The 55341-nt window shown below is 65.6% G+C and carries 59 protein-coding genes and 1 tRNA gene (1 of these 60 only partly in view); 26 read left to right on the top strand and 34 right to left on the bottom strand.

Going from position 1 to position 55341, the window contains the following annotated elements; translation table 11 throughout:
• Positions 1 to 416, bottom strand: partial view of a hypothetical protein gene (locus tag D3D02_RS15390; protein ID WP_121570880.1) — the start only. The gene continues 715 nt to the left of window position 1, outside the view; the window shows 416 of its 1131 coding nt (coding positions 1–416); it begins with the start codon at positions 414 to 416; the stop codon falls past the left edge of the window.
• A gap of 220 nt (positions 417 to 636) precedes the next feature.
• On the opposite strand from D3D02_RS15390, the gene D3D02_RS15385 reads away from it, so the two are divergent.
• From D3D02_RS15385 to D3D02_RS15370, 4 genes are all read left to right on the top strand, one after another.
• Positions 637 to 1383, top strand: a complete 747-nt coding sequence (locus D3D02_RS15385; protein WP_394337733.1) for an ABC transporter ATP-binding protein — start codon at positions 637 to 639, stop codon at positions 1381 to 1383.
• A 2-nt stretch (positions 1384 to 1385) separates the two neighbouring features.
• On the top strand, positions 1386 to 2630 hold the full coding sequence (locus tag D3D02_RS15380) for an ABC transporter permease (RefSeq protein WP_121570878.1): 1245 nt from the start codon (positions 1386 to 1388) through the stop codon (positions 2628 to 2630).
• Positions 2631 to 2804: 174 nt separating this feature from the next.
• Positions 2805 to 3065: a hypothetical protein gene (locus tag D3D02_RS15375; protein WP_121570877.1), complete on the top strand. Its 261-nt coding sequence runs from the start codon at positions 2805 to 2807 to the stop codon at positions 3063 to 3065.
• Positions 3066 to 3272: 207 nt separating this feature from the next.
• Complete coding sequence (locus tag D3D02_RS15370; protein WP_121570876.1) at positions 3273 to 3929, top strand: lactate utilization protein; 657 nt, start codon at positions 3273 to 3275, stop codon at positions 3927 to 3929.
• Between the two features lie 675 nt (positions 3930 to 4604).
• Here D3D02_RS15370 and D3D02_RS15365 read toward each other — a convergent pair.
• Entirely contained in the window at positions 4605 to 5027 is a 423-nt protein-coding gene (locus tag D3D02_RS15365) for a phospholipase domain-containing protein (RefSeq protein WP_121570875.1), read from the bottom strand.
• A 110-nt stretch (positions 5028 to 5137) separates the two neighbouring features.
• Here D3D02_RS15365 and D3D02_RS15360 point away from each other — a divergent pair, with 110 nt between their 5' ends.
• Both D3D02_RS15360 and D3D02_RS15355 read left to right on the top strand, forming a co-directional pair.
• Positions 5138 to 6280, top strand: a complete 1143-nt coding sequence (locus D3D02_RS15360; protein ID WP_121570874.1) for a mechanosensitive ion channel family protein — start codon at positions 5138 to 5140, stop codon at positions 6278 to 6280.
• 274 nt (positions 6281 to 6554) lie between these two features.
• A complete protein-coding gene (locus D3D02_RS15355; protein ID WP_121570873.1) occupies positions 6555 to 8345 on the top strand; it encodes a PAS domain S-box protein in 1791 nt (596 codons plus the stop codon).
• Between the two features lie 61 nt (positions 8346 to 8406).
• On the opposite strand, the gene D3D02_RS15350 is transcribed toward D3D02_RS15355, so the two are convergent.
• From D3D02_RS15350 to D3D02_RS15320, 7 genes are all read right to left on the bottom strand, one after another.
• Positions 8407 to 8479 (bottom strand) — tRNA-Thr (locus D3D02_RS15350).
• A 55-nt stretch (positions 8480 to 8534) separates the two neighbouring features.
• A complete protein-coding gene (locus tag D3D02_RS15345; protein WP_121570872.1) occupies positions 8535 to 9527 on the bottom strand; it encodes a class I SAM-dependent methyltransferase family protein in 993 nt (330 codons plus the stop codon).
• 113 nt (positions 9528 to 9640) lie between these two features.
• Positions 9641 to 10492, bottom strand: a complete 852-nt coding sequence (locus D3D02_RS15340; RefSeq protein WP_121570871.1) for a universal stress protein — start codon at positions 10490 to 10492, stop codon at positions 9641 to 9643.
• A gap of 45 nt (positions 10493 to 10537) precedes the next feature.
• Complete coding sequence (locus tag D3D02_RS15335) at positions 10538 to 10957, bottom strand: hypothetical protein (protein ID WP_121570870.1); 420 nt, start codon at positions 10955 to 10957, stop codon at positions 10538 to 10540.
• Between the two features lie 5 nt (positions 10958 to 10962).
• Positions 10963 to 13563 carry a cation-translocating P-type ATPase gene (locus D3D02_RS15330; RefSeq protein ID WP_121570869.1) on the bottom strand — a complete coding sequence of 867 codons (2601 nt, stop codon included), beginning with the start codon at positions 13561 to 13563 and terminating at the stop codon, positions 10963 to 10965.
• A gap of 4 nt (positions 13564 to 13567) precedes the next feature.
• Entirely contained in the window at positions 13568 to 14335 is a 768-nt protein-coding gene (locus D3D02_RS15325; protein WP_342764627.1) for a sulfite exporter TauE/SafE family protein, read from the bottom strand.
• Positions 14336 to 14413: 78 nt separating this feature from the next.
• Positions 14414 to 14635 carry a hypothetical protein gene (locus D3D02_RS15320; protein ID WP_121570867.1) on the bottom strand — a complete coding sequence of 74 codons (222 nt, stop codon included), beginning with the start codon at positions 14633 to 14635 and terminating at the stop codon, positions 14414 to 14416.
• A gap of 99 nt (positions 14636 to 14734) precedes the next feature.
• On the opposite strand from D3D02_RS15320, the gene D3D02_RS15315 reads away from it, so the two are divergent.
• The 5 genes from D3D02_RS15315 (at position 14735) to D3D02_RS15295 (ending at position 18297) form a co-directional block, all read left to right on the top strand.
• Entirely contained in the window at positions 14735 to 15016 is a 282-nt protein-coding gene (locus tag D3D02_RS15315) for a ba3-type terminal oxidase subunit CbaD (protein WP_199723121.1), read from the top strand.
• 4 nt (positions 15017 to 15020) lie between these two features.
• Positions 15021 to 15536: a cytochrome c oxidase subunit II gene (locus D3D02_RS15310; protein WP_121570866.1), complete on the top strand. Its 516-nt coding sequence runs from the start codon at positions 15021 to 15023 to the stop codon at positions 15534 to 15536.
• Between the two features lies 1 nt (position 15537).
• The gene (locus D3D02_RS15305; protein WP_121570865.1) at positions 15538 to 17334 is read left to right on the top strand and encodes a b(o/a)3-type cytochrome-c oxidase subunit 1; all 1797 of its coding nucleotides are present in this window, start codon (positions 15538 to 15540) and stop codon (positions 17332 to 17334) included.
• Positions 17334 to 17546: a CbaC protein gene (locus D3D02_RS15300; protein ID WP_121570864.1), complete on the top strand. Its 213-nt coding sequence runs from the start codon at positions 17334 to 17336 to the stop codon at positions 17544 to 17546. The genes D3D02_RS15305 and D3D02_RS15300 overlap by 1 nt, the downstream gene beginning before the upstream one ends.
• Before the next feature lie 82 nt (positions 17547 to 17628).
• Complete coding sequence (locus D3D02_RS15295; RefSeq protein WP_121570863.1) at positions 17629 to 18297, top strand: hypothetical protein; 669 nt, start codon at positions 17629 to 17631, stop codon at positions 18295 to 18297.
• A gap of 8 nt (positions 18298 to 18305) precedes the next feature.
• On the opposite strand, the gene D3D02_RS15290 is transcribed toward D3D02_RS15295, so the two are convergent.
• The 4 genes from D3D02_RS15290 to D3D02_RS15275 form a co-directional block, all read right to left on the bottom strand.
• Positions 18306 to 18500 carry a hypothetical protein gene (locus D3D02_RS15290; RefSeq protein WP_121570862.1) on the bottom strand — a complete coding sequence of 65 codons (195 nt, stop codon included), beginning with the start codon at positions 18498 to 18500 and terminating at the stop codon, positions 18306 to 18308.
• 122 nt (positions 18501 to 18622) lie between these two features.
• The gene (locus tag D3D02_RS15285; RefSeq protein WP_121570861.1) at positions 18623 to 18853 is read right to left on the bottom strand and encodes a hypothetical protein; all 231 of its coding nucleotides are present in this window, start codon (positions 18851 to 18853) and stop codon (positions 18623 to 18625) included.
• 269 nt (positions 18854 to 19122) lie between these two features.
• Positions 19123 to 20337 carry a TIGR04347 family pseudo-SAM/SPASM protein gene (locus D3D02_RS15280; RefSeq protein WP_121570860.1) on the bottom strand — a complete coding sequence of 405 codons (1215 nt, stop codon included), beginning with the start codon at positions 20335 to 20337 and terminating at the stop codon, positions 19123 to 19125.
• A complete protein-coding gene (locus D3D02_RS15275; RefSeq protein ID WP_121570859.1) occupies positions 20334 to 20663 on the bottom strand; it encodes an Htur_1727 family rSAM-partnered candidate RiPP in 330 nt (109 codons plus the stop codon). The genes D3D02_RS15280 and D3D02_RS15275 overlap by 4 nt, the downstream gene beginning before the upstream one ends.
• Before the next feature lie 101 nt (positions 20664 to 20764).
• On the opposite strand from D3D02_RS15275, the gene D3D02_RS15270 reads away from it, so the two are divergent.
• The gene (locus tag D3D02_RS15270; RefSeq protein ID WP_121570858.1) at positions 20765 to 21265 is read left to right on the top strand and encodes a halocyanin domain-containing protein; all 501 of its coding nucleotides are present in this window, start codon (positions 20765 to 20767) and stop codon (positions 21263 to 21265) included.
• 46 nt (positions 21266 to 21311) lie between these two features.
• On the opposite strand, the gene D3D02_RS15265 is transcribed toward D3D02_RS15270, so the two are convergent.
• From D3D02_RS15265 to btuC, 3 genes are all read right to left on the bottom strand, one after another.
• Positions 21312 to 22379 (bottom strand): transcription initiation factor IIB family protein, encoded by a 1068-nt coding sequence (locus D3D02_RS15265; RefSeq protein WP_121570857.1) that lies wholly within the window; start codon positions 22377 to 22379, stop codon positions 21312 to 21314.
• Between the two features lie 309 nt (positions 22380 to 22688).
• Complete coding sequence (locus D3D02_RS15260; RefSeq protein WP_121570856.1) at positions 22689 to 24122, bottom strand: heme ABC transporter ATP-binding protein; 1434 nt, start codon at positions 24120 to 24122, stop codon at positions 22689 to 22691.
• Positions 24119 to 25138 (bottom strand): vitamin B12 ABC transporter permease BtuC, encoded by a 1020-nt coding sequence (gene btuC / locus D3D02_RS15255; protein WP_121570855.1) that lies wholly within the window; start codon positions 25136 to 25138, stop codon positions 24119 to 24121. Before btuC ends, D3D02_RS15260 begins: the two co-directional genes overlap by 4 nt.
• A 63-nt stretch (positions 25139 to 25201) precedes the next feature.
• Here btuC and D3D02_RS15250 point away from each other — a divergent pair, with 63 nt between their 5' ends.
• A complete protein-coding gene (locus D3D02_RS15250) occupies positions 25202 to 26335 on the top strand; it encodes a PGF-CTERM-anchored ABC transporter substrate-binding protein (protein WP_121570854.1) in 1134 nt (377 codons plus the stop codon).
• 282 nt (positions 26336 to 26617) lie between these two features.
• Positions 26618 to 27919 (top strand): 3-phosphoshikimate 1-carboxyvinyltransferase, encoded by a 1302-nt coding sequence (gene aroA, locus D3D02_RS15245; RefSeq protein ID WP_121570853.1) that lies wholly within the window; start codon positions 26618 to 26620, stop codon positions 27917 to 27919.
• Between the two features lie 21 nt (positions 27920 to 27940).
• On the opposite strand, the gene D3D02_RS15240 is transcribed toward aroA, so the two are convergent.
• Positions 27941 to 28402, bottom strand: coding sequence for a pyridoxamine 5'-phosphate oxidase family protein (locus tag D3D02_RS15240; protein ID WP_121570852.1), 462 nt, complete (start codon positions 28400 to 28402; stop codon positions 27941 to 27943).
• Between the two features lie 119 nt (positions 28403 to 28521).
• Between D3D02_RS15240 and aroC the strand changes: the two genes are divergently transcribed.
• The 6 genes from aroC to D3D02_RS15210 all read left to right on the top strand — a co-directional run bounded on the left by aroC (position 28522) and on the right by D3D02_RS15210 (position 36731).
• Entirely contained in the window at positions 28522 to 29673 is a 1152-nt protein-coding gene (gene aroC, locus D3D02_RS15235) for a chorismate synthase (RefSeq protein ID WP_121570851.1), read from the top strand.
• A 210-nt stretch (positions 29674 to 29883) separates the two neighbouring features.
• The gene (locus tag D3D02_RS15230; RefSeq protein WP_121570850.1) at positions 29884 to 31779 is read left to right on the top strand and encodes a 2-oxoacid:acceptor oxidoreductase subunit alpha; all 1896 of its coding nucleotides are present in this window, start codon (positions 29884 to 29886) and stop codon (positions 31777 to 31779) included.
• Positions 31780 to 31781: 2 nt separating this feature from the next.
• Positions 31782 to 32720 carry a thiamine pyrophosphate-dependent enzyme gene (locus D3D02_RS15225; RefSeq protein WP_121570849.1) on the top strand — a complete coding sequence of 313 codons (939 nt, stop codon included), beginning with the start codon at positions 31782 to 31784 and terminating at the stop codon, positions 32718 to 32720.
• A 117-nt stretch (positions 32721 to 32837) separates the two neighbouring features.
• Complete coding sequence (gene lrpA1 / locus D3D02_RS15220) at positions 32838 to 33266, top strand: HTH-type transcriptional regulator LrpA1 (protein ID WP_121570848.1); 429 nt, start codon at positions 32838 to 32840, stop codon at positions 33264 to 33266.
• Between the two features lie 234 nt (positions 33267 to 33500).
• Positions 33501 to 34895, top strand: a complete 1395-nt coding sequence (locus tag D3D02_RS15215) for a DNA polymerase IV (RefSeq protein WP_121570847.1) — start codon at positions 33501 to 33503, stop codon at positions 34893 to 34895.
• A gap of 84 nt (positions 34896 to 34979) precedes the next feature.
• Positions 34980 to 36731 (top strand): ATP-binding protein, encoded by a 1752-nt coding sequence (locus D3D02_RS15210; protein ID WP_121570846.1) that lies wholly within the window; start codon positions 34980 to 34982, stop codon positions 36729 to 36731.
• Between the two features lie 101 nt (positions 36732 to 36832).
• On the opposite strand, the gene D3D02_RS15205 is transcribed toward D3D02_RS15210, so the two are convergent.
• From D3D02_RS15205 to D3D02_RS15155, 11 genes are all read right to left on the bottom strand, one after another.
• Complete coding sequence (locus tag D3D02_RS15205; protein WP_121570845.1) at positions 36833 to 37588, bottom strand: DICT sensory domain-containing protein; 756 nt, start codon at positions 37586 to 37588, stop codon at positions 36833 to 36835.
• A 31-nt stretch (positions 37589 to 37619) separates the two neighbouring features.
• Complete coding sequence (gene tpiA, locus D3D02_RS15200; RefSeq protein WP_121570844.1) at positions 37620 to 38264, bottom strand: triose-phosphate isomerase; 645 nt, start codon at positions 38262 to 38264, stop codon at positions 37620 to 37622.
• A 111-nt stretch (positions 38265 to 38375) separates the two neighbouring features.
• Positions 38376 to 38921, bottom strand: coding sequence for a multiprotein bridging factor aMBF1 (locus tag D3D02_RS15195; RefSeq protein ID WP_121570843.1), 546 nt, complete (start codon positions 38919 to 38921; stop codon positions 38376 to 38378).
• Positions 38922 to 39060: 139 nt separating this feature from the next.
• On the bottom strand, positions 39061 to 40167 hold the full coding sequence (locus D3D02_RS15190; RefSeq protein ID WP_121570842.1) for a S1C family serine protease: 1107 nt from the start codon (positions 40165 to 40167) through the stop codon (positions 39061 to 39063).
• A gap of 77 nt (positions 40168 to 40244) precedes the next feature.
• On the bottom strand, positions 40245 to 40865 hold the full coding sequence (locus D3D02_RS15185; RefSeq protein WP_121570841.1) for a CDP-alcohol phosphatidyltransferase family protein: 621 nt from the start codon (positions 40863 to 40865) through the stop codon (positions 40245 to 40247).
• Complete coding sequence (locus D3D02_RS15180; RefSeq protein ID WP_121570840.1) at positions 40862 to 41404, bottom strand: adenylate kinase family protein; 543 nt, start codon at positions 41402 to 41404, stop codon at positions 40862 to 40864. The genes D3D02_RS15185 and D3D02_RS15180 overlap by 4 nt, the downstream gene beginning before the upstream one ends.
• Positions 41401 to 42498 (bottom strand): histidinol-phosphate transaminase, encoded by a 1098-nt coding sequence (gene hisC / locus D3D02_RS15175; protein ID WP_121570839.1) that lies wholly within the window; start codon positions 42496 to 42498, stop codon positions 41401 to 41403. The genes D3D02_RS15180 and hisC overlap by 4 nt, the downstream gene beginning before the upstream one ends.
• 218 nt (positions 42499 to 42716) lie before the next feature.
• Entirely contained in the window at positions 42717 to 44354 is a 1638-nt protein-coding gene (locus D3D02_RS15170) for a GMC family oxidoreductase (protein ID WP_121570838.1), read from the bottom strand.
• Entirely contained in the window at positions 44344 to 44949 is a 606-nt protein-coding gene (locus D3D02_RS15165; protein WP_121570837.1) for a twin-arginine translocation signal domain-containing protein, read from the bottom strand. The genes D3D02_RS15170 and D3D02_RS15165 overlap by 11 nt, the downstream gene beginning before the upstream one ends.
• A 124-nt stretch (positions 44950 to 45073) precedes the next feature.
• Positions 45074 to 45805 (bottom strand): fumarylacetoacetate hydrolase family protein, encoded by a 732-nt coding sequence (locus tag D3D02_RS15160; RefSeq protein WP_121570890.1) that lies wholly within the window; start codon positions 45803 to 45805, stop codon positions 45074 to 45076.
• Between the two features lie 231 nt (positions 45806 to 46036).
• A complete protein-coding gene (locus D3D02_RS15155) occupies positions 46037 to 46714 on the bottom strand; it encodes a TIGR00266 family protein (RefSeq protein WP_121570836.1) in 678 nt (225 codons plus the stop codon).
• Between the two features lie 120 nt (positions 46715 to 46834).
• On the opposite strand from D3D02_RS15155, the gene D3D02_RS15150 reads away from it, so the two are divergent.
• A complete protein-coding gene (locus D3D02_RS15150; RefSeq protein ID WP_121570889.1) occupies positions 46835 to 47551 on the top strand; it encodes a metal-dependent hydrolase in 717 nt (238 codons plus the stop codon).
• A 92-nt stretch (positions 47552 to 47643) separates the two neighbouring features.
• On the top strand, positions 47644 to 48042 hold the full coding sequence (locus D3D02_RS15145) for an OsmC family protein (protein WP_121570835.1): 399 nt from the start codon (positions 47644 to 47646) through the stop codon (positions 48040 to 48042).
• Between the two features lie 24 nt (positions 48043 to 48066).
• Here D3D02_RS15145 and D3D02_RS20970 read toward each other — a convergent pair whose 3' ends face one another.
• The 3 genes from D3D02_RS20970 to D3D02_RS15135 all read right to left on the bottom strand — a co-directional run bounded on the left by D3D02_RS20970 (position 48067) and on the right by D3D02_RS15135 (position 49823).
• Positions 48067 to 48240, bottom strand: coding sequence for a hypothetical protein (locus tag D3D02_RS20970; protein WP_199723118.1), 174 nt, complete (start codon positions 48238 to 48240; stop codon positions 48067 to 48069).
• A 60-nt stretch (positions 48241 to 48300) separates the two neighbouring features.
• Complete coding sequence (locus tag D3D02_RS15140) at positions 48301 to 48891, bottom strand: DJ-1/PfpI family protein (RefSeq protein ID WP_121570834.1); 591 nt, start codon at positions 48889 to 48891, stop codon at positions 48301 to 48303.
• Between the two features lie 65 nt (positions 48892 to 48956).
• A complete protein-coding gene (locus D3D02_RS15135; protein WP_121570833.1) occupies positions 48957 to 49823 on the bottom strand; it encodes an HAD-IIA family hydrolase in 867 nt (288 codons plus the stop codon).
• A 164-nt stretch (positions 49824 to 49987) separates the two neighbouring features.
• Here D3D02_RS15135 and D3D02_RS15130 point away from each other — a divergent pair, with 164 nt between their 5' ends.
• The gene (locus D3D02_RS15130) at positions 49988 to 50779 is read left to right on the top strand and encodes a GTP cyclohydrolase III (protein WP_121570832.1); all 792 of its coding nucleotides are present in this window, start codon (positions 49988 to 49990) and stop codon (positions 50777 to 50779) included.
• A gap of 291 nt (positions 50780 to 51070) precedes the next feature.
• On the top strand, positions 51071 to 51616 hold the full coding sequence (gene dpsA / locus D3D02_RS15125) for a DNA starvation/stationary phase protection protein DpsA (RefSeq protein WP_121570831.1): 546 nt from the start codon (positions 51071 to 51073) through the stop codon (positions 51614 to 51616).
• Positions 51617 to 51653: 37 nt separating this feature from the next.
• Here dpsA and D3D02_RS15120 read toward each other — a convergent pair whose 3' ends face one another.
• Complete coding sequence (locus tag D3D02_RS15120) at positions 51654 to 51836, bottom strand: hypothetical protein (protein ID WP_121570830.1); 183 nt, start codon at positions 51834 to 51836, stop codon at positions 51654 to 51656.
• A 229-nt stretch (positions 51837 to 52065) separates the two neighbouring features.
• Between D3D02_RS15120 and D3D02_RS15115 the strand changes: the two genes are divergently transcribed.
• Together D3D02_RS15115 and D3D02_RS15110 are read left to right on the top strand one after the other, a co-directional pair.
• Positions 52066 to 52275, top strand: a complete 210-nt coding sequence (locus D3D02_RS15115; RefSeq protein ID WP_121570829.1) for a hypothetical protein — start codon at positions 52066 to 52068, stop codon at positions 52273 to 52275.
• Between the two features lie 229 nt (positions 52276 to 52504).
• Complete coding sequence (locus tag D3D02_RS15110; RefSeq protein ID WP_121570828.1) at positions 52505 to 52699, top strand: hypothetical protein; 195 nt, start codon at positions 52505 to 52507, stop codon at positions 52697 to 52699.
• Positions 52700 to 52717: 18 nt separating this feature from the next.
• Here D3D02_RS15110 and D3D02_RS15105 read toward each other — a convergent pair whose 3' ends face one another.
• Positions 52718 to 53734 carry a cytochrome d ubiquinol oxidase subunit II gene (locus tag D3D02_RS15105; RefSeq protein WP_121570827.1) on the bottom strand — a complete coding sequence of 339 codons (1017 nt, stop codon included), beginning with the start codon at positions 53732 to 53734 and terminating at the stop codon, positions 52718 to 52720.
• Entirely contained in the window at positions 53727 to 55133 is a 1407-nt protein-coding gene (locus D3D02_RS15100) for a cytochrome ubiquinol oxidase subunit I (protein WP_121570826.1), read from the bottom strand. The genes D3D02_RS15105 and D3D02_RS15100 overlap by 8 nt, the downstream gene beginning before the upstream one ends.
• Positions 55134 to 55341 lie beyond the last annotated feature (208 nt).

Genomic DNA, 55341 nt, shown 5'->3' with positions numbered 1-55341 from the left:
TGCATCGCGTCCGAGCCCTGCATCGCCTCGTCGGCCGGCATCGACGCATTCGAGACGGTCCGGGTCACGCCCGTTCGCTCGTCGTGGATCCAGCCGACGCTGCCGTTCGTTCCGAGAACGACCGTCCGATTGTCGCTCGAAATCGACACGCGAGACCGGTTCTCCTCGGCGACGGTGAACGAGACCTCGTACGTTCGCGTCGCCGTCTCGTTCGTCGCGGTTACGGTCGCCGCGCCGACGACGGTCTCGGCGCTCTCGTATCGCTGCTCCGCGTCGTCGAGAATCTCCGCCCCGGAAGGCGCACCGACGTCGGTGACCGCCATCCCGGCTATCGTCGCAACGCCCAAGAGGGCGACCACCCCGAGGACGACTCCGATTCCGATGCCGCCTCTGTCCTCGCCGTCAGTTCCCACCATTGTCAGCGATAGGGACTTCGTCTGTAAATGCGCTGCGGCCGGCGCCATTATGTGCTGTTCTGGTAGATTTGACGACGCGGTGTCCCTCTGTACCGAGGACAGCCGTGAGCTTTTCACCGTTCGAACCCAACCGCTCGTAGTGAGTCCTGTGTCGAACGATTCGCCGGCTGCTGGAACCGCCGGAGCCGACGAACCACCCCACTCGGAAGCAAGCGAGCGTGTGTCGACGCCGCTCGTGGAGTTAGCGGGTGTGACGAAGCGGTACCAACTCGGCGGGACCGTGACGGCGCTCGACGACGTGTCGCTGTCGCTGGATTCCGGCTCCTACACCGCGGTGATGGGGCCGAGCGGGTCCGGCAAGTCGACGCTTCTCAACCTCGTTGGCGGACTCGACACGGCGGACGAGGGCCGCGTTCGCGTCGCAGACGACGACCTGGGCGCAGTCTCTGAGTCCCGCCGCGCCGAGAAGCGGGGCACCGACATCGGATTCATCTTCCAGACGTTCAATCTGATGCCGCGTCTCACCGCCGTCGAGAACGTCGCGCTGCCGCTCGTCTTCGACGGCTGGGACCGGGAGGATCGGCTCGATCGGGCGCGGACGGTCCTCGACGACGTTGGCCTCGGCGCGCGGTACGACCACAAGCCGAACGAACTCTCCGGCGGGCAGCGCCAGCGCGTCGCCATCGCCCGGGCGCTCGCGCCCGAGCCGTCGATCCTGCTCGCCGACGAACCGACCGGGAACGTCGACACCGAAACCGGCGCGGAGATTATGCGGCTCTTGGGCGAGATCCACGACCGCGGGAACACGATTATGCTGGTGAGCCACTCCCGGCGGATCGCCGAGCACGCCGAACGGATCGTCCACGTCCGCGACGGTCGAATCGAGGACGTCGAGGAAGTCCCCGACTCGGCGTCGACGCCGGCGTCCGGCGACGATTCGCGCGACACGAGGCGGGGGCGGAACTGACGATGGAGTTCCGCGAGGCGCTGCGGATCGCAGCGCGGTCGATCCGGGCACACCGCTTGCGCTCGGGACTGACTGTCGTCGGGATGGTGATCGGGATCGCTTCCGTCGTCGTCTTCGCGACCTTCGGCGCGAGCGTGCAGGCCGCCGTCATCGCCGACATCGGAGACACGAACGCGAACAACGTCTTCGTCACGCCCGCGAGCGGGGACGACGGCCCGCCCGGTCGTGTCTCCGGCTTCGGTCAGCCCGTGTTCACGGAGATCGACGTCGAGACCCTCCGCGAGCAAGAGGGCGTCGAGGCCGTCATCCCACAGGGGATCGTCGGCGTCTCGACGATGGCGTACGGCGACCAGACGATCGCCCAGCGGCAAGCGACCGCGACGGTTCCGGCGACATTTACTGACGACAGCCTCGTCAGCGGCGAGGCGTTCGACCTCGGAGCCAACGAGACCGTTCTCAACGAGGCCGCGGCGAGGGCGTTCGAACGGAACGTCACCGTCGGCTCGACGGTCCAACTCACGCTAGCCACGGGTGAAACGCGGAACGTCACGGTCGTCGGCATCACCTCGGGGACGCGCGGGGGCTTCGTCTCCGGGTTCGGCGAGGTGACGCCGCGCGTGTACCTGCCGGTCGATCCGTTCTATCCGACGACGGTCGAGAGCCCCTCGGTGGGGGCTGACGTCCGGGCTTACCCCCAGGTGACCGTCGTCGCGAACCCGAACGCGGTCGAGTCGGTGAAGCAGGCGACCGAGACGTATCTGACGACGGAATCAGACGCCGCGGAACTCCTCTCTGACGGCACCGAAATCCAGGTCCAGACCAGCGGCGACATCGTCGAGACGATCCAGCAAGTGATCAATCGCATCACGCGCTTCGTGACCGGGATCGCGGTGATCTCGCTGGTCGTCGCGGCGATCGGCATCGCCAACATCACGCTCGTGTCGGTCACAGAGCGGACCAAGGAGATCGGGATTATGAAAGCAGTCGGGGCGACCAACCGCGACACGATGCAGCTGTTCCTCACGGAGTCGGCCTTGCTGGGGACTGTCGGAGCCGTCGTCGGGGTTCCCGTCGGTCTCGTGGTCGCTTGGGGCGCGACGCGGTTCGCCGAAGTCGGGTTCACGATCGCGGGCGAATGGGTCGCCTTCGCCGTGATCGTCGGGATCGGCGTCGGCGTCGTCGCCGGACTCTATCCGGCGTGGCGGGCCTCGAAAGTCGACCCCATCGAGGCGCTCCGCTACGAGTGAGCACAACGGTTGAGCGAACTCGGTCAATATTGTTATATAACCCCAATCTTGGTACCGCCGTTCAGAAGTAAGCGGTTCAAAATACGTCGGGTAGCTATCTGAATCGGGTTCAGATGCATACGAATCATTTTAAGTGTGCTCAGTTATTACAATACCAATAGTGATTAATACGAAATGAGTGTACAAGAGCAGACAGAAACGAGCAACGAATCGGCGCCCGGTGCCGCGACCGTCGTGGCCGGAACGTTCAGCGTGATCGTGCTGCTTGCCGCCGTGGCGTACTCTGTAATGGCGAACGTGGTGAACTGGGTCGCAGTCGATCTACTCACCTACCCCGTCCAGGGCGTTGCGCCGTTCGTCGTCATCAGCGGCGCGATCCTGACGATTCCGATTCTCATCCCGACGGCGCTGGTCTCCGTCCAGTTTCTGAAGTAACCGTCGAACGGCACCGTCCGACGACTGATGCTGTCGGACAGCAGTTCGTGAATCATATTGGCCCCCACGGAGTGCCGATGATTTTCACATCGTTCTGTCCGACAGTATGAAACGAAAGTGACGTGAGCGTAACCACCTAACACTCGTGTCCGCGATTCGTTAAGTAACACCCGTGACTAGGGTAAATCGCCGAAACCGATCACCCATATGTCACAGCAGAAATCTGACTACGTAGACGACGCAGACATCGACGCAACACTCGACGAGCAGGCCAACGAGGAGACGATCGAGGAGACGGTCGAAAACCTCGAAGCCAACGGGTTCGACGTCGTCGTCGTCGACTCCGCCGACGAGGCGCTCGAAACGCTCCAGTCTCACATACCGGCGGGCGCGTCCGTGATGAACGGTCACTCGACGACGCTCGAAGAGGTCGGCTTCGCCGAGTACCTGACCGAGGGCGACCACGAGTGGGAGAGCCTCCCGGACGAAATCTGGAGCATCGACGACGACGCCGAGCGACAGGCCGCTCGCCGCGAGTCCCAGACGGCCGATTACTTCCTCGGCGGTATCAACGCCATCTCGCGGACGGGCGAACTCGTCGCCGCGGATCGCTCGGGCAGTCGAATCGGCGCGTACCCCTTCGCCGCGAGCAACGTCGTCATCGTCAGCGGCGTGAACAAGATCGTCCCCACGCTCGAAGACGCCCTCGACCGGCTCGAATCCGTCGCGTACCCGCTCGAAAACGAACGCGCCAAGGAGGCCTACGGCGTCGAGTCCGCGATCGCAAAGCAACTGATCTTCCGACAGGAACTCGAAGACGGACGCACGACGGTCGTGCTCGTCCGTGACCAGCTCGGCTACTAACCGAGGATCGCGTGTAGCCCTGGTTTCTCAGCCGGCCACCCGACGGTGTGTGACCGAGTGGGAAGCCGTCAAAACGCGACTATCGCACGCTCCCTGCTCGCTTCCTCGAAAATCGTCGGCGTAGCGTGCTGACGATCGCTGAAACCACCACGGTGAGATAGTTCTCGGTACTCTGTTCGATCCGCCTATCGAGTGTGTCAACAGGCCGGCCGCCAGCACGGCCGGGGGCCTCACACCGCCTGAGCGCGCCCCGACTCCCTCCACTGCGAACACCGGGCGCGCTCGCTTTCCGACTGGTGCTTTCGGCCCGCAGCCGTCGCTCGCCGGTGATCTCTCGACGGAGAACGGCCGGACACTTCGTCGGTAGCAGTCGGGGGCTGTGGTGGACAGTTTGGCACTGTAGGAGGTGATGCGAAGGCTGTCCACAGCCACCCGACCCGGTATGGGGGGTACCGAATTGCGGCGGGCACTCCGTGTGCCCGTTTGAGCATCACCGACCTACGGGAAATAATTACTTGTTTTACGAAGTGACATCCGAAAGTACAAGAAATAATTGAGATAAGTTGTGTGTCGGTACAGGGGCACGTCGACAGCCTGGTCCACACTGCCGTTTGATCCTGCCGACGGGCGCACTGCTTCGTCGCGGGAGCGATTCTCACGGCCCTGACGGGCGACTCAGCTCTCCGCACAACGACTCGCCGCGTTCACGCCGTCGGGGGTCATCCGCACGTGGATCTGGAGCGTCTCACACTCCTCGGTGTTCCACTGCACTGTCGTCTCGAATCGGTCGCGCCCCCGGACGGTCACGGCGTACTCACCTTCGGTACCGACCGGATATCTCGATCGGCCGGAAGTCCCGCTGTCGATGGTCTTCGTCCGGTCGATGACGGTCCCGCCCGTCGCGTTGGTGACGACGACCTGGAGGTCGGACGCCCGGTTCTGTTGGTTGTCGAACTGGACGTCTAACTCGCCGGCCGGCGGGGAGGAGGCCTGATAGTCGCTCGCACATCCGGAGAGGAGGACGACGAGGACGAACGTGGCAGCGACGTGGACTGCTCTCGTCATCTTCGCGTCGGAATGTTGGGTCTCCTGTGACATATCTGTGCGTGACGTCGAGGGCGTCACCGTGGTACCCACCTCTCCAGCGGCGGAGGGCGTCCGATGTACAGCGCAGAAATGGTTATCCTACCCCGTCGCGTCGGTTCCGTATGCTTTCGCCGCTCGTGAAACTGTTCGAGGGGCTCTCTGCGATCGAAGCGACGGCCCTCGTGCTCGTCCTCTCGTTCGCGAGCGCCACCGTTATGGAGTTCGTCATCCTCCGCGTCGCCAGGCGCTACGTCTCGAACACCAGCACCGAGTACGACAACATCGTCATCTCCTCGCTTCGGGCCCCGCTGGTCATCACCGCGGCGCTCGTGGGCGTGTACGTACTCACGCAGGTCCCCGCGGTGCGTTCGTCGGTACTCCTGGATGCCCAGACGCTCGACGTGGCCTTCGGAAAGCCTTCGCTTTCGGTCATCGTTCTCGTCTGGGCGTACGCCGCCAACGAAGTGGTGAACCGACTCGTCGCCGCCGTCAACGAGGAGGGCGGCCGGTTCGACTTCGCCCCCGTCTTCTCGAACGTCTGGACGCTGTCAGTCTTGCTGGGGAGCGCCGGCACGCTGCTTTGGCTCTGGGGGATCGAGATCACGCCGCTGCTGGGCGCGGCGGGCGTCGCCGGTATCGCCGTCGGGTTCGCCGCGAAAGACACCGTCGCGAACTTCTTCGGCGGCATCGCGCTGTACTTCGACGACACCTACAAGATCGGGGATTTCATCGTCCTCGACGACGGCACCGCGGGGACGGTCGTCAAGGTCGGCGTGCGCTCGACGACGCTTCTCACCCGCGACGAAGTGATGGTCACGGTGCCCAACGCCACGCTCAACGCCGCGAAAGTGACGAACGAATCGGCGCCCCAGCGCCGCCGTCGCGTCCGGGTTCCGATCGGCGTCGCCTACGGAACCGACATCGACGCCTTCGAGGAGCTCGCCGTCGACGTTGCTGCCGCTGAATCACTCGTCCTCGACTCGCCGAAGCCCCGCGCCCGCTTTCGATCGTTCGGCGACTCCGCGCTCCAGTACGAACTGCTCTGCTGGGTCAACGGCCCGACGCGGCGACGACGTGCCCAACACGAACTCAACCGGTCGCTCTACAAGGCGCTGAACGACGCCGGCATAGAGATCCCATATCCCAAGCGCGAGGTGACGGTAACACCAGCGGCCGACCGCCCCGCTGTCGCCGGGGGGACTACGACGTCCGAACGCCGCACGACCGACGAAGCTCCCGGCGAATCCGGAGACATAACCACATAGCCGTTCGTTTTTCGGGCTTCTCGCAGGCTCGACCGCCGATCGCAGCGGCCGCCTCATACTGTCGGACAGAACTGTGTGAAGCGTATCGGCACCCTGTGGGTGCCAACAGAGTTCACGAACGTCTGCCCGACAGTATCAGCATATGGGACAGCCGCCTCGATCCTCGTCTGCACGTTTCGGACCACAGTGTCTTTGAACCAGCAACGCTAGGTATTCGATACGCGAATGCAATGAACCGGCACGCATCCTCGTCGAAATCCCACTGGACGCACAGATGACAGGCGCCGATGCTCGTAGTGCAGAGTTCTCTCTTTTTCCGGCCGCTCTCGACGCTCTCGACGATGCCTTCTGCGTGTGCACGCCCGATGGCGACCTCGTCTACTGGAACGACGCGCTCGCCGCGGTGAGTGGCTTCGAGGAAGCCAAACTCGAATCGAGTTCGGCGACGGATCTCTTCGGGGAGCGAGATCGAACGCGCGTTGCGGACGCAATCTCGACTGCACTGGAGGCGGACGACCGCACCACCGTCGAAGCGGATCTCAGAACTGAGGGCGGTGACTACGTCCCATACGAGTTCTCCGTGGTTCCGCTGACGACCGAGGCGGGGACGCGACTGGTCGCTGGCGTGGGACGGGACGTCACCGAGCGGCAGGAGTACGAAGCGCAACTGCGACAGCAACGGGACCGGCTCTCGGTGATGCTCGAGAACGCACCGCTCGTCCTCTTCGCGCTCGATACAGACGGCGTGTTCACGTGCTCGCAGGGCAGAGGATTGGACGAGCTCCGACTGACAGCAGACGAGGTGGTCGGCGAGTCGATCTTCGATGTCTACGGGGACTCGCCGGCGATACTCGAAAACGTCACTCGCGCACTCGACGGTGCCCGTGTCCGAGACGAAGTGACTGTCAACGACGCGACGTTCGACACGCTGTATCGGCCCGTCCTCGACGAATCGGGGGCTGTCGAGCGTGTCATCGGTGTCGCGGTCGACATCACCGAGCGAAAAGAGCGTGAACGCGAACTGGAGCGCTACGAGGCGTTCATCGAGAACTCCCAGGACATCGTCACACTCGTCGCTGCGGACGGGACGGTACTGTACGAGAGTCCGGCGATCGAACGGGTGCTTGGATACTCACCGGAGGACCTCGTCGGCGAGCCTATCTTCGAGTACGTGCATCCCGAAGACCGCCAACGCGCGATCGAGCGGTTCTCGGCCGACGTCGAAAGCGGCGGGGCGACCCGGTCGATAGAACTGCGGTTCAAACACGCCTCGGGGTCCTGGCGGTGTCTCGAATCGGTCGGAACGAACCTCCTCGACGATCCGGTAATCGGCGGTATCGTCGTCACCTCCCGAGACATCACGGAGCGAAAGTCGTACGAGAAAGAACTCGAGATGCGAAACGAACAGCTGTTGGTTCTCAACCGGATCGTTCGACACGACATCCGCAACGATATGTCCGTCTCGCTCGGCTGGAGTGAGATGCTGAAAGAGCACCTCGACGAAGAGGGTCACGACATCGTCGACCGGATCCGCAAACACGACCAACACGTCATCGATCTCACGAAGACCGTCCGCGACTTCGTCGAGACGCTCGAAGACGATGCAGATCCGACGCTGGAGGCCGTGAACGTCGAACGGGTCGTCGAGCAGGTCCTCGAAAGCTGGACGACGGCGTACGTGGACGCCGAACTCGACGCCGCCGAGATACCCGAGGCCGAAGTGAGAGCCAACGAACTGCTCACGTCCGTCTTCCGAAATCTGTTGAACAACGCCGTCCAACACAACGACAAGGAGACGGCGCGCGTGAGCATCGACGGCGACGTTCGATCGGAGACGGTCGTCGTCCGGGTCGCCGACAACGGACCCGGGATTCCGGATGGGCAGAAAGACGCCGTCTTCGGGCGGACCGAGGCTGGTCTGGACGATCCGGCGGCTGGCGTCGGCCTCTATCTCGTGGATACACTCGTCTCACAGTACGACGGCAGCGTCTCCCTGAAAGACAACGAACCGGAGGGAACGGTCGCTGTCGTCGAATTGCCGAGAGCGACCAGTTCGGAAGACTAACACCTCGTTCTAGGAGCGACATACGAGCCGCTCACAGTGTGAGTGACGTGCGGCAGAAAGAAGCCGGTGGAGGGATTTGAACCCTCGGCCTATTCCTTACGAAGGAATCGCTCTGCCAGCTGAGCTACACCGGCGCGGTCGTTCAGACGCACTCGACCGTACTGCGATGAGTAAGAAAAGGCTTCCGAATCACCGCGACGTGAGCCGAACGTCGAGACAGACGTTGTACTCGTGTGGCGCGTACGAGCGGACGACGTGCTCGGTTTCGACCGCGACGTCGTACGCCGGGTCGGCGGCCGCCGCGGCCTCTCTGATCGCCCGGATTCCCGGGCCGAACGGATCGTCCTCGTGCTGGATGTCGTAGTAGTGGAGCAGACACCCCTCGCCTGCGAGTTCCACCGCCGTCTCGAGGAAGTCGCCGGCGCTGTGCGGGAGGTTCATCACGAGCCGATCGGCCCAGCCAGCGTAGTCGGCGGCGAGATCGCGGACGTCCCCCTGAATCGCCGTCACGTGTTCTTCGACGCCGTTGCGGCGGGCGTTCTCCCGGAGATACTCGACGGCGACGGGGTTGAGATCGCAGGCGACGACGTCCGCGTCGCGGCCGGCCATCGGGACCGCGAACGGGCCGACGCCGGCGAACATATCGATCACGCGCTCGCCGGCGCCGACCTGGGAGATCACGCGGTGGCGCTCGGTCGCGAGGCGCGGTGAGAAGTAGACCTCGGCGATGTCGAGTGCGAACTCGTAGCCGTACTCTCGGTGGACGGTCTCGGTCGACTCGCCCACGAGGACGTCCCACTCGCGCACCCGGAGTTCGCCCTTGACTTTCGAGGCGCGATTGACCACCGTCCGCGCGCGGAGATCCGATTCGACGATGGCGTCGGCGATCCGGCGGGCGCGGTCGGCGTCGCCCTCGTCGAGGATGACGACGTCGCCGAGGCGCTCGTAGGAGGGTTCGAAACCGAGCACCTCCGCGGGGGTCGTCTGCGTCTCCCGCGCGGGGGCGTCGTGATCGACCACGTCGTACGCGGCCGGGACCGCGGCCGCGTCGGTGACGGGGATGTAGAGCGACCCCGACTCGACCGTGATCTCGCGCTCGCGATCGATGAGGTCGCGGTCCGCGAGCGCCTGACGGGTCTCCTCGCCCTCGCTCGTCGGCACGCGGACGCACGGAACGGTCATTACCCGAGGGTGGCGAGCGACCGGAGTAAGCGTGACGTTTCGACGCGAGCGAGGCGGGAGACGAAGACGGGAGCGCTACGTCTGTGGACTGCCGCTCTCACCCGATAGCGACGCTACGCGGGGACGACGAGGACGGGCGTCTCCGAGAGACGAACGACCTTCTCTGCGACACTCCCAAGGACGAACCGCTCGACGCCGGTGCGGCCGTGAGTCCCGAGTACGACGAGATCAGCGTCGGTGTCGTCGCAGTATTCGAGGATCGATCGGTGCGGTACGCCGTGTTCGAGCGTCGTCTGGACGGCCACCCCCGCCGCCGTCCCGCGCTCGCTGACGCGGTCGAGCGCTTTCTGTGCGGCCTCCTCGTAGGCCGCTTCCGTCTCGCTCGATCGGATCCGGCCCCGTGGGACGACCGACAGCGCCCGGACGGTCGCGTCGAACTGGCTGGCGAGATCGACTCCCCATCGCTCGGCGGGTGCTGCGGCGTCGCTGCCGTCCGTCGGCAGGACGACGTCGCGGTACGGGCGCTCACCCGCGGCGCCGACGCGGACCGTGAGCACCGGGACAGGCGAGAGGCGAACGACTTTTTCGGCGACGCTCCCCAGGACGTAGCGATCCAGTCCGGTCCGGCCGTGCGTCCCCATCGCGATCAGATCTACGCCGTAGTCTTCGACCGCGTTCAGGATCTCCTTGTGAGGAAAGCCCGCCTCGACTGCCGTTTCGGCCGTGATACCGGCGTTGCGGACCCGCTCGGCGGCGTCGGCGACGACCGCTTCGAGTTCCGCTTCGACTTCGCGCCGCTCCGTGACGCTCGACAGTCCGTACGGATCGACGACGGCCAGGAGGTGGATCGTCGCGTCCGTCTCCGTCGCGATCGTGACCGCGTGATCGAGCGCCGACGTCGCGCCCTCGCTCCCGTCAGTCGGGACGAGGATTCGGTCGACGTCGACAGCCGCGTGCTGGCTCATAGGTGGCCGTTCGTCGGGTGCGGAGAAAAATCCGGCCCTCGTCAGTCACTTCTCAGGAGATCGGTTCGTCGGATCGAAGTCTTCGAGACGCTCCGCGGTCGACGCTGCTTCGAAATCGGGACCGTCGACGTCGGCCCCGGTGTCGCTCGTCTCGGTCGTGCCGCCTTGTGCGACGCGTTCGATGTAGGTTTCGACTGCCGAGGCGGCGTCCTCGGGATCGGTGTAGCTGTCGCCGAGACCGACTTCGCGGTGTTCCCACTCCTCGTCGTAGACGTAGACGTCGACCCACCAGTAGAGCGACAGGCCCTTCGAGAATTCGACGATTCGGACGCGGTGATCGCCCGATCCGTTCTGGTAGGCCGTCGTCCCGTCGCGTCGCTGCGCCGACCACCCGGGCGGCAGTTCGACGTCGAACGGGTCCGCGCCTGCGTCGTCGGCGCCGCCGGAGCGTCCCTCGTCGGTCATTACGGTCACTCGACGGTAGGGGGCTCCGAACTTGTAACTCCCGATTCGGGACCCGTGCCCGCTGCTGGCCGCCCGTCGGTGGCGGACGTCGGCACCGACCGTTCATCCGTCTCCGTCCCGGAGTCCAGGTCCGCGATCGAACGCGAGGAGTTGGTGACGACCAGAAGGCTGCTCGCACCCATCGCGACGGCCGCCAAGAGCGGATTGAGCACGCCCGCGATCGCGAGCGGGACCGCGACCAGATTGTAGACGAACGCCCAACCGAGGTTCTCCCGGATCCGTCGGTGCGTCCCGCTCGCGACGTCGAAGACTGCCGGCACCGCGTGCAGTCCTTCCTCGACGATCACCGCGTCCGCCGCGCTGCCGGCGAGGTCGGTCCCGGAGCCGAGTGCGATTCCGACGTCGGCGCTCGCGAGCGCCGGCGCGTCGTTCGAACCGTCGCCGACCATCGCGACGGTCCCGCGCGAGCGGAGCCGCTGTACCGTCTCGGCTTTCGCCTCGGGCGGCACGCCCGCGAACACCTCGTCGACCGCGGCGTGTCGACGGAACCGTTCGGCGGCGCGCTCGTCGTCCCCAGTGAGCACGACGATCTCGCGGTCCGCGCCGAAGTCGTCGACGACCGACTCCCACTCGGCGCGGGGCGCGTCGCCCACGTCGAGAACGGCCCGCGCGCGGCCGTCCCAGGCGACGAACGTCGGGACGCGACCGTCGGCCCGACTCGTCTCTGCGGCGTCGAAAAGCGCGTCGGGAATCGTGATTCCGTGCTCGGAGAGCAGTTCCGAGTGGCCGACGACGACCGTCGTGGATCCGTCGGTGCCGTCGCCGCTCGTTGTACCGTCTGTCAGGTCGACCGTCCCCGTCACGCCTTTCGGATGCGTGCTCGGGTCAGTCACGTCCGGGAGCGCGTCGGGACCGGCGTCGACGACGGCCTGCGCGATCGGATGGGAGGCGTAGCGTTCGACCGCGGCGGCGAGAGCCAGCGCGCGCGCCGCCGTCTCGTCCGACGCGTATCGAACCTCGCCGCCGTCTGCTGCTGTCGGCGGGACGCGGCCCCCACCGTCCGTGTCGTCGCCGTGGACGTACGCGTCGACGACGCGCATCCGGCCGTCGGTCAGCGTCCCGGTCTTGTCGAAGACCACGACGTCGGCGTCGGGCGCGTCCTCGAAGACGGAGTCGGAGGCGACGACGACGCCCGCCTCGGCCGCGTCGCGAACGCCCGCCGCGACGGCGAGCGGCGTCGCGAGGCCGAGCGCACACGGACAGGAGACGACGAGCACCGTCAATCCAGTGAGGATCGACTGGGTGAGGGGGGTTCCGGTGAGCGCGAACCCGACCGTCGTCAGCACGGCGAGCGTGAGGACGAGCGGAACGAACACCGTCGCCAGTTTGTCCGCGAGCCGCTGGGCGCCCGAGCGCGAGGACTGGATCTCCCAGAGGAGTTCGACCAAGCGATCGAGCGTGCTCGTTGCCGCTTCGCCCACTTCGACCGTGATCGGATCGTCGGTGACGACGGTGCCGCCGAGGACGTCGTCGCCGGGGCCGCGACGGTCCGGCAGCGACTCTCCGGTGACGAGCGATTCGTCGATCGCTGCGCTGCCATCGACGACGACGCCGTCGACGGGGACCCGGTCGCCCGGTCGCACGAGGACCTTGTCTCCAGCGTCGAGTTCGTCGACGGGAACGGTCTCGGTCCCCCCGTCGGCCGTGAGCCGCGTCGCGTCGCTGACGCGGGCGCTCGTCAGGTCCGTCAACCGACTCGCGGCGCGCTGTTTGATCCGGTCCTCGTAGTAGTTGCCGACGGTGACCACGAGTACGATGGCGACACTCACGTCGAAGTAGACGTGTGTGCGGCCGGCGAGCATCATACCCATACTGAAGACGTACGCGGAGACGGCCGCGAGCGCGACGAGCAGGTCCATATTCGGCTGGCCAGCGCGGAGGCTGACGTACGCGCCGCGGAGCAGCGGGTACCCGGTGTAAAAGAGGACGATCGAAGACATCACCCAGACGTTGCCGAGGACGTAGAGCCCGTCGAAGCCGCCGAGGTCGACGAGCGGCTGGAAGCCGAGGTAGGTCGGATACAGGAAGACGGCGTACCAGACCATCACCATCATTCCGAAGACGCCGCCACCGATGAGGAACGTCGCGAGCCCGGATCGCTCTTCCTCGTCGGTCGCCTCTGGGTCGTCCACGTCGTAGCCGTAGCGGTGCAAGAGCGCTCCCAGATCGTCGACGTCTGTCTGCTCAGGATCGTACGTGACCGAGAGCATATCCGTCGCGTAGGACGCCTCCGCCGCGTAGATTCCCTCGTCGTTCGCAGCGGTGGATTCGATGAACGTCTCGCAGGTCGCACAGTGCATCCCGTCGACCGAGAGGTACGTCTGCTCGGCGTCGTCCGGCGGGTCAACCTCGCTGGTGTCCGTCCCTACGCCGAGTTCGGATTCGATGTCAGCGTCGGCCGCGTTGTCGGGGCCGCCGAGCGCCCGAGCGACTTCCAGACACCCGCGGCAGCAGTACGCGCCCTCGACTTCGTCGTCGGTGATGGGCGGATCGGGCGTCGGCAGATCACACAGCGAACACACGTCGGTGTCGGTTCTGTCAGTCATCGTGTTACCCAAGCGGTTGATAGACCGGTATCATCGGATGCGGGAGGTGGATCCCGACGAGCATCAGTCCGTGCGCCAGCGGTAAGTACCCGAGGAGGAGAAACGCCGCGCCGAGCACCCGATGCAGCGTGCGACGACGGCCGGTCGACAGCGTTCCCAGCGCCGTGCCGTAGACGAACAGCGTCGGGATCGTCCCCAGTCCGAGCAACGAGAGGAGGAATGCCGCCCGCAGTGGGTCGCCGATCACGAACGCGTAGAGGTAGGCGGGGTAGGTGATCGGACACGGCAGAAAGGCGTGTCCAAAGCCGAGCCCTGCGATTCGAGCGTCACCGACGAGCGCGTCGACGCGGCTCGTGAGCGCGGTGCTGACCCGGGAGAACACCGCGGTGAGTCGCCCGGGCAACCGCACCGTCGCCCCAGCACCACCGCGCAGGTACGACGCGCCGGTCGTCATAATCAGTGCGCCGACGAGGATCCCGGTCGCCGCGCGGATGCTGTTGCCGATCGAGACGACGGACTCGGCCGCGCCGACGGTGAGTGCGCCGACGAGAGCGAGAACGGCACCCACGATCGCGTAGCCGCCCGCCCGTCCGAGATTGAACAGGGCGTGCTGGCGGACCTGACGGAGCGAGAGACCGACGTCGCTGTCGTCTGTCGCTTCGATCCGGTCGGCGTAGACGCTCACCAGCGGCCCACACATCCCCAGACAGTGTGCGCCGCCGAGTGCGCCGATCACGAGGAAGACGCCGGCCTCGACGTTTGATGCCGACACCTCGCCGACGCCGACAGCAGAGAGTAACGTTCCGGCGACCGGCGGGAGCGACACAGCCGGCGGTGAGAGCACGACCGATCAGAGCGCCTCGTCGCCCGCCGCACCGGCCCCGTTCTCGCCGTGGCCGCCGTGTTCCTCCCCTTCCGTCGGAGAAAACAGGAGATACAGCGCGATCGAGATGACGATGACGTTGACGAGAGTGATGAGACCGGCCCACCACGTCCGGAAGATGCCGAACGCGATCACCGGCAGGATCGACAACAGGCCGATCATTCCTGCGAGTCGCGGCGTGAGTTCCATACTCGACCTTCTGGATCGGTTTGATTCCACATTTCGGCGATTCCCACGGTGTAGGAATCTGACGCCTCGTTCAAGAACGTACGGTCGATACGCTTCGATATGCCAGCGGAATCGAATACTGAGACGGGCGAGGTGGCGACTCCTGCCGGAGATGGCACCGGAGAGACGGGAACTCCGGTACCGGACACGGAATCCATCGACGACGAGGGGTTCGTCATCGGGTCGGGGCGATCAGGCGTCGTCAGGCAACTCGGGCACGACGACTTCGACCCTGTGGGGACACTCGTCCTCATCGCGATCTATATGGTTATCGTCGGCGCGATGTGGATATTTATGTACTTCGTCGAGTTCCTCGGCGGCGATCTGACGGTTATCGGGTGACACTATGGAGATACACAGATACGAAAAAATCTGGCTTGCGGGGGCACTGCTTCTCATCGTCGGCTTCATCGCGACCGTCTCGTACGGCGCGGTCGGGGCCGGCATCGAGATGATCAACGACGAAGGGGGCCAGGTGGACTCGGCGGCGCTCGACGAGCATCCGAAGTTCAGCGAGCCGGGGACCTACAAGACCGGACCGAACGAGTACGACGTCTACGTGATCGCGAAACAGTTCCTCTACGAGCCCGGAACCTCCGAGCCGATACGGGTTCCGGCGAACTCCAGGGTGACGTTCCACGTGACCTCGGCCGACGTGATCCACGGCTACGAGATCGTCGGCACGAACGCGAACACGATGGCGGTTCCCGGACAGGTCTCGACGATGACCGTCGAGTTCAACGAACCGCGGAAGTACGGACTGCTCTGCAACGAGTACTGTGGCTCTGCTCACCACGCGATGGAGGGCAGTATCCAGGTCGTCCCGCAGAGCGAATGGAACGAGACGATGGTGGTGAACTGAGATGGCTACGTTCGTAGATAAGTATCCAGAGGAAGCGAAAGTCGTCCAGGCGACGCTCGTGGTCTCGTTCATCTCGCTCGGGATCGGGGCGTTCTTCGGGCTGATCCAGGCACTGCATCGGACGAACGTCCTCCGGGTCATCGACTCGGTCGACTATTACACCGTCCTGACAGGACACGGCGTCCTGCTCGCGCTGTGGTTCACGATCTTCTTCCTGGTCGGGTTGTTCACGTGGGCGATCGTCAAGGGCTTCGATCGGCCGGTCCCCGACATCCGCCTGACGTGGGCGTGGGTCGGCCTGATGACGACAGGCGCGGTGCTCGCGACGATCGCGATCCTCGCGGGCTTCGTTCCCGAGATCCCGATGAGCGCGGACGTCCTGTACACGTTCTACGCGCCGCTGCAGGCGCACCCGGTGTTTTACATCGGAACCGCGATGTTCATCGTCGGCACGTGGATTGCCGGGGCGGACTGGTTCCTGGCCTACCGCGGCTGGCGGCAGGACAACCCCGACGAGCGGATCCCGCTGCAGGCGTTTATGGTCCTGACGACGATGATTATGTGGTTCGTCTCGACGCTCGGAGTCGCCGTCTCCGTCGTCGTCTTCCTCATCCCGTGGTCGCTCGGGATCATCGACACGGTCAATCCGCTCCTCACGCGGACGCTGTTCTGGTACTTCGGCCACCCGGTCGTGTACTTCTGGCTGATGCCAGCGTACCTGCTGTGGTACACGGTGCTGCCGAAGCTCGCCGGCGGTCGACTGTTCAGTGACCCGCTCGCCCGTGTCGTCTTCGTGCTGTTCGTTCTGCTGTCGACGCCGGTCGGGATCCACCACCAGTACCTCGACCCCGGCATCGCGGAGGGCTTCAAGTTCATCGCGATGACGAACACGATGTTCCTCCTGCTCCCGTCGCTCCTGACGGCGTTCACCGTCGTCGCGAGCGTCGAACACGGGGCACGACAGCGCGGTGGCGAGGGCTACCTGCGATGGCTCGGCGCGCTCCCGTGGCGTGACCCCGCGTTCGCAGGAATGGCGCTCGCCGGACTGATGTTCGCGGCCGGCGGCTTCTCGGGGATGATCAACGCCGGGATGAACATCAACTACCTCGTTCACAACACGCTGTGGGTCCCCGGACACTTCCACATGACCGTGGGGACCGCCGTGGCGCTGACGATGATGGCCGGGACCTACTGGCTGCTGCCGCAACTCACCGGAAAGCCGGTGTACAGCCGCCCGATCGGGCTGCTTCAGGTCATCACCTGGTTCGTCGGGATGGTCTTTATGTCGAACGCGATGCACCGCGGCGGCCTGCTCGGCATCCCGCGCCGAACGGCCGAACCGCAGTATCAGAACTTCGACTTCGTCGCTGCGGTGGGTAGCATCAGCGAGATCCGGATGCAGATCGCGCTCGGTGGCGTGCTGCTGTTCGTCAGCGTCGTGATCTTCCTGTTCAACGTCGCCGCGACGTGGGCTGACGACCGCGTCGACACGCCGGTCGACGACACCATTCCGGAGCCACTCTCCTCGTCGAGCGGGGCACCGCTCGTCCTCGACAACCTCGCGCTGTGGACCGGGATCGCGGTCGTCCTCGTGATTCTCGCGTACACGCTGCCGCTCGCGGGGATCATCAGCGACGCCGGTCTCTTCGGTGGGAGCCGAGGCTTCCCGGTCGCCTTCTCGCTGGAGTGGCTCGTCGACGCCACCGTCGCCGCGGTCACGAACGTCTCGCTCGACTCTCTCGCCGGCGTCGCGCCGGTCGATGCGGTCGTCGACGGTCTGCAGGAGGTGAGCCGCTGATGCGGCGGATCTCTCCCGCACTGTTCTTAGTGCTCGCGGCGTTCACCATCCCGGTCGCGGTCGAACTCCGGACCGTGTTCGGGTTCTTCGGCATCGACCTGCCGTTCATCGCTGTCGTCGTCTTCGAGATCCTGCTCCTGGCGATTCTCATCGCCGTCTACGTCCTCGGCCGGCTCTCGCCGGACGACGAGGAAGGCGCGGCGACGCCGTAGCCAGCGCACGAGCCGTCCCGGCGACGAGCATCTTTTCCGCCGACCAACTCCGATACGAACACACGTTCGTCCCCGACACACGATGCCCACGACCCCAACGCTCGGACGTTCGCTCCCGCGACCAGCACTGCGGACGATTCGCCTCCTCGGACTCTTACTGGCAGTCGAACTCGCGCTCGTCGCGGGGTACGTGCTCGCGACCGGGTCGGCGATACTCTCGGTTCGCCACGCGGCGTACCCATTCGTCTGGGTCAACGTCGCTATCCTCGCCGTCCGCGCCGTCGACGTCCCCGCGCCGACGACCCGCCGGTCCGCCATAGCCGGGGGCGTCGCGGTCGGCTACCTCGTCGTTCTCGGGTGGACGAGCGGACTGATCGGCGCCGGCTCCGGTGGTGCGCTATCGGCGCGGCTCGTCCCGGCGTTCCCCGGCTGGGGACCCGTCCTGCTCGTCGATGGGCCGATCTCGCTCGCGCTCGTTCCGTTCGAGACCATCGGCTACCTGTCGCTTTCGGTTCTCGTATACGTGGGAGTCGCTCGTGCCGCAGCAGGAGTGCTCTCGGGACTGGTCGGGCTCGTGACGTGTGTGAGCTGCGTCGGTCCCGTGATCGCGGCGGTGCTCTCGGGGTTCGTCGGCGGTGCGTCGACAGCGATCGTCGGCGCGACGACGGGCGCGTACGCTTACGACCTCTCGACCGCGCTGTTCGTCCTCACAGTCGCCGCACTCTGGCGAACGCTCGGGCTCGGACGATAGAATCCGAGCTACTGTCCGTACAGCGAGTTCGATAGCGTCCGCATCGCGTCCGTCTTCTCGTGTGCGTAGACGGGACAGGGGCGCGTTCCGTCGACCTCCCAGACGACCGACTGTCGAAGCTCGTGCGTACAGGTCGCTTTGAACGAATCGCGGTGCGGGCAGGTGGCACAACACTCCGGGAATTCGGGGTCGATACCTTCCATTGTTTGGTACTCGTTACCACGACGAGAGACCTAAGGCTTACGCTGGCTGTCCCAGAACGAACGAGTCAGCAGCGGCTGGTGGCGTACTATCGTAGCGTTTGCGATTTTTCAGAAAAGTCGTTTTACCGCGCGGGAATGACTCGGCGGACGGCAGCGCCGGTGGCGAGCAGCGCTGCGCCGAAGATGAACGTCATCGCGAGTTCCGGGGGAAGCGCGCTGATGCCGCCGGCCGTCGTGTCGATCAGTGCGTACGCCGCCACAGCCGTCAGGGCGACGCCGACGAGGACGAACACGCCGAGGGCGATCTTGAGGGGGTCGATTCCGACCGGTTGGGTGGGGCGTGAGTGGCTCATTACAATTTCTACTACGAGCCGAAAAGACATATAAACAGAATCCGCTTCCCAATTACCGGGAATCGTCGTCTTGACGGGTCGTAATAGCCAATTCCGCCCGTGAAGAACGCAGACTACAACGTGTATGTCGTGCAGGGTCTTTTCACGGCTACCGGCCCGCTCGTACTGCCGGACTCGTATCCGACAGCATCATAGGGGTTATCGTAACCGTTCATAGCTTCTCACCGGATCGTCCGGCGAGAAGCCCTGAGGACTCACGATGACTCCTATCAGTCCGCCGCTGAGCCGCCCACGTCTGCCGCCGATCCGAGGCGCTCCTGCGGCGTCAGGTAACACTGCGGATCTGGGCCGAACACGTCGCCGTCGGCCGCGATCGCCCGGAGTCGCGAGCCCCCGCGACAGACGTCCTGATGGCGACAGTTGGCGCACTTCCCTGTGAGGTGGTCTTCGCGGTTCCGCAGCGCGGCCAACAGCGGGTTCGACTCGTCCTCCCAGATCGCGCCGAACGGCCGATCGCGGACGTTGCCGAGGCTGTAGCCCTGCCAGAACTGCGTCAGGTGGACGTTGCCCTGGTAGTCGACGTCGGCGACGCGCTCGCCGGTTGGATCGCCGCCGTTGACTTCGAGATACCGCCGGACAGCGTCGGCCTTCGCCGCCCCGAACTGATCGCGAGCGTACTCGACGAGGAACGCCGCGTCGGCGTAGTTGCCGACGAGGAGCGTCTCGATCTCCTCGCCCTCGTCGTGGTACTCGAGCGTCATCTCACAGAGCCGTTCGACGGCCTCCCGTCGCTCTGTCGGTGAGAGGTCCGCGTCGGCGATCTCGCCGCCGCGACCGCCGTAATCGAGGTGATAGAAGCAGAATCGGTCGAGACCCACGTCCGAGAGGAGGTCGACGACCGACTCCATATCCGGCGCGTTCTTCTCGGTGATCGTGTAGCGGAGGCCGGTCTTCAGCCCGGCGTCGAGGAAGTTCTCGATGCCGCGGACGGCGGCGTCGAACGCGCCGTCCTGCCCGCGGAAGGCGTCGTTGCGCTCGGGCATCCCGTCGACGGAGACGCCTGCGTACTTCAGGCCCGCCTCGCGAAGCGCGGCGGCCCGTTCCGGCGTCGCGAGCGTCCCGTTCGTCGAGAGGACGGGGCGGATGCCGGCGTCTGAGGCGTACGCGACGAGTTCTTCGAGGTCGTCGCGGACGAGCGGTTCCCCGCCCGAAAACAGCACGACTGGCACGCCGTAGTCCGCGAGTTCGTCGAGGAGCTGTTTCCCCTCTGCCGTCGTCAGTTCGCCCGACGCGGCATCGAGGTCCGCACCGGCGTAGCAGTGCTCGCAGTAGAGGTTACAGCGCCGCGTGACGTTCCAGACGACGACCGGCTTCGTCGTCCGCTCTTCGGTGATCTGCTCGCGTGAGGAGTCCGTTCCGTCGTCGTACCGGAGGCCATCACCCTCCGCATCAAGGTCGCACAGGAGCTTGCTGATCGAGATCACTGCGATGCACCCCCCGGAACGTCTGCCCCCGTGTCGGGCGTCGATGCGTTCGGCACCGACGCTTCCGGCCTCGCGTCGTCGACGTGCGTCTCGCCCAGGTCACGGTTCGTAAATCGCGCGACGTCGTCCGCACGACAGAGCCACAGCGTGTGCGCCGTCCACTCGAACAGCGACGCCGCCTGCTCGCGGGCGACGGCCTCGCTCGGGGCCGTGACGCTCCCGACGTGCTGTAGCGGTTCGCTCTCTTCGGAGCGCAGGAACACTTCCCACTCCGGAGTCGCGTCGCTCCGCGGTTCGGTCACGCGCATCTCTGTCGAGTCAGTCATCGGCCGGAGCGAAGAACCGCATAGGCGAACCGGTTCTGCCCGTTTTCGGAGATTGAGAACGAATGGATGCTCCTTATTATGTGAAACCCCTACCCCAAGCGATGGCACGAACGCAGTTCTCGCGTCGGACGGTCGTCGGGGCGGCCGCGGCACTCGCTGCCGGTCTCGCCGGCTGTTCTGGGGGCAGTACGTCGGGCACCTCCGAAGCGGGTGGTTCGAGCGATGATGCGGACGCTGACGGATCCGGGTCGGCCCCCGCTTTCGAGGGCTATCTCTCGAATGCGTCGAACTACGATGGAATCGTCGACGAAACCGGAAATTCGGAGGTCGCGATCGCTGTCGGCGCCGAGGCCAACGGTGGCAACTGGGGCTACGGCCCCGCTGCCGTTCGGGTGTCGACCGGCACCACCGTCGTCTGGGAGTGGAGCGGCCGCGGCGGCCCACACGACGTCGTGGCCGAAGACGGGTCGTTCAGTTCCGAGCAGATGAACGGGTCGGGACACACCTACACGCAGACCTTCGAGGAGTCAGGGGTGGTCAAATACTACTGCACGCCACACCGGACGCTCGGGATGAAGGGCGTGGTCGTCGTCGACGGATAAACCGTCTCGCCGAAAAGAACTACTTCAGCGGGAACAGAGGAGGATGTCAGGCCTCGGCCGCGCTGCTGCGACCGCCGTACGGCGAGTCGAGATCCCAGGCTTCGAGTAGCTCCTGGTAGCGGTTTCGGATCGTGACCTCCGAGATGTCCGTCACGTCACTCACGTCCGCCTGTGTCAGTTCCTCGTTGGTCAACTGGGCTGCGGCGTAGAGCGCGGCGGCTGCGAGGCCGACCGGCGACTTCCCGGAGTGGACGTTCTCGCGTTTCGCGTTCTCCAGCAGTTCGTTGGCCGTTCGCTCGGTCTCTTTGGGGATGTCGAGGTCCGAGGCGAACCGCGGGACGTACTCGGCGGGGTCTGCCGGCTGGATCTCCAGCGAGAGTTCGCGGACGACGTAGCGGTACGCCCGCTCGAACTCGTCCTCGTCGACGCGCGAAACGCGCGCGACTTCGTCGATACTCCGCGGTACCTGCGCCATTCGGGCGGCGGCGTGCAGTGATGCGGTCGCGATTCCCTCGATGGAGCGGCCGGGGAGCAGCTCCTCGTCGAGCGCGCGGCGGTAGATGACCGACGCGGTCTCCCGGACGTTCTCGGGGAGGCCGAGCGCCGACGCCATTCGGTCGATCTCGCCGAGCGCCTGCTTGAGATTGCGCTCTTTCGAGTCGCGGGTGCGGAAGCGCTCGTTCCAGGTGCGGAGCCGCTGCATCTTCTGGCGCTGATTCGACGACAGGGAGTTGCCGTAGGCGTCCTTGTTCTGCCAGCCGATGTTGGTCGAGAGCCCCTTGTCGTGCATCAGGTTCGTCGTCGGCGCGCCGACGCGGGACTTCTCGTCGCGCTCGGCGCTGTCGAAGGCCCGCCACTCGGGGCCGCGGTCGATCGAGTCCTCGTCGACGACGAGGCCACAGTCCGCACAGACCGTCTCGCCACGCTCGTCGTCCGTGACGATCTCGGTCGATCCACACTCGGGGCAGTGGAGGGTTTCGTCTTCGCTCTCTGTCGATTCCGATCGCTTCGTCGCTTCGGAGCGGGTCGCATCAGCCGCCGCGTTGTGGTCGCGCCACTTTCGCTCCTGCTCCTCTGTGCTGTCGCGCGTGCGCGCGTGAAGGGCGTCACTCATTTTGTTGTACTGGAGGCCGGTGAGAACCGAACCACCGCCTCGTTCTCAATCATACGTTATCAGGCGCGCCTAAAAAATCTGTCGGCCGTGTGCGAACACAATACCGAGCCGATACGTTGGTTCTCCTGAGACGCACTCGAAGGGGATACAGAACTACTGCCGCATTGCTAATTAATCTCACGGTGAGCCGTCTGTGAGCAGTCTATCGATTACGCTCGGCGATGGGAACAACTCACACCGGAGAGGATAAGACAGTTTGTCTACATATCTGGTCACTATACCTCGATCGACTACGATCGAAGTGGGGGATTAGGGCTCGACGTCGTCCGGCGGCCACTCCTCCGCCACGCGCGCCGGCTCCGGTTGGACGCGTGACGCCGAGTCGTCGTCGGAGTCAACGCCGAAGTGGTCCGCACTGTCGCCTGAGAGTGCCGCAGCGACCGCGCGGGGCACGTCTGCGGGATCGACGACACGGGCGCGGTCCCGTAGCGTCTCGTACACTCGCTCTGCCTCGGCCCCGACGTAGTTCCGCTCGGCGAACGGGCGGTCCTCGACGAGGACGACGCGATCGGCGGCCGTGGCGGCCCGGAGATTCGGGAGATTGCCCGTCCCCACTTCGACGTCGGCGACGACGACGCAGTCGGCCGCCTGGATCCGCCGTTCGACAGCTGCACGGGCTTCCGGGCCGACACCGGCGAACGGGTCGACTGTCACGACGTCGAGCGCGAGGTTCCGAGCGGCCTCCGTGTCGGTGTCGCCCTCGTTCAACGCCCCTGCCGAGACGTCGAAGCCGGCCGCATCGAGCACGTAGAGGTGGCGTGCGGCCGTTCCGCCCCCGCCGACGACGTGGACGCGACCGCTCCGCTCGTCAGCGTCGGCGCTCGGCTCGCTTTCGGCGACTCTATCGCCGTCCGGCAGCGCTGTGACGTACACCGAACCCGTTACAGGGTGCCGTGAGACGACGGCGTTGGCGTCGAAGGCGGCTTCGAGCGCGGTCTCCGTCAGGACCGACTCGGGGGGACCATAGGCGGCGACGCGGCCGTTCGAGAGGAGAAGCAGTTCGTCGCAGTAGTGTGCCGCGAGGTTGAGGTCGTGAATCGCCGCGATTGCTGTTTTGTTCTGTGAAACGAGCTCTCGCACCAGTTCGAGCGTTCGCACCTGGTGGTTGATGTCGAGACTCGCCGTCGGCTCGTCCAAAAGCAGGAGTGGCGTCTCCTGTGCGAGCGCTCGCGCGAGCAGGACGCGCTGTCGTTCGCCGCCAGAGAGCGTCGTCACCGGCCGGTCCGCGAAGCGCTGCGCGTCTGTTCGGTCGAGGGCGCGTTCGACGGCCGCGGTGTCGTCCGCTGTCCAGCCGCCGAAGCGCGACCGGTGTGGGTTTCGTCCCATCTCGACGACGGCACGGGCATCGAACTCGAAGGCGACGGTCGTGTCCTGGGGGACGGTCGCGACGAGTCGGCTGGCGGCCTTCGAGGAGAGGGTGGGAACCGACTCGTCGGCCACGCGGACGGTTCCGGAGGTCGGACTGAGCGTCCCGTTGAGCGCCCGGAGCAGCGTCGTCTTGCCCGCCCCGTTCGGCCCGACGAGCCCCACGAACGTGCCGGAGTCGATGGCGACATCCAGTCCGTCGAGCACGGTCGTGTCGCCGAATCCGATCTGTAGGTCGTCGACCCGGACGAGCGGCTCTTCCGGCGTCGCAGCCGGGCTTTCTGTCGATTGGTCGTGAGAGCCGGTTGGATCGTTCATAGTCGTGTCACCTCCCGCGAGCGGAGGAGATACAGGAAGAACGGGGCCCCGAGAGCGGCCGTCACGATGCCGACCGGGATCTCCGTCGCACCGGAGCGCGCGAGCGTGTCAGTAGCCACGAGGAACGATGCTCCGGCGAGCGCGCTCGTCGGGAGGAGGATGCGATGATCCGGGCCGACGATCAGGCGCATCGCGTGTGGGACGATGAGGCCGACGAAGCCGATCACGCCGGTCACGGCGACGGCCGCCGCGGTGACGACGCTCGACGCCGCGAGCAGCAGTCGCTTCGTGCGCTCGACTTCGATGCCGAGCGCGTGGGCGTCTTCCTCACCGAGCAGAAGTACGTTCAGATCCCGTGCGTAGAGCAGCAAGAGCACGAACAGCGGCGGCAGGATGACGGCGATCACGAGCACGTCGTCCCAGGTTGTGCCCCCGAGGTGGCCCATCAGCCAGTAGACGACGCGGCGGAGGCTCTGGCCGCTGTGGATGAGCAGCAGCGAGATCATCGCACCGAGGAACGTCTGGACAGCGACGCCGGCGAGCAAAAGCGTCGCCGTCGGTGTGTGGCCGTCGCGCGTGGCGATGAGGTAGACGCCGAACGCGGTGAGAATTGCAGAGACGAACGCTGCACCCTGTAGTTCGAGGCCGAACGGGAACGTGAACGGAAGCACGATAGTCGCGACCGCGCCGACGGCCGCGCCCGAGGAGACGCCGACGATCGAGGGATCGGCCATCGGGTTGCGGAAGAAGCCCTGCATCACGACGCCCGCCGTCGCGAGTGCGAACCCGACGAACGCAGCGAGGATGATCCGCGGCAGCCGAACGTCGAGTACGATGACCCGACTGGTGTCTGCGGCGTCGAACACGAACGGAAACGGGTCCGCCGAGAGCAGTATCTTCGCGACCGTGGCTGGCGGGATAGACACCGGACCGATGCCGGCGCTGACGACGACGACGCCGGCGAGAGCGACTGTCAGCGCGCTCGACCACCCGATCGTACGTGTTCGGAGGGTCACGGTACGTTCACAAACTCACTTGGATTAGGCAAATACTTGTTGCAACGGCGGTCTGGCTAGGGTATGCAATTCCGCGTGCTCGTACTCGCAGTGCTACTCGTCCTCGCGGCCGTCGGGCCGGCGTCGGGTGTCGCTGCGGGCGCGACTCCCACCGCTGTCGGCGACGCATCGCACACAGGGCCGTCTGTGACCTGTTCGTTCCCGTACACGGCAACCGACGCGACCGGGACCGAGGTGACGCTCGATGCCGACCCCGAACGGATCGTGACGCTCAACCCGAGCGCCGCGCAGACGATGTGGGAAATCGGTGCCCGAGACGAAGTCGTCGGGTTCTCACAGTACGCAACCTATCTCGAAGGGGCCGGAGCGGGCGACCGCGTCAACGTCTCTGGCGCAGGCGGGCCGAGCGTCGAGAAGGTGCTCGCCGCCGATCCGGACCTCGTCTTGGTGCCGAACAGCACCTACGGCTTCGCAGCCGATCGCGTCGAACAGATCCGCGAACAGGGCGTGCCGGTGTTCGTGTTCGGACAGCCGACGTCGCTGGCAGCCGTGGCTAACAAGACCGAACGCATCGGACGCCTCACCGGAAACTGCGAGGGGGGTGTCGAACGCGCCGACGAGATGCGGCAGTCGATCGCGCTGATGGAGCAGGCGCTCGAAGGCGAGGACCGGCCGCTCGCGCTCAACGTCTTCCACGGCTACACCTCGGGGGCGAACACGTTCATCGGCGACGTGATGGAGAGCGCCGGTGTGCGGAACGGAGCTGCAGAAGCCGGCATCACGGGCTTTCAGATGATCAACGACGAGACGGTCGTTGATCTCGACCCCCAGTGGATCGTGGCCCCCGAAGGCAGTCCGGTCCCCGAGAACGAAGCGTACAACAGCACGACCGCGATCCAGGAGGGGAACGTCGTCCGCGTGAACACGAACTACCTCCAGCAGCCCGCGCCCCGTTCGGTTCTCGCGGCGGAGACGATTCTCGAAGCGGTTCATCCCGACGCCTACGAGGAATACCAGACGCTCCAGAGCCAGGCGGAGACGTCGGCTACGGAGTCGCCGACGACCGCGGCAGAGACAACGACAACGACGGCCGAGACTGACGCGCCCGCGACGACGTCGACCGACGCCCCCGGATTCGGTCTCTCGGTGTCAGTTGTCGCGCTCGCGGCCGCCGCACTCCTGGCGCTCCGTCGATAACCGCAACGCAGCCCTTTCGATTCCGTGCGGTGATAGGGGTTATCGTACGTCTCCATAGATGTCTCGCCGGACGGTACGGCGAGAATCTCCGAACAGTGACGATAATCCCTCTGAGAAATAGAGCGAACAGCCGGCACCTCCGCTCCCGCACCGACGTGCCGGGCAACCGCTGACCGGCGCGGGGTCGTCGTTACGTCACGGGAGCGCTGGCCGCGTCTTCTGGTATAAACCCCCGCCCACTCGACAGTAAGTATCATACCCACGCCAGCGAGAACGACCCGTATGGACGTCACCATCTCGCAGTCGCGCGTCGAGGGACGCGTGCGCGCGCCGCCCTCGAAGAGTTACACGCACCGGGCGATCCTCGCCGCCGGCTACGGCGACGACGCGGTCGTCACAGACCCGCTCGTGAGCGCCGACACCCGCGCGACGATGCGGGCGGTCGAAGCGTTCGGCGGCACGGTCGACCGCGCAGACGACGACGCCGAGCTCGCCGTCTCGGGGTTCGACGGTCGTCCCGAGGTCCCCGACGACGTGATCGACTGCGCGAACTCGGGGACGACGACGCGACTCGTCACGGCCTGCGGCGCGCTCGCCGACGGGCTCTGCGTCTTCACCGGCGACGAGTCCCTCCGCTCGCGCCCGCAGGGACCGCTGCTCGACGCGATCCAACAGCTCGGCGGGCGCGCGGAATCGACCCGCGGCAACGGCCAGGCGCCGCTCGTCGTCGGCGGCAACACGCCCGGGGGGAGTGTCTCGATCCCCGGCGACGTCTCCTCGCAGTACATCACGGCGCTCCTGATGGCCGGCGCCGTCACCGACGAGGGCATCGACGTGGAACTGGAAACGGAGCTGAAGTCCGCGCCGTACGTCGACATCACGCTCGAAGTGCTCGCGGACTTCGGCGTCGAGGCCGAACGGACCGAGGACGGGTTCGCGGTGCCGGGTGGGCAGTCTTACGACCCTGCGGGCGGCGAGTACGCCGTCCCCGGCGACTTCTCGTCGATGTCGTACCTCCTCGCGGCCGGGGCCGTCGCCGCCGCCGACGGTGAGACGGTCGTCGTCGAGGGCGCGCGCCCGAGCGCACAGGGCGACAGCGCCATCGTCGACGTCCTCGACGCGATGGGCGCAGACATCGAGTGGGACCGCGAGGCGGGCGAAATCGCGATCTCGCGCGCGTCGCTGTCGGGGACCGCCGTGGACGTCGGCGACACGCCGGACCTCCTGCCGACGATCGCTGCGCTCGGCGCGATCGCCGACGGCGACACCGTCATCGAGAACTGCGAGCACGTCCGCTACAAAGAGACCGATCGCGTGAGCGCGATGGCCGCAGAACTCGGCAAGATGGGCGCGTCGGTGACAGAGGAGCAGGACCGACTGACGATCCACGGCGGCGAGAGTGACCTCGTCGGCGCGCGCGTCGACGGTCGCGGCGACCACCGGATCGTGATGTCGCTGGCCGTCGCGGGTCTCGTCGCCGACGGCGACACCGTCATCGAGGGCGGTGAGCACGTCGACGTGTCGTTCCCGAACTTCTTCGACGCGATGGCGTCGCTCGGCGTCGCCGTCGAGCGGGCCGAGTAGCCCGGCGAGATTCCGCTCGGATCAAGCCTCCGGCGTGTGGCGTCCGGTGATCGACTCGATTTCGAGTTCGACGATGACGATCTCCATCTCGTCGATGTCCTCGTCGAACACGCGGATCGGCGAGAACTGCTCGTTTATCTCGGCGGTGTCGAACCGCTCGTGCTCGGACTCCGGGAGTTCGGTGAGGTGGCCGGTCACGAGGATGCTCCAGGTCTCGATACCCCGCGGATCGTCAGTATCCTCCGTCCCGTAGAGGACGTAGCACGCGGTGTCTGTCCTCTCGAGGAGTTCCTGCTTCCGGCTGCCATCTGTGACTCCGAGGCGGAAGTAGAGCCCGTCGCCGTCGTAGTAGTGTGCCAGCGGGATGGCGTAGCTGTCGTCGCCGTCAGCGAGTGAGAGGACGCCCGTCCCTGTCGTCCCCAGTCGCTCTTCGACCGCCGCGTCGTCCATTCCGAGGGTGTATGCGTATTCGATGTGGTCCATACGGTGCTCCGAAAAATTCCGTGCGTTACGCTTCGTCGCCCGGAAGTATATTCGTTCCCCCGCCCGGCGATTGCGCCTTTCTGCAACGTATATATGGCCGGAACCACGACGGCGAGGTAATGAACGGGAACCGATTCGGCCGGCTCTTCCAGGTCACCACCTACGGCGAGAGCCACGGCGATGCGATGGGCGTGACTGTCTCGGGCTGTCCGGCAGGGCTCGAACTCGACGAAGACGACGTGCAGGCCGAACTCGACCGGCGCAAGCCGGGACAGTCTATGATCACGACTTCACGGGGCGAACCCGACGCGGTCGTGATCAACTCCGGCGTCCAGGACGGCTACACGACGGGGACGCCGATCGGGATGGTCATCGAGAACAAGGACGCCCGATCGGGCAAGTACGAGCCCTACGTCACGGCGCCGCGGCCGAGCCACGGCGACTTCACCTACTCGGCGAAGTTCGGCACGCGCAACTGGGGCGGCGGTGGCCGCTCGTCGGCGCGCGAGACGGTGAACTGGGTCGCGGCCGGCGCGGTCGCGAAGAAACTCCTCGAAACGCAGGACGTACAGGTCAAAGCGCACGTGAACCAGATCGGCGACATCGAGGCGCCGGCGGTGTCGTTCGAGGAGATGCTCGAACACACAGAAGAGAACGAGGTTCGCTGTGCGGACCCCGAGACCGCAGAAGAGATGCGCGACCTGATCGACGAGTACCAGACCGAGGGCGACTCGATCGGCGGGTCGATCTACTTCGAGGCGCGCGGCGTCCCGCGAGGCCTGGGCGCGCCGCGATTCGACTCGTTCCCCTCCCGGCTCGGGCAGGCGATGATGTCGATTCCGGCGACGACGGCGTTCGAGTTCGGTCTCGGGACGGAAGCCCGCGAGTGGACCGGCAAAGACCGCAACGAGGACTGGGAGTTCGACGAGAACGGCGACCCGGTGCCCGAGGGCAACAAACACGGTGGCCTCCAGGGCGGCATCACGACCGGCCAGCCGATCTACGGCGAGGTCACCTGGCACGCCCCGACCTCGATCCCGAAAGAGCAGAAGACGGTCGACTGGGAGACCGGAGAGGAGAAAGACATCCAGGTCGTCGGCCGTCACGACCCCGTCCTGCCGCCGCGTGCCGTCCCGGTCGTCGAGGCGATGCTGAATCTCACGATACTCGACTTTATGCTGCTCAGCGGCCGGATGAACCCCGATCGGCTCGACGATCAGCCGGGCGAATACGACACCGAGTATCACCCCTCAATCCCCGACAACGAGTGACGGTCTAGCGGGCGAGCGACGAGAATAACAAATAATTGCTGGGTCTTTTTGCAAAACGGTTGTGAACGTCCAGTTATTTTGCCGACTAGCGTGCTAAACGTTCACATATTAGGTCCATCATCATCTTTCCTTGGTAACTTATAGCAAAGGCTTTAATCGATTCCTTCCGAAAGTTTTCGGTAGTGGCCCACACGGGCCGTGAGCTCAGATATGACTGACGACGAACTCATCTGGCGAATCGCGGGTGGTTCCGGCGACGGGATCGCCTCGACGAGCCAGAATTTCGCGAAGGCCCTGATGCGAGCGGGCCTGCACGTATTCACGCATCGTCACTACCCGTCGCGCATCCGTGGTGGCCACACCTATACGGAAGTCCGCGTCTCCGCGGACACCGTGAAATCGCGCGGTGACGGGTACAACTTCCTCTTGGCACTGGGCGACTCCTTCGCTCGGAACCCCCAGGAGAACGCATACTACGGCAACGAGGAGGTCAAGCCGCTCTCGGAGAACCTCGACGAACTCAACGACGGCGGCGTCATCGTCTACGACTCCGGACTGCTCGACACCGACGACATCCCGAACTTCGACGAGCGCGTCGAGGAGAACGGCTGGCACGTCTACGACATCGACCTCCGCACGATCGCCCGCGAGCACGGCCGCGAAGTGATGCGGAACACCGCGGGCGTCGCCGTCACCTGCGCCATCGCCGGCATCGAACCCGAAGTCATCAAGAGCCTGATGGACGACACGATGCCCGAGAAGATCTTCGAGCCGAATATGGCCGTCTTCGACGACGCCTACGAGACTGTGCTCGAAGAGTACGACGCCGACGCACCCGACGTGTCGGTTCCGGAGGGCGAACACGACGAGGAGCAGGTCCTCATCTCCGGCTCGGACGCCATCGCCTACGGCGCACTCGACGAGGGATGTCGCTTCATCGCTGGCTACCCGATGACGCCGTGGACCGAGGTCTTCACCATTATGTCGCAGAACCTCCCCGAGGTCGGCGGCATCTCCGAGCAGGTCGAAGACGAAATCGCGGCGGCGGCGCTGGCACTCGGTGCCTCACACGCCGGCGTGAAGGCGATGTCCGGATCGTCGGGCGGCGGCTTCGCGCTGATGTCCGAACCGCTCGGCCTCGCCGAGATGACCGAGACGCCGGTTGTCCTCGTCGAAGCGATGCGTGCCGGTCCCTCGACCGGGATGCCGACGAAGCCCGAACAGGCCGACCTCGAACACGTCCTCTACACCTCGCAGGGCGACTCCCACCGCGTCGTCTTCGCGCCGTCTGACGCCGCGGAGGCGTACAAGCAGACGCGACGCGCGTTCCAGATCGCCTACGAGTACCAGATCCCGTCGATCGTCCTCTACGACCAGAAGAACGGCGGCGAGCTTCAGAACGTGTCTGCAAGCGTCTTCGACGAGGAGCCGAACGCGGACCTCGGCTCTGTCATCACCGAGGAGGAACTGGTCGACGCACCGCACGACCCCTCCGGGAAGTACAACCGCTTCCAGCACGACGTCGAGGACGGCGTCAGCCCCCGGTCCATTCCGGGCCAGAAGGGCGGCCGCTACCTCGCGACCGGGAACGAGCATATGCCCGCCGGGCACATCGCAGAGGACCCCGACAACCGCGTCAATCAGGTCGACCGACGGATGGAGAAGATGGAAGCCATCCGCGCCGACCTCGACGCCGACGAGGAGACGAACACCCACTACGGGCCTGAGGAAGCCGAATACGGCATTATGACGTTCGGCTCCCAGCAGGGCACCGTCGAGGAGGCCGTCGACCGACTGAACGACGACGGCCACTCGGTGAAGATGCTCGGTGTCTCCGAGATGGCGCCGTACCCGATCGAAGAAGTCACCGAGTTCGTCGAGAGCGTCGACGAGGTGCTCGTCGTCGAGATGAACGCCTCCGCGCAGTTCCGCGGCCTGACCCAGAAGGAACTCGGTCGCTACGGCGAGAAGCTCTCGAGTCTCCTGAAGTACAACGGCAACCCCTTCGAGCCCGCCGAGATCGTCGACGGGTTCGTCACCAGCATCGTCGAGGACGGGACGCTGCCCGGCCACGAGACCAAGTTCGTCCCCGCAGCGAGTGATTAACTATGAGCGCATTCAGTGCAATCGGCGAACACGCCGAACACGACCGTAACGAGTACACGCCCGGCCTCGAACCGCAGCCTACCTGGTGTCCCGGCTGTGGCGACTTCGGGGTCCTGAAGGCCCTGAAGGGCGCGGCGGCCGAACTGGGCCTCTCCCCCGAGGAGATGCTCGTCTCCACCGGCATCGGCTGCTCGGGCAAACTGAACAGTTACTTCGACAGCTACGGCTTCCACACGATCCACGGCCGATCGCTCCCGATCGCGCGCGCGGCCAAACTCGCCAATCCCGGCCTGACGGTCGTCGCGGCCGGCGGCGACGGCGACGGCTACGGCATCGGTGGCAACCACTTCATGCACACCGCTCGTGAGAACCACGACATCACCTACATCGTGTTCAACAACGAGATCTTCGGGCTGACGAAGGGCCAGACGTCGCCAACGTCGCCGAAGGGCCACAAATCGAAGACCCAGCCGCACGGGTCCGCGAAGGACCCGATCCGGCCGCTGTCGATGTCGCTGAACGCCGGCGCATCGTACGTCGCCCGGACGGCCGCAGTCAACCCCAACCAGGCGAAAGACATCATCGTCGAGGCGATCGAACACGACGGGTTCTCCCACGTCGACTTCCTCACTCAGTGTCCGACCTGGAACAAGGACGCAAAGCAGTACGTCCCCTACATCGACGTCAACGAGTCCGACGACTACGAGTTCGACAACACCGACCGCTCGGAAGCGTCCGAGATGATGTTCGAGACCGAAAACGTGCTCCACGAGGGCACCGTCCTCACGGGCCGGTACTACGTCGACGAGGACCGCCCGTCCTACCAGCAGGAGAAACAGCGCATCGGTGAGATCCCCGAAGAACCGCTCGCAGAGCGATACTTCGACGACGACTACGAGTGGGAACGCGTCTACGACACGTTCCTCGACAAGCACAAGTAACAGCGCTGAATCGGCGGTATCGACGGCTCACGCGCCCCGTTTCGGGGGTGTTTCGGCGTTGAGAGTTCGGTTTTTCTATTCGGAAGGTATTTTTTCCGGCAACCGAAACATACCGGTATGGAGACTACCTCGACGGAGGGCCGGATCCTCGACGTTCTCGAGGACGACGCCCAAGCGTCGTACGCTGAGATCGCAGAGCGGGCGGACGTCTCGAAGCCGACGGTTCGAAAGTACATCCGGAAGATGGAGGAGGAGGGAATCATCGTCGGCTACTCGGCCGACGTCGACCCGAAGAAACTCTCGGAGACGTCTATCGCTCTCGTGGGCCTCGACGTCGCCTCCGAGCGGTACGTCGAAGCGACGCGCGAACTCAAAGCTCTCGATGCCGTCGAGTCGCTGTACACCTCCTCTGGCGATCATATGCTGATGGCCGAAGTTCGTGCGCCCGACGGCGACGCACTCGGCGAAGTCATCTCCGAGCAGGTGCTCTCGATCGAAGGGATCACGGCGGCACACCCCTCGTTCCTGCAGGAACGGCTGAAGTAACTCGACTGACCGCCCGCTGCAGCGACGCGCGTCGAGGATTCCAAGCGTCGCGACCGCGACGCGCCCTCTATCCGCTCTACTTTCACTCCGCTTTGAGAACGCTATAGTGCGCTCGCCGTCTACGTCCCGACGTTCGTTTCACGACGGGCGAAAGACCGTGATGGCTTCCGACCGCTCCCGCTTCCGACGGACCGAGCGCACTCCGCGCAGCGTGCCGGCCGTCCGGGGGCGCCGATGAGCGGCGAAACCCTGCCGGGCGTCACAGAGCGCGATCCATCGCGGATCGTTCTCCACGTGGATATGGACTGCTTTTATGCCTCCTGTGAGCGCCTTCGCGAACCCCTGTTGCGAGGCGAGCCTGTCGTCGTCGGGATGGGCTACGAGCGCGGCGAGACGTTCGGAGCGGTCGCCACCGCGAGCTACGAGGCCCGCGAATACGGCGTCGAGAGCGCCCAACCGATCTCACAGGCGCTCGATCGACTCCCGCGCGCCGAGAGCCAAGAAAGAGACAGCGACGATGCCGGCGAGGTGGCCACTGCCGGCGAGGCGGCCCCCACCGGCGAGACAGCCCTCAGCGACACCGATTCCGAAGCGGTCGGCTACTACCGGCCGGTCGACCTGGAGTTCTACCGCTCGGTTGCAGCGTCGGTCAAAGAGATCCTTCACGAGTGCGCAGACGTCGTCCGGGAGGTCAGCATCGACGAGGCGTACCTCGACGTGACCGACCGAACCGCCTGGCAGCGCGCCCCGGACGGCGACCGGACGCTCGCGGAGGGCTACGCACGACACGTGAAACAGCGGATCGCCCGCGAGGTCGGCGTTCCCGCGAGCGTCGGCGTCGCGCCGAATATGTCCGCCGCGAAGATCGCCTCCGATCACGACAAACCGAACGGTCTCGTCGTCGTCGAACCCGGGACTGTCCGCGATTTCCTGGCCCCGCTCTCGGTCGACGCCGTCCACGGCGTCGGCCCCGTGACGGCGGACCGACTCGCGACGATGGGCGTCGAGACCGCGGGCGACCTCGCCGAGGCCGATCCGACCGCGCTCCGGGACGCGTTCGGTTCGCGCGGGCCGGAACTCCACGACCGCGCCCGCGGCATCGACGACCGCGAGGTCACGCCGACCGGCCGACCCAAGAGCCTCTCTCGGGAGTCGGCCTTCTCGGAAGCGACCGACGACGACGAACGAAAGCGCGAGACGGTGACGGCGCTCGCGGCCGACGTCGCTGCACGCGCTCGCAACCGCGGCGCGACGTACCGTACGATCGGAATCAAAGTGGTCGTGCCGCCGTACGACGTCAACACCCGCGAGCGGTCGCTGCCCGGTCCGGTCGACGACCCCGCGCTCGTCGAGGAGGTCGCCTTAGAGTTGCTCGCGGAGTTCGACGACGACGACACCCGCAAGGTCGGCGTCCGCGTCTCGAATCTCTCCTTCGCGGACGGCGAACAGTCCCAACTCGACGGGTGGGAGGGGGCCGGATCAGCGGCCGCCGACGTCGACGGCAGCGTCGACGGCGACACCGACAGCGAGGTCGGTGCCGAGACCCGCCCCGACGGACGCGGCGTCTCCGAGGGACCAGGCTACGGCGACGGCCAATCGTCGCTGGATCAGTTCGATCCCGGCGAGTAGTCGGGGAGGTGCGCATCGCCGAGCGGCCAGCGTCGTCGCCGCACGGGGAAGGAACTATGCCCCGCGAGGGCGAGCACCCGATAGATGACCGAGGATACGGAGACGATCGCCGTCGCGAACGTCAGCGCGGGGCCGGGTGGCGACGGCGACCACGAACCGGGGACGTCCGTCGAGCTACCAGTCGTCGATATCCTCACCGGGCGAGGGTTCATCACGGGCAAATCCGGGTCCGGAAAGTCGAACACGGCGTCCGTGATGATCGAGAATCTGCTCTCGAACAACTTTCCAGTGCTCATCGTCGACACCGACGGCGAGTACTACGGCCTCAAAGAGCAGTTCGAGTTACTGCACGCGGGCGCCGACGACGAGTGCGACATCGTCGTCAGCCCAGAGCACGCCGAAAAGCTCGCGAATCTCGCGCTCGAACAGAACGTCCCGATCATCCTCGACGTCTCCGGCTACCTCGACGAGGACGAGGCTCAAGAGTTGCTGACGGAGGTCGCGAAGAAACTGTTCGCGAAAGAGAAGAAACTCAAGAAGCCCTTCCTGATGCTCGTCGAGGAGTGCCACGAGTACATCCCCGAGGGCGGCGGGATGACCGAGGCGGGGAAGATGCTCATCAAGATCGGCAAGCGCGGCCGGAAGCACGGCCTCGGGATCGTCGGCATCTCCCAGCGCCCCGCCGACGTCAAGAAAGACTTCATCACCCAGTGCGACTGGCTCGTCTGGCACCGCCTGACCTGGAACAACGACACGAAAGTCGTCGGGCGGATCCTCGGCTCGGAGTACGCGGACGCGATCGAGGAGATGGACGACGGCGAGGCGTTCCTCGTCACCGACTGGTCGGAGTCGCTTCGGCGGGTCAAATTCCACAAGAAGCAGACGTTCGACGCGGGAGCGACGCCCGGTCTCGACGACTTCGAGCGCCCGGACCTGAAGTCCGTCGACGGCGACCTCGTCTCCGAACTGCAGGACATCTCCGACGAGAAAGCCCGCCGCGAAAGTGAGATCGCCGATCTCAAACAGGAGTTAGAGAAGAAAGAAGCGAAGATCCGACAGCTCGAACGCGAACTCGAAGAGGCGAAAGACCTCTCACAGATGGCCGACCAGTTCGCGCAAGCGATGTTCCAGACGGCCGAAGCGCCGTACCGCGGCGGCGACGGCCGGAACCTGGCCCGGTCGGAGGACCAGCAAGCCGCGCTTGATCAGTACGACGAAGGGGAACGAGCCGGGGCGTCGAGCGACGGCGGGACCGAGGAGGCGCCCACGACTGCCACGGCTGACGCCAGCCAAGAGCAAGAGGAGGCCGTCACAGCGGCCGCCGCCGGCGCGTACCCGGGACTCGACGCCGACGTCGGCGCCGACGGCGACGTCGACATCCAACCGTCGACGGACGCCGACACGGCACCTGAGCGCGCTCACGAGGGGACGGCGATGCTGACCGGGCGAGCAGACGTCATCGAACGCTTGCGGAACGTCGTGTCGTCGTTGCCGCCGGCGTCCCGACGGATGCTCGCGTTCTACCGCGAGATCGACGCCTGTGATCCGGTCGACGCCCACGTCGCCGCCGGCGAGGTCGGTGACAAGCAACTCGCTTACAGTCGCAACCGGCCGCTCCGTCGCGCGGGGTTCGTCGAACACGTCGGGCGCGGCCGCTACGCGTACGCCCTCCCGGACCTCGTGCGCCAGGAGTTCGCCGACCGGCTCGACGACGAAGAGCTACGGGAGGTCGTCACGGCCGTCGAAGCCGCGTTCCGCCCCGGAACGTCTGAGCAAGCAGCAGGCGAGGCCACTGTAAACGGAGAGGACAGGGACGTCGAAGCCGGCGACGACTGATACTGAATGTCGGGAGTCCGCATCGGCGCTCACCAGGCCGTTCGGCGAGCATCGATGAACAACTGCGATAACCACTACGAGCGGAGAGTCCGCCACCTTGGTCACAACTGACGGACGATGTACTCGTTGATGTCCGTCACCAGCGACGGCCGGTACGTCCAGAATCCGGTCCACTCGTTTGGGCTTTCTTCGAGCGCGAGCAGCGCGACGTGTTCGTCGCCGCCCGCCGGCGGCGTGTAGACGACGAACCACGATTCCAGAAAGTCCTGTTCGTATCCCGCGTGAATCGTGATCGTCGACTGCGGCGACGGTTCCCATCCCGGCGTGCCGTAGACGTGGACGTCGACTGGGGAGTCGTCCAGCCGCCGGTAGACCTGGTGCGTTCCGATCTCGTCTTCGATCCGCGAGAGAGATTGAAACGACGCGCGCAGCGTCCCCGACTGCTGCTCCCACGCGGTCTGTTCGATGTGTCGGGAAACCAAGATCAACAGCAGCTTTTCGGAGTGCGATTCGGGGTAACCCCGAAGGAAGAAGGGGATCTCATCTAGCTCCTGCAGGACGGCTGGAAGTTCGACGTCCGCTAACTGCCGTGCGCCGGTGACGAAGAGGTCGGAGTTGACCAACAGGATCGCGTCCTGGAGGTCCCGGAGCGACGACCTGGCGACGACAGTCCCGTCTTCGACGATCAAGACCACGTCCTCACCTTCGTCGTCGAGATCGCCCTCGTCGACATCGATCGGCTGGTCCGCGAACGTCTTCTCCAGCATTCGTTGAACTGGCTCCGGGGCGTTTCGATCGAGCACGACGAGGGACCGCTCCGGCGACTCGATCGCGTCGAGGAACTGTCTCAGTGTCATCAGAATTACCGAATGAGGGTCTGTGCGGGTCTTACAGCGGTTCGACGAGGGCTTCGAGCGCCGCGCGTGGGTCGTCCGCCTTCGCAACGCCCGAAGCGAGGAGGATTCCGGACGCGCCCAGGTCGCCCGCGGTCGCGACGTCCTCGCCGGAAGAGATGCCCGCGCCGCAGTAGACGTCGACCGCCTCGTCGACGTTCCCGGCGGCGGCGACGGCGTCCTCGACGATTTCGGGATCGGCCGTCGCCACCGAGACGTCGCCGCCGATCAGTTCCGGCGGTTCGACGGCGACGCTGTCGGGTGCGAGCGCGGCCGCGGCACCGATCTGCGCGGGGTTGTTCGCACAGACGCACGTTTCCAGGCCAGCGCGCTCGGCCGCGCGGACGGCGGCGTCGATGTCCGCGAGTTTCAGCCGCTTTTCGGAGTGGTTGATGAGCGTGCCGACCGCGCCGGCATTGGCGACGGACTCGGCGAGTGTGCTACCGGTGTGGCTCCCGTAACCGTTCGGATCGACGTGCTGGGCCCACGTCTCGACGCCGGTGTCTGCGACGCGGGCGATGTCGGCCGCTTGCGGAGAGACGGCGATTCGGACGCCGGAGGCCTCCGAAACGTCGCGCGCGGCGGTCGCGACCTCGATGGGGTCACAGGGATAGGCTTTGAGATTGACTAAGATGAACACGTTCCCTCCTGGGCCCCACGACACAAAATAGGTTGCTCCTCACGTGCTGCCTCTGGGTCTGAGATGTCGCGTCGCTCAGGGATGAAAGCGCAAAACCGAGACAGAGCCGCGTCAGTCCTTGCGCTTGACGACGTCGCCGAGCGTCGTGGTCGTCGACGAACCGCCAGACCACTCGCTGTCCTCGCCGTCGCCGCCTTCGACGAGCGAGATTTCGAGTTTGCGTTCGAGTTTCTTCTGTACCTCGTCGGAGGGGAGAATGTCGCCGCGTTCGAGTTTGCGGATGAGGCTCGCCTTCTCGTTGAGCGACTGCGCGAGGTCTTCCTGACTCAGTCCGCGGTCTTCGCGCGCCTCGCGGATCCGGCGGTCGTAGTCCGAAGCGATCTCGTCCATATCGTCGAACATATCGCGTCGCCGTCGGCTGGAGCCGCCGGACGACCCGCCGCCGGCAGACGAGGACGTGCTCGACGCGCTGGAGGACCCCGACGACTCGCCTGAGGAACTCGACGTCGAGTACTTCGTCGACTGAGAGGAACTCGACTCAGTGCGGACCTCGGTGCCGAACTCCTTGCAGTCGTCGCACAGTTCGAGTTCGGCCCCTTCGACCTTGACCGTCGTCAGGGACGGCCGTTCCTTGCCGCACATCTCGCACTGGGGCATATACTCCGTCGTAGTCGAGGGGGCGATATAAAGGACACGCCGGCCGTGCGCCCGCGGCGCCAGACAGCGCCACGAGCGCGGACGACGACACGGAACAGATACGGGCGCAATACAGCACGAACGCGGCGACGACAGCGACTCAGGCGGGTCGCGCCCCGAGTTCGACCTCGACTGTCAGTTCGGTCCCGTCGCGGAGCAGTGTCAGTTCGACCGTGTCGCCCGGACGCGTCTGGAGTGCGAGGTAGCTCCCGAGGTCCTCGGTCGTCTGGATCCGCTCGCCGTCGATCGCTAGGAGCACGTCGCCGCCGACTCGCACGCGCCGCCCGTCAACGACGCGGATTTCGGTACCGCCGCGAACGACGCCCGCGGCGGGGCCGTCCTCGTCGACCGCGGTCACGAGGACCCCGCGGGGCGTCGCCATCCCGTTGGCGCGAGCCAGATCGGGCGTCAGGCCGAGCAGCGTGACACCGATGTATGGATGCTCGAAGCGGCCGTCCGCTATGAGCGCCGGCACGACCCGACGAGCGAGAGCGGCCGAGATACCGAACGCGATGTTCTCGCCGCCGCCGGAGCTGATCACGGCGACCACCCGGCCGTCGAGCGAGACGAGCGGCCCGCCGCTGTTCCCCGGGTTGACGGCCGCGTCGGTCTGGATCGCATCCGGGATGCGCGACCCCGTCGGGGCCGGGATCCACCGATCAGTGCCGCTGACGATCCCGGCCGTGACGGAGCCGTCGAGATCGAACGGATTGCCGATCGCGACGACCTCCTGGCCGACGACGGCGGGCTCCGCGGCGAACGAGAGCGCCTCGACGTCCGGCGCCGACTCCGGGAGCGCGATCACTGCCAGGTCGCTGTGGGGGTCCGTGCCGACGATCTCTCCCCGGCTCCACCGGCCGCCGCTGAATCTGATCTCTGCCGTCGCGGCATCGTCGACGACGTGCGCGTTAGTGACGACGTACGAGGGGCGGGCGACGAACCCGCTTCCCTGCCCGGTGTCGGTGCGCACCAGCACGACCGAGTCGCTGACCTGGCGATACACGCGAGTGTAGGGGCTCGTCGCTGTCTCGGTCGCGGTCGCCGTTTCGGTCGCCGTCTCAGCTTCCGGCGTCTCCGACGACGTCGTGCCGGCTGGCGTTTCGGTCCCCGTACGCGGAGCCGCCGTGTTACAGCCCGCGAACGCGGCCAGTATCGCGGTCCCGCCGAGTTCGAGCAGGCGCCTGCGGGTCGTGGTCGGATCGGCCATCCTTGCTAGTGGTTTGGGAGATGGGCTTTTGTGTACTCCGGACTCGCCGGCAGACGTGCCGTTCGAGGCCCGACGCGCTACGAGAGGTCGGACCACGCGCCCCAGAAGCGCTGGAGCGCCGTGAGATGCCCCACGACGGCGAAGAAGACTAACAGCCAGCCGACGACGCTCAGCCCGACGACGCGGACCGGCACGGCGGCCAGCGCGAGCGAGACGGCAGCGACGACTGCAGCCACGCCGATGAGCGCGAGGCGGTCCGCGCGCCCCACGAGGCCGCCGTACTCGCGACCGAGTCCCACGGCCTGGATCTGCGTGCCCAGATACGAGGTCATCAGGACGCCCGTGACCGCCGCGAGACCGAGCGCGTAGCCGTCGATGCCGGCGGCGAGACCGACGAGCATCGCGATGTCGGCGTAGCGGTCGAGGACGTGATCGAGCAGGTCGCCGCCCTCGCTGGAGACGCCCTGCGCCCGTGCGAGCGCGCCGTCGACGAGGTCGAGCCAGCCGTTGGCGAAGACGAACAGCGCGCCGAGGGCGTACCAAAGCGGCGTCGCGAGGTAGAAGGCGCCGCCGGCCGCGACCGCGAACCCGAAGGCGACGACGCTGACGCCGTCGGGACTCAGCCCGAGTCGGTCGGCGGCGGCGACGAACGGGGCGAGCAGTCGGTCCGCGAGATCCCGGTACTGGTCGAGGGTCACAGGTAGTCGATGAAGTCGACGATTCCCACTCGGGACTCTACTTCGCCCTCCATCGCGGCGACGACGTCGTCGGCGACCGCGTCGGGCGTTCGATCGGTCGTATCGATCTCCCAGACGTCCCCCTCGCCGTGGCGCTCGACCGCCTCGGCGAGGATCACGTCGAGCGCCTCGCTCTCGGCGTTCTCAGCCACGGAAGCCTCGGACTCGCCGCGCTCGCGGAGCCGGGGCTTCAGCACGTCGGGACGACAGCGCAACACGATCACCTGGTCGGCGTCCAAGAGGTGCGACAGGTGTGACTCGACGAGCGTCTCCGCGTCGCTCTCGCCTGCGACGCGGTCCTCGTGCTCGTCGAGCCACGCTTCGACGGCGTCGAGATCGGCGACAAGCGAGTCGCGCTCGGCGTCGCGCTCGTCGAAGAGGTCCGCCTCGCGTATCGCGTCGTTGAGGTGGACGACGTCGACGCCGGTCCGTTCGGCGACCAGTTCGGAGACGGTCGTCTTGCCCGTCCCGGGCGTGCCGGTGAGCGCGATGCGCGTCACGGCTCGGTCGCCTCCGGCCGGACCTCGGCGACGACTTCGTTGAGTACGTCGACCGCACGTTCGGTCTCCTCGCGGGTGCCGCAGGAGATCCGGACGCACTCGGGCAGGCCGAAACTGGAGGTGTCGCGGACGATGACGCCGCGCACCTGGGTCGCCTCGGCGACCGCGGTCGCGTCACCGACCTCACAGAGGACGAAGTTGCCGCCAGAGGGCCACGTCGGCACGTCGAGGTGCTCGTGGTAGTACTCGCGGGCCCACTGGGCGGTCTCGACCGAGCGCTCGAGGTGCTCGCCGTCGTCGAGCGCGGCGAGCGCGGCGCGACAGGCGATCTCGTTGGCGGCGAAGGGCGTGTTCACGCGGGCGTAGGCGTCGGCCCAGGCCTCCGGGACGGCGGCGTAGCCGATCCGCAGGCCGGCGAGGCCGTAGGCCTTCGAGAACGTTCGCAGCACCGCCATATTCTCGTACTCGTCGAGGAGGTCGATCGAAGAGGGCTCGTCGGCGTATTCGGCGTACGCCTCGTCGACGACGAGGAGCGTGTGGTCCGCGACGCCCTCGGCGAGCGCGCGGATCTCCTCGCGCGGCAGGACCGAGCCAGTCGGATTGTGCGGCGTCGTGACGAAGACGATCCGTTCGCCGTCGTACGCCGAGAGGACGCCGTCGGCCGTCTGCTCGAAGTCGTCGGCCTTCGAGATGCGGTACGACGACGCCTCGCCGTGGTGGTACCGCGCCGACATCGGGTAGTACGAAAAGCCCGGTTCGGGGACGAGAATCTCGTCGCCGGGCTCCAGAAACGCCCGCGAGAGGTAGTCGATCGCGCCGTCAGCGCCGGCGCTCACCCACACCTGCGAGGAGTCGAGGCCCCACTGCTCGGCGATCCGGTCGGTGAGATCCGTGTGCGACGCCTTCGGATAGACGTTCACGTCGGGCGCGGCGGCCTCGACGGCCGCGACCGCGTCCGGACTCGGCCCGTGCGGATTCTCGTTCGAAGACAGTTTCGTCAACTCCTCGGGGTCCATCCCGAGGTCGCGGGCCACCTCCTCGGCTCCGCGTCCGGGTACGTACGCCTCGTGCGCGGAGAGGTCCCTCGGTTGCATACTCGTACGCTGTCGCCCGCGGGTCTTTAAGGGTGCGTCTCAGTAGCGCCTGGCGCGCTCGGAACGGCCCGCTGATTCCCGGTGTGAACGGAGGTTTATATACAAAGACGCGGCCAGCGACCCCGTGACGTAGAATCTGCCCCGCGTCGGGTTGCGGTCGTTCGGCACGTCGACGCGGGATTTCAGCCTCTGTGCCGACTGCTCGCCAATAGAAGCCACTAGCGGTCCGACAGCGACGCCGACAGCGCGTCGGCCGTCCGTAACGAGAGCGCGGCGATGGTCAGCGTCGGGTTCATCGCACCGCCCGTGGGGAACACTGACGACCCGACGATCCAGAGGTTCGAGAGGTCGTGCGTCCGGCAGTCGGCGTCGACGACGCTCTGTCCGGGATCCGACCCCATCCGCGTGGTTCCCATCTGGTGGTACGCGGGACCGGTGCTCTCGGGGCCGACTGTCCACTCGATCGACGCGCCGAGTTCCTCCAAGATCGCGTGCTGGATCTCGTTCGCGCGCCGGATCGCTCGCTCGGTTCGCTCACCGAGCGACCACTCGACGTGCGGGACCGGATTCCCGTGGTCGTCGCGGCGGTCCGGATCGAGCGTGATCCGGTTCTCGGCGTCGGGCAACTGCTCGACGAGACCGCCGACCGCGACGTGGGTGCCGTACGACTCGCTGAGTTGCGCTACGAGCTCGTCGCCCCAGGTGTCCGCACCGAGCGCCTCGATGACGGGCGAGGGGCCAGCGTAGTTGAGGAACTCCAGCTTCAGCCCTTCGACCGGCTCCGTGTCGTCGTAGAACTGGTGCGTCTCGCTGGTGTTGAAGCCGACGTGATTCTGCCGAGTCGGTTCGTCGAGACGCCCACCAGCGCCAGCGAACAGGTGATCCATAAAGAAGCGTCCGACAGCGCCCGAGGAGTTCGCTAAACCGTCGGGATGCTGCTCGGACGCCGACAGCAGCAACAGCCGCGCGTTCTCGACGCCGCCACAGGCGAGGACGAACTGCCCCGCCGTCTGTCGGTGTTCGGTCCCATCGGGCGTCGCATACACCGCGGCTTCGATCGTCTCTCCCGCCTCGTCGTGTTCGAGGCGCTGGACTGGCACCCGGTCGATCACCCGCGCACCGGCGGCTTCGGCCTTCGAGACGTGAGACTCCGCGGTGTACTTCGCCCCGGAGGGACAGACCGGCTTACATGTCCCGTAGCCCAGACACGGGGCACGGTCATCGTAGGGCTCGGAGTTCCGCGCGTTCGGCACCGAGTGCATATCGATCTCTAGCCGCTCGCAGGCCTCCGCAAAGAGGGAATCCGAGTACGACGGGGGGAACGCCGGGAGCGGGAACGGTGCCTCGCGTGGCGGCGCGTAGGGGTTGTCCATCGCGCCTGCGACGCCGAATGCGCGCTCCGCGTCGGCGTAGTACGACTGGAGGTCGTCGTAGTCGATCGGCCAGTCAGTGCCGACGCCGTAGCGCGTCTGCATCTCGAAGTCGCGCTCGTGGAGCCGCATCACCATCCCCTGCCAGTGCAGCGTCGACCCGCCGACGCCCTTCACGCGCGCCGCGTTCAGCGGATAGTGTCGCCCTTCGGTACTGTAGGCGTCGCGCGGACCGCCCATCTCCCACGGGTCTTCCATCCCCGGGCGGATGTGCCGTTCCTGCTGTGCAGTGCGTTCGGAGAACTCGAAGCGCGGTCCCGCTTCGAGGACGACGACGTTCGTGCCCTCGTCTGCGAGTCGGTGCGCGACGAGCGCACCCGCTGGCCCTGAGCCGACGACACAGACGTCCGCGCTGGGCGAGGGCGTTCGGTCGACACCGTCGCCGACACCACCGTCAGTTCCGCCACTGCCGCCGTCAGCGCTCATTTGTCCCTCCACTGCGCTCGGTCGACGAGGACGACATCGACGCGCGCTGGTAGCTCTCGATGCCGCCGGGATGGCCGATCGGATTCTCGATGCCGACGAGTCGGCCGCCCGTCGCCGACGAGTAGAACGCGAAGAGCAGGTCGTTGACGACGTAGAATCGGATCCGTTCGGTGATCGTTCCGTCAGCCACCGGCTCCGCCGTTTCGACACCCAGATCGCGGAGCAGTTTGTCGCGGACGTCGGCGTCGAGGTCGGCGTAGGGTTGCCCGCGCCAGTCACGTGCCACGGCGTCGAGTTGGGCCGCCGCCTCCTGAAGCCCCTCGCGGTACACCGGCCGGTTCTCGGTCCGACCCAAGACGTACGTTTCGACGAACGTGCGGCGACCGTCGACGCCACTCGGGTAGACGACCTCTGCGGCCGCGTCCAGTAGATCGAGGAGGTCTGTCGAGAGCGTCGGCTCCGCTGCCGACCCGCTACCGGCGTCCGATGCGGCATCTGCCCGTGGCGGATCGTGCCGTCCGGCGAGAACGCCGCCACCGACCGTCGCCCCCACAGCGGCCAGCGCCGCCAGCGCATCGCGTCGAGTCAGTTCCACGAAATCGGATTAGGCGAGCCTAAACTTATGGATTTTCCTTCGTCGGCGCAGAGGAGAGTCACTGGGACGTGTCCGCTCGTCCTCGAAATAAACGGAAAATGTCGACGGCGAACGTTGGTGGCCGCTATGGGATTCGGACGTCGTGTTCGAGGACGCCGACCCCTTCGACTTCCACTTCGACGGTGTCGCCGTCCGAGAGCGGGCCGACGCCCGCGGGCGTGCCAGTCGCGATGACGTCGCCCGGTTCCAGCGTGAGATACGTCGTGATCTCCTCGATCAGTTCGGGAACGGGGAACGCGAGGTGGTCACGCGAGGACGACTGCTTCGTCTCGCCGTTGACGCGGAGTTCGATGTCGGCGTCGTCGGGGACCTCGTCGGGACTCGCGAGGACCGGCCCCATCGGCGCGGCGTTATCGAACGCCTTCCCGCGGACCCAGTTCTTCTCCTTGCGCTGGTCGTCGCGATTCGAGAGATCGTTCAGGCAGGTGAAGCCCGCGACGTAGTCCATCGTGTCTGCGGCATCGACGTTCCGGGCCTGCTTTCCGATGACGACAGCGATCTCGGCCTCGTGGTCGATCTGGTCCTTCCCAGCGGGCAGCGTGACCGTATCGCCGTGGCCCGCGAGTGTGTTCGGGGGCTTCAGGAACAGGAGTGGTCGGTCCGGGATCTCGTTGTCCATTTCCGCCGCGTGATCGGCGTAATTCCGGCCGATACAGACGATCTTGTCCGGATCGCTCGGTGGCAGTACGTCGACCTCCTCTAGGTCGTACGTCTCGCCACCGAAGGAGACTTCCTCACCGTGCCATTCGCCCTGTCGAATCGACCCTGCGGGGTCTCGGAATCTAACGGTGTGCACGTCGGAACCGACGGCGCGGCGGTGTTTCGTTCTTTCTATCTCGGAAACGACGGAGGGCTTCCACGCCCGTGTGTCGAGTTTCACGAAAGAGTTACGGAGGCTGTCGGCGAGGTGTGGCCAGCGCTTCGAGGGCGTCGTCGCTGCCGACGCTCATAGGGACTATCGTAACTGTTTGGAGATTCTCGCCGTACCGTCCGGCGGGAAATCTATGAGAACTTACGATAATCCCTATCAGTTGCCGCTCGACTGCGCTGGCAGTTGCGGCGCGAGCCACGCGACGAACGCGTCCATACTCCGCGATTGGAGCCAGACCGTGCCGGTGCCGCTGAACTCACAGACCAGGCCCTCGCCGCTCGTGAGCGTCGATCGCAGGCCACCGACCCGACGGACGGTGAAGTCGAGCGACTCCTCGAAGGCGACGATGTGGCCCGTATCGATGACGAACGGCGCTTCCTCGGCGACGTCGACCGGATGAATCGCCCCGTAACTCGACAGGAACAGCGGGCCGCTCCCACTCACTTTCAGGAGGAACAAGCCTTCGCCGCCGAAGAACGTGCGTCCGCCGCCGAACTCCGTGTCGACGTCGAGGTCGGCGTCACCCGCGAGGTACGATCCGGACTGGACGTACACTGTCTCATCACCGAGGTCGAGGTGAGTGATGTCGCCTGGCAGCGGGGGCGCGAACTGGACGTCGCCGGCGGCATTCGCCGTGAAGGTGTTCTGGAAGAAGCTCTCGCCGGCGAGCGAGCGCTTGATCGAGGACAGAAAGCCGCCCGTGGCGTTCGTCTGCATCTCGATCGTCGTGTCGTGGGAGACCATCGCGCCCGCCTCCGCTCGAATCGACTCCTCGGCGTCGAGTGAAACGGTCAGGAGGGCGAACGATGGTTGGTAGTTGATCTCGTGGTCCATACTCACACGTCGACGGCCGAGAATATATACGTGATCGACGAGTGTCACTTGTGTACATTTCTCTCTATCGACAGTACGCTTTATTGTCGATCCGGAAGAATATGCTAGCGGACGATGACGATGGAACTCACCTGGCACGGCCACTCCACGTGGCACGTCGACGTCGACGGCACGACTTTCCTGATCGATCCGTTCTTCTCGAACCCGAAGACCGAGCTCTCGGCTTCGGACGTCGAGACGCCGGATTACGTCCTCTTGACGCACGGCCACGCCGATCACATCGGCGACGCCGACGCGTTCACCGACGCGACAGTCGTCGCTGTCCCGGAGCTGACCGGGTATATGGAGGAGGAAGTCGGCTTTACAGACAGCATCGGGATGAACATCGGCGGTACCGTTGAGTGCGGCGAGGCGTTCGTGACGATGCACCGCGCGGATCACACGAACGGACTCAACACGGGCTACGAACACAGCCTCGGGATGCCCGCCGGCTTCATCATCAGCGACAAGAAGCCGACCCAGGAGTCGGACGCGGACGCGACGACGTTCTATCACGCCGGCGACACCGGCCTGATGTCCGAGATGAAAGACGTCATCGGACCCTACCTCGAACCCGACGCCGCTGCGCTCCCGGTCGGCGATCACTTCACGATGGGACCGGCGCAGGCCGCCATCGCGACCGATTGGCTCGGCGTCGATCACCTCTTGCCGATGCACTACGACTCGTTCCCGCCGATCGAGATCGACACCGACGACGTCGTCCGCGAGGTCAAAGCGACGGGATCCTCCGCGGAGGTCCACGTCCTCGACGGCGACGAATCGTTCACGCTGGAGTGAGTCCCGAAACTCCCGTCACAGTGCAGTCCGAGCGTCACCGCTCGGTCCGGTAAGTAACCTTTAGGGCCGTCCCTTCCGTCCCTCCGGACGGAATGAGCGACATTCAGACTTCGACCGTCAGCGAGGAAGGCTTCGCGAGTACCAGCCAGGTGGGCGAATTCGAGCTCACTATCGACGCGCTCGACGAGGCTGGGCCGAACCCGAACGCCGTCCTCGTCGCCGACTACGCCTCCTGCTTCCTCCCCGCGTTCCGCGTGGGCGGCCAGCAGCGTGGCCACGACGACCTCGGGAAGGTCCAGATCGACGCCGACGCTGACCTCGACGAGGACGACGACCTCGAAGCCATCCGCTTCGACATCTACGTCGAAGCCGACCTCGACGACGAGACGCTCGCGACGATCCTCGAGCGCGCGAAAGACGTCTGTCACGTCCACTCCGCGCTCCGAGAAGAACTCCGCGCGGACGTCACCGTTCACGGCGACGCCTTCTAACTGCGGCCGACTCGAAACCCGCGTTCAGCGCCGGTGATAGGCGCGGAAACTCATCGCCTGGCCGTCGGCGATGATCACGTCCCGGCCTTCCGGATCCGGCAAGGCCGCTTCTTCGACTTCGTCGTGTGAGACGTACGGTTCGGCAGGCTCCGGGGCGTCCTCGGAGTAGACGTACGGACTGTTCGGCTGACTTTCCATACTGTGAGGAACGCCGCGATAGTATATAAATATTTGTCAGACGTTACCACACAGCAAATATCAGTCGTCTGCGGCGGCCGGAACGCCAGCGTCGATCTCAGTCCCGAGGAGGTCGAGGAACGCGGCGAGCCACTCCGGATGGTCGGGCCACGCCTGCCCCGTCACGAGGTTGCCGTCGACGGTCACCTCGTCGACCCACGAACAGCCGGCGGCTTCGACTTCGGCGCGTACCGCCGGATAGGCGGTCATCTCGTAACCGTCGAGGACGCCCGCGGCCGCGAGGATCTGCGGCCCGTGGCAGACTGCCGCCACCGGTTTGTCCTCCTCGAAGAAGTGCCTGACTGCGTCGAGGACCGCGTCGTACGTGCGGAGATATTCGGGTGCCCGCCCGCCGGGGACGACGAGCGCGTCGTAGTCGCTGGGGTCGATCTCTGCGAACGTCGTGTTCACCTCGAAGTCGTGCCCGCGCTCTTCGAGGTACGTCTGGTCCCCGCGGAAGTCGTGGATCGCCGTCTTGACCGTCTCGCCCGCTTCTTTCTCCGGACAGACCGTGTCTACGTCGTGGCCGACCATCTCCAGCGCCTGGTACGGAACCATCGTCTCGTAGTCTTCGCCGAAGTCGCCGACGATCATCAGGATCTTCTTGCCCATAATCCATCGCGATAGACGGACCGAGATCTGTTATACTTATTGTCCGAAACGAATGTTTTCTCGGACTACACGTCTCCCGTATCCGCGAGAAGTTCCGGAAGTTCCGCGAGCGAGTCGAGCACGTAATCCGGTTCGATCGGCGACGCTGCGAGGTCTGTCTCGTCGGTCACACCGGTCCGGACGAGCGCGGTCGTCATCCCGGCGCGCTCGCCGAGAGCGACGTCGGTGTCGAGTCGGTCGCCGACGACGAGCACGTCCTCGGGCGGGAGGTCCAGGTGATCGAGCGCCATCGCTCGCACCGTGTCGCTCGGTTTGCCCAGAACGATCGAGGGGTCTCGCCCGGCGACGTTCGCGATCGCGTCGATCACCGCACCCGACCCGGGAACGTCACCCTCCGGCGCGGGGATGACGGTATCGGGGTCCGTGCCGACGAACGTGACAGAGGAGTCTTCGAGGAGCCACAGCGACTCCCGGAGCGTCTCGTAGTGGAAGTCCCGGTCGACCGATGCGACCAGGACGTCGGGAGTGGCACCGCCGTCCATCTGTGCTTCGGCGTCGCGGTCGGTCGAAGACGCGGCAGCCGCGGCGTCCGTCCCGGATCCGACTGCAGTCACTGAGAGGCCGGCCGAGCGGAGGAGTTCGACGAGGCCGGATTCGCCGACCACGGCGATCTCGTCGCTCGCGTGGTGCTCGGTGAGGTACGCCGCAGTCACGGTGCCCGCAGTGATAACATCTGAAGCGTCCGCCGCGATGCCGGCGCGGCCGAGTCGGCGCTCGTACGCTGCGGGCGGCTTCGTCGGGTTGTTGGACACGAACAGTCGGCGGAGGCCGGCGCGTTCGACGGCCGCGAGGCCGACGTCTGCTCCCGTGATCGGTTCGTTCCCCCGCACTAGCGTCCCGTCCACGTCGAAAATGACTCCGCGAACACCCATTGACGGTGGTAGGGACCTGGTGGTGTTGAACGTAGCGGGCGCGACGGTGGAGTCAATCGGCCGGTTCTATTGCCGTTCGTTATTGGCCCGCACGTTCCAAAAATGAGACGGTAAACTAATCTGATACGGAAAGAACGATATACGCTACGTCCCAGAGGACAGATGTGACGAACTCCCAGCTCACTCTCGTTCAGATCGATAACTACGGGCCGTGGACCGTGACGCCCGAGCCGCGCCGCGAGATGGACCTCCAGACCCTGCAATCTCGCCTCTTCGCCGACCTCGCGCAGTTCATCGGGAGTCGCGACGGCTACGCCTTCTTCACGCGCTTCGACAATATGGTCGCGATCACCAACGGGCTCGACGAGGCGGACCACGAACTCCTCCAGGAGTCGATCGGCAACCGCTATCCCGTCACCATCAGTCTGGGAACGGGGACCGATCCATCGCCGGTCGAGGCGCTCGAATCGGCGACTGCGGGGCTCCAGCGCGCCGGCTCCGCGCAGGACGGCGACCGCCGCGAGGTGCTCGCGGGTGAGTACCTCACCGAGAGCCGCCGAACGCCCGGCGACGTCCAGATCGCTCACTTCGACGTCAACGACGCGACGGGCAAATACACAGACCGGCTCAACGAGTTCGACTCCTTCATCCAGATCGAACAGGGGTACGCGGCGGTGATGCGCTACCTCCGCGAGGAGTACGGCGCGCTCTCGTTCTTCGTCGGCGGCGACAACATCATCTCGATCTGTCCAGCGATGGACGAGGCCGACTACCGCGACGCGATCGAGCACGTCGAGGCCGAGGCCGGCGTCGAGCTCAAAGTCGGCGTCGGGATCGCCGACAACCCGCATACCGCGGGAATGGACGCCAAGCACGCGCTCGAAGAGTGCCGCCACCACGAGACGATCGTGGAGATGAGCTACCCGCAGGAAGATATCGGCATCACGACCGACTGATAGGGATCGTAACTGTTCGGAGAGTCTCGCCGTACCGTCCGGCGAGAAATCTATCGTAGCGTTTGCAACTGATTACACAGCCAATCGCACGACTAAGTGCGGTTCGGTGCGTGAAGACTTGCAAACGCTACTATATGAGCACGTACGATAATCCCGCTGAACGGTACTCTCGACGGCAGATCGAGTCTGCCGTCGCTGGTCCATCCAGGCATAGAATATATTTGTTTTTACCAAAAAGATGTTTCCGTCGGTCGAAGTATTAAGTCCGTCGCGAACCAACCGTTGGCTGCGATGAGCACCCAAGAGACGGTCCGACAGCACGCCGACGAAGTCGAGGGAAGCGAGGCGCTCCGCATCGACGCCGAGAAAGCATCACAGCTCGTCGACGCGCTGAATACGGACCTCGCGTCGACGTACGTCCTCTACCACCAGTTGAAAAAGCACCACTGGAACGTCGAGGGTGCGGAGTTCCGCGATCTCCACCTGTTCCTGGGCGAGGCCGCCGAAGATGCCGAGGAGTTCGCCGACGAACTCGCAGAGCGCGTGCAGGCGCTCGGCGGCGTCCCAATGGCCGGGATGACGTCACTCGACGAGCACGCGCCAGTCGAAGCCGAGGACGAGGACGTCTACGACGTCCGCACGTCGCTCCGGAACGATATGGAGATGTACGGCGACATCATCGAGACGCTCCGCGAGCACATCGAACTCGCGGCGAACCTCGGCGATCAGACGACCGCACATCTCCTCCGGGAGAACCTCATCGAGGTCGAAGAAGCGGCCCACCACATCGAACACTACCTCGAAGACGACACGCTCGTCAGTATGGAGTCGGAGTAGCGTCGTTCAGAGGTGTACCGTCGTCGGAGCGCGCTCCTCAGCGGTGGAGTGCGACGACGGATTCGGCATCGAACGCGATCCATCCATCGCTGTTGCCGTCTTCGGTGAAGACGACGCGGTCGGGCGAGGACTGGTGTGCTGAGATGTCAACCGTCGCATCGGCGGCCGCTTCGTCGCGTTCGTTCGTGGGTTCGGAGTTCACCGCGTCGGTGCTATCCATTATCGGAGAATGACGCTCCACCTGATATAACGTTTTTGGTGGGCCTAAAATTCTGCCACGAGCAGACGAGAGGGGCTTCTCAGCTCCGTGAGGCCTGCTACTACGGAGATGACTCTCAGAAATGAGACGCTGTGAAATTATTTCCGACAGATCTGCTCCCCTTCGAAAAGACGATCAGATAATCACCCGCAACTGTGCGTTTTAGGCCGTTCGAGCGTTAAAACTAGATATGAGTCAACTGGGTTCGTTGCGGCAGGACCGAGACCGAATCAACAGTTCGCTGTTCGTCGCCGGCGTCGCGATCATCCTCGCGAGCGTCATCGGAGCCGCCTGGATGCTCAGCCTCGGCGACATCGTAACGGCGCTGGGCCTCGGCCTTCTCATCGCCGCCGGCGTATTGATGAGCGGCATCGGGCTCTCGAAGAAGGCGACGCTCTGAGCCGTCTCAGAGGCCGATCGGTATCGACGACGTACCACGACGACGAACCGACGCCTCTCCCGAGAGGTGCCGTCCCCACGATTTACTCGTTCCCCTCCCTGTCCCATCCCAGCGATGATACCCGTCTCCTTCCATCAGCACCGACCCGCAGCGAGACGTACTGGTCACCGACTGCGTCGAGACCGACACCGAAGCGCGAGCACCGCGGCACGACAGAGGTGCTGTCGTCGTGAGTGACCGCGGCGCCTTCGAAACCGAGACGCTGATGCTACTGCTGTCACTCCTGGTGATCGGGTTCTTGATCGGCGTGGGCGTGCTCCAGTACACGCTCACTGGCGACCCCGGGAACCTGTTCCGCAACCTCGGGATCGGCGCGATCCTGTTGGCGTTCAGCGTCGGGTTCTACCGGCGCTGGAGCGAGTAAAAAAGCGGCTGGCGGCGTTCAGGCGTAGGATTCTGCTTCTTCGACTGGTCCGCTGAACGCCGAGTAGAGGACGTAGAAGTACGTCGCAATGAGGGGCAGCAAGAACGCGGCCCCGATCGACGTGAGATTGAGCGGCAGCGTCGAGACGATGGCCTCTCCGACGGCGAGTCCGGTAACCGGGTCGATCATCGGATACAGGAGTGTCGCGACGAGGGCGACGAGCCCGTACACCTGCCCGGCGACGGCTACGAACGCGACGTACCAGCGGCCGAGTCGGCTGGCGACAGCGTACGTGGCCGCGAGCAGGACCGTCGCGCCGAGCAGCGCGAGCACCGGGACTGAGAGGAGCGTGACGTGCTCCACCGCTTGTGAGCCGACGACCACTGCAGCCACTGCGAGCAGCAGGTACACGACCTGTGCGAGCAACCCCATCGCCCGCGTCTCGCTTCGGACGTCACCACGCGTCTTCACGCCGAGGTACGCCGCGCCGTCGACGATCGTGAGCGCGACGACTGCGAGGCCGACGAGCAGGCTCGCGACCGACACGAAGCCGTCGACGCCGAACAGCCAGTTGCCCGTGAAGATCCCCAAAAAGAGGGGCGCGGTGACGCTGCCGACGACGAACGAGCGGCCCCACCAGCGCTGCCAGGCCTCGTCGTGCCGCTGTTCGTACATCTCCGGCGCGAGCCCGCGGAGGATGAGCGCGGCGAGGATGCCGAACATCAGCAGGTAGTGCCGGCTGAACAGGTCGGCGTAGATGGTCGGGAAGACGGCAAAGAGCATCCCGCCGAAGACGACGAGCCACACTTCGTTCCCGTCCCAGAACGGCCCGATCGCCGCCAGCAACTGCTCGCGCTCGGCGTCCGTCGTCCGCGTCGCGAACAGCGCCCCGACGCCGAAGTCGAAGCCGTCGAGGAACAGAAACGTCCCGAGCACGGCGAAGATGAGACCGAACCAGAGCTTCGCTAACGGGAGCCCGAACAGCGGGCCGTCCGCGAGCGTGGAGAGCGTCGTCGCAGCGAGGAGGTCAGTCATCGCTCGGGATGACCCCCACGGAATCGGGCGCGTCGCGTTCGCGTTCGGGCGTCGGCGGCTTCGTCGGTGCTTCGTTGCGGATGATGCGCGCGATGACGTACGTGTAGAGCCCGAGCAGGGCGGCGTACACGCCGACGAAGCCGGCCAGCGTCACGAGCGCTTCAGCGCCCGTTAGCCCCGGTGAGACGCCAGCGTGAGTCTTCAACACGTCCTGGATGACCCAGGGCTGTCTGCCGACCTCGGTGACGATCCAGCCCAACTCTACGGTCAGGATGCCGAGGACCGACGAGCCGACGAGTGCTTTCGCCAGCAGGTCGTCCTCGAACAGCGTTCCCTGGTACCAGCGGAAGCCACCCCAGAACGCGAGCAGGATGAACCACATTCCGAGGCCGACCATCGCGCGGAACGCCCAGAAGACGATGGCGACCGGCGGATCTTCCGTCGGAACGTCGTTCAAGCCCGTGATGGTGGCGCCCGGATCACCCCCGCTGGCCAGGATCGATGCGAGGAACGGCAGTTCCACGACGAAGAGGTTCTCCGCGCGCGGATCGGTGAGGCTCTCCACGCTCGTCGGGAACGCGAGGAGCTTCAACCCGACCGAGGAGTCGGTCTCGTATTGGGCCTCCATCGCGGCGAACTTCTGCGGTTGGGTCTCTGCGACGTGTCGCCCGTAGGCGTCGCCGTGGATGGCCTGGAACGGTGCCGAGACCAGGAGCACCGCGATCGCGATCTTCATCGTCTTGCGCCAAAACTCGGTGTCGCGGTTCTGCCAGACGAAGTAGGCGGCGACGCCGGCCATAAACAGCGCGACCGAGAGAACGGCCGCGTTCTGCATGTGGACGTACATCCACGGGAACCGCGGGTTGGCGTAGGCGGCGATCGGGTCGACCAGCAAGACGATCGGCTGGCCGCTCTCCATCGCGATATCGAAGCCGCGTGGGGTCTGCATCCAGGAGTTCGCGATCAGGATCCAGACCGCCGACAGCCACGTGCCGAGGCCGACGAGGACGCTCGACAGCATATACAGCCGATCGGAGACGCGCTCGCGGCCGAAGATGAAGATGCCGAGGAACGTCGCCTCGAGCATAAACGCCATCATCCCTTCGATCGCGAGCGGCCCGCCGAACAGTTCGCCCGCAGTCTTCGAGAACGCGGCGAAGTTCGTCCCGAACTCGAACTCTAGGACGATTCCTGTGACGGTACCGACGACGAAGCTGATCGCGAAGATCTTCGTCCAAAAGGACCTGAGTTGTTCGTATATCTGTTCGTTCGTCCGAATCTCTTTCCACGTGAAGTAGATGAGGAAGGGCGCGAGACCCATACTCATCACTGGGAAGATGATGTGGACGATCGTCGTCACCGCAAACTGAAGTCTGCTGGCGATGACTGGGTCGATCATTCTCGTGTGGGAGTGCGGATGGATTTCGGTTGACTGGCTGTGCTACGTGCGCCGTTTCGTGGGCAGCGTTACTGCTGCTTGGTGACGAACCACCAGTCGTAGTAGTCGAGTTCGTCGTCGTCTTCGGCTTCGGCTTTGCGTTCTTCGGCGTCGGCGTCGGTGCCGGGGGGCGACAGGAGGACGCGGTCGCCGAATTTCTCGTTTTCGG

The sequence above is a fragment of the Halobellus sp. Atlit-38R genome (genome assembly GCF_003665925.1).
In the GTDB taxonomy this organism is placed as follows: Archaea; Halobacteriota; Halobacteria; order Halobacteriales; family Haloferacaceae; genus Haloquadratum; species Haloquadratum inordinatus.
This window is presented reverse-complemented; position numbering and strand designations above follow the sequence as displayed.

Coding starts and splice junctions, on each gene's coding strand:
- D3D02_RS15260 (WP_121570856.1), bottom strand. CDS start 24,122: ATGAACGATCCAACCGGCTCTCACGACCAATCGACAGAAAGCCCGGCT.
- D3D02_RS15290 (WP_121570862.1), bottom strand. CDS start 18,500: ATGGAAGGTATCGACCCCGAATTCCCGGAGTGTTGTGCCACCTGCCCG.
- D3D02_RS15215 (WP_121570847.1), top strand. CDS start 33,501: ATGAGCGGCGAAACCCTGCCGGGCGTCACAGAGCGCGATCCATCGCGG.
- D3D02_RS15120 (WP_121570830.1), bottom strand. CDS start 51,836: ATGGATAGCACCGACGCGGTGAACTCCGAACCCACGAACGAACGCGAC.
- aroC (WP_121570851.1), top strand. CDS start 28,522: ATGAACGGGAACCGATTCGGCCGGCTCTTCCAGGTCACCACCTACGGC.
- aroA (WP_121570853.1), top strand. CDS start 26,618: ATGGACGTCACCATCTCGCAGTCGCGCGTCGAGGGACGCGTGCGCGCG.
- lrpA1 (WP_121570848.1), top strand. CDS start 32,838: ATGGAGACTACCTCGACGGAGGGCCGGATCCTCGACGTTCTCGAGGAC.
- D3D02_RS15205 (WP_121570845.1), bottom strand. CDS start 37,588: ATGACACTGAGACAGTTCCTCGACGCGATCGAGTCGCCGGAGCGGTCC.
- D3D02_RS15190 (WP_121570842.1), bottom strand. CDS start 40,167: ATGGCCGATCCGACCACGACCCGCAGGCGCCTGCTCGAACTCGGCGGG.
- D3D02_RS15265 (WP_121570857.1), bottom strand. CDS start 22,379: ATGAGTGACGCCCTTCACGCGCGCACGCGCGACAGCACAGAGGAGCAG.
- D3D02_RS15285 (WP_121570861.1), bottom strand. CDS start 18,853: ATGAGCCACTCACGCCCCACCCAACCGGTCGGAATCGACCCCCTCAAG.
- D3D02_RS15150 (WP_121570889.1), top strand. CDS start 46,835: ATGGAACTCACCTGGCACGGCCACTCCACGTGGCACGTCGACGTCGAC.
- D3D02_RS15275 (WP_121570859.1), bottom strand. CDS start 20,663: ATGACTGACTCGACAGAGATGCGCGTGACCGAACCGCGGAGCGACGCG.
- D3D02_RS15170 (WP_121570838.1), bottom strand. CDS start 44,354: ATGAGCGCTGACGGCGGCAGTGGCGGAACTGACGGTGGTGTCGGCGAC.
- D3D02_RS15330 (WP_121570869.1), bottom strand. CDS start 13,563: ATGACTGACAGAACCGACACCGACGTGTGTTCGCTGTGTGATCTGCCG.
- D3D02_RS15360 (WP_121570874.1), top strand. CDS start 5,138: ATGCTTTCGCCGCTCGTGAAACTGTTCGAGGGGCTCTCTGCGATCGAA.
- D3D02_RS20970 (WP_199723118.1), bottom strand. CDS start 48,240: ATGGAAAGTCAGCCGAACAGTCCGTACGTCTACTCCGAGGACGCCCCG.
- D3D02_RS15270 (WP_121570858.1), top strand. CDS start 20,765: ATGGCACGAACGCAGTTCTCGCGTCGGACGGTCGTCGGGGCGGCCGCG.
- D3D02_RS15310 (WP_121570866.1), top strand. CDS start 15,021: ATGGAGATACACAGATACGAAAAAATCTGGCTTGCGGGGGCACTGCTT.
- D3D02_RS15250 (WP_121570854.1), top strand. CDS start 25,202: ATGCAATTCCGCGTGCTCGTACTCGCAGTGCTACTCGTCCTCGCGGCC.
- D3D02_RS15230 (WP_121570850.1), top strand. CDS start 29,884: ATGACTGACGACGAACTCATCTGGCGAATCGCGGGTGGTTCCGGCGAC.
- D3D02_RS15320 (WP_121570867.1), bottom strand. CDS start 14,635: ATGGAACTCACGCCGCGACTCGCAGGAATGATCGGCCTGTTGTCGATC.
- D3D02_RS15145 (WP_121570835.1), top strand. CDS start 47,644: ATGAGCGACATTCAGACTTCGACCGTCAGCGAGGAAGGCTTCGCGAGT.
- D3D02_RS15375 (WP_121570877.1), top strand. CDS start 2,805: ATGAGTGTACAAGAGCAGACAGAAACGAGCAACGAATCGGCGCCCGGT.
- D3D02_RS15115 (WP_121570829.1), top strand. CDS start 52,066: ATGAGTCAACTGGGTTCGTTGCGGCAGGACCGAGACCGAATCAACAGT.
- D3D02_RS15370 (WP_121570876.1), top strand. CDS start 3,273: ATGTCACAGCAGAAATCTGACTACGTAGACGACGCAGACATCGACGCA.
- D3D02_RS15195 (WP_121570843.1), bottom strand. CDS start 38,921: ATGCCCCAGTGCGAGATGTGCGGCAAGGAACGGCCGTCCCTGACGACG.
- D3D02_RS15140 (WP_121570834.1), bottom strand. CDS start 48,891: ATGGGCAAGAAGATCCTGATGATCGTCGGCGACTTCGGCGAAGACTAC.
- D3D02_RS15105 (WP_121570827.1), bottom strand. CDS start 53,734: ATGACTGACCTCCTCGCTGCGACGACGCTCTCCACGCTCGCGGACGGC.
- D3D02_RS15135 (WP_121570833.1), bottom strand. CDS start 49,823: ATGGGTGTTCGCGGAGTCATTTTCGACGTGGACGGGACGCTAGTGCGG.
- D3D02_RS15315 (WP_199723121.1), top strand. CDS start 14,735: ATGCCAGCGGAATCGAATACTGAGACGGGCGAGGTGGCGACTCCTGCC.
- D3D02_RS15335 (WP_121570870.1), bottom strand. CDS start 10,957: ATGACCGACGAGGGACGCTCCGGCGGCGCCGACGACGCAGGCGCGGAC.
- D3D02_RS15295 (WP_121570863.1), top strand. CDS start 17,629: ATGCCCACGACCCCAACGCTCGGACGTTCGCTCCCGCGACCAGCACTG.
- hisC (WP_121570839.1), bottom strand. CDS start 42,498: ATGCAACCGAGGGACCTCTCCGCGCACGAGGCGTACGTACCCGGACGC.
- D3D02_RS15240 (WP_121570852.1), bottom strand. CDS start 28,402: ATGGACCACATCGAATACGCATACACCCTCGGAATGGACGACGCGGCG.
- D3D02_RS15155 (WP_121570836.1), bottom strand. CDS start 46,714: ATGGACCACGAGATCAACTACCAACCATCGTTCGCCCTCCTGACCGTT.
- D3D02_RS15305 (WP_121570865.1), top strand. CDS start 15,538: ATGGCTACGTTCGTAGATAAGTATCCAGAGGAAGCGAAAGTCGTCCAG.
- dpsA (WP_121570831.1), top strand. CDS start 51,071: ATGAGCACCCAAGAGACGGTCCGACAGCACGCCGACGAAGTCGAGGGA.
- D3D02_RS15300 (WP_121570864.1), top strand. CDS start 17,334: ATGCGGCGGATCTCTCCCGCACTGTTCTTAGTGCTCGCGGCGTTCACC.
- D3D02_RS15355 (WP_121570873.1), top strand. CDS start 6,555: ATGACAGGCGCCGATGCTCGTAGTGCAGAGTTCTCTCTTTTTCCGGCC.
- D3D02_RS15345 (WP_121570872.1), bottom strand. CDS start 9,527: ATGACCGTTCCGTGCGTCCGCGTGCCGACGAGCGAGGGCGAGGAGACC.
- D3D02_RS15100 (WP_121570826.1), bottom strand. CDS start 55,133: ATGATCGACCCAGTCATCGCCAGCAGACTTCAGTTTGCGGTGACGACG.
- D3D02_RS15365 (WP_121570875.1), bottom strand. CDS start 5,027: ATGTCACAGGAGACCCAACATTCCGACGCGAAGATGACGAGAGCAGTC.
- D3D02_RS15340 (WP_121570871.1), bottom strand. CDS start 10,492: ATGAGCCAGCACGCGGCTGTCGACGTCGACCGAATCCTCGTCCCGACT.
- D3D02_RS15225 (WP_121570849.1), top strand. CDS start 31,782: ATGAGCGCATTCAGTGCAATCGGCGAACACGCCGAACACGACCGTAAC.
- D3D02_RS15380 (WP_121570878.1), top strand. CDS start 1,386: ATGGAGTTCCGCGAGGCGCTGCGGATCGCAGCGCGGTCGATCCGGGCA.
- D3D02_RS15210 (WP_121570846.1), top strand. CDS start 34,980: ATGACCGAGGATACGGAGACGATCGCCGTCGCGAACGTCAGCGCGGGG.